The 57,671-nt window shown below is 41.2% G+C and carries 57 protein-coding genes; 27 read left to right on the top strand and 30 right to left on the bottom strand.

Going from position 1 to position 57,671, the window contains the following annotated elements; all coding sequences use genetic code 11:
• Positions 1 to 125: 125 nt before the first annotated feature.
• Positions 126 to 935 (top strand): SpoIID/LytB domain-containing protein, encoded by an 810-nt coding sequence (locus APA_RS22505; RefSeq protein WP_142655986.1) that lies wholly within the window; start codon positions 126 to 128, stop codon positions 933 to 935.
• A gap of 85 nt (positions 936 to 1,020) precedes the next feature.
• Positions 1,021 to 1,305, top strand: a complete 285-nt coding sequence (locus APA_RS22500; RefSeq protein WP_201324465.1) for a 4a-hydroxytetrahydrobiopterin dehydratase — start codon at positions 1,021 to 1,023, stop codon at positions 1,303 to 1,305.
• 110 nt (positions 1,306 to 1,415) lie between these two features.
• Here the strand turns inward: APA_RS22500 and galE are convergent, their stop codons facing one another.
• The 5 genes from galE to APA_RS22475 all read right to left on the bottom strand — a co-directional run bounded on the left by galE (position 1,416) and on the right by APA_RS22475 (position 5,464).
• Positions 1,416 to 2,405: a UDP-glucose 4-epimerase GalE gene (galE, locus tag APA_RS22495; RefSeq protein WP_201324464.1), complete on the bottom strand. Its 990-nt coding sequence runs from the start codon at positions 2,403 to 2,405 to the stop codon at positions 1,416 to 1,418.
• A 137-nt stretch (positions 2,406 to 2,542) separates the two neighbouring features.
• The gene (locus APA_RS22490; protein WP_201324463.1) at positions 2,543 to 2,833 is read right to left on the bottom strand and encodes a YlxR family protein; all 291 of its coding nucleotides are present in this window, start codon (positions 2,831 to 2,833) and stop codon (positions 2,543 to 2,545) included.
• 99 nt (positions 2,834 to 2,932) lie between these two features.
• Positions 2,933 to 4,174, bottom strand: coding sequence for a transcription termination factor NusA (gene nusA, locus APA_RS22485; protein WP_201324462.1), 1,242 nt, complete (start codon positions 4,172 to 4,174; stop codon positions 2,933 to 2,935).
• Positions 4,175 to 4,329: 155 nt separating this feature from the next.
• Entirely contained in the window at positions 4,330 to 4,791 is a 462-nt protein-coding gene (rimP, locus tag APA_RS22480; RefSeq protein WP_201324461.1) for a ribosome maturation factor RimP, read from the bottom strand.
• Between the two features lie 454 nt (positions 4,792 to 5,245).
• Entirely contained in the window at positions 5,246 to 5,464 is a 219-nt protein-coding gene (locus tag APA_RS22475; RefSeq protein WP_201324460.1) for a 4Fe-4S dicluster domain-containing protein, read from the bottom strand.
• Between the two features lie 312 nt (positions 5,465 to 5,776).
• On the opposite strand from APA_RS22475, the gene APA_RS22470 reads away from it, so the two are divergent.
• A complete protein-coding gene (locus tag APA_RS22470; protein ID WP_201324459.1) occupies positions 5,777 to 6,916 on the top strand; it encodes a glycosyltransferase family 4 protein in 1,140 nt (379 codons plus the stop codon).
• A 67-nt stretch (positions 6,917 to 6,983) separates the two neighbouring features.
• Here APA_RS22470 and APA_RS22465 read toward each other — a convergent pair whose 3' ends face one another.
• Complete coding sequence (locus APA_RS22465; protein ID WP_201324458.1) at positions 6,984 to 10,721, bottom strand: WD40 repeat domain-containing protein; 3,738 nt, start codon at positions 10,719 to 10,721, stop codon at positions 6,984 to 6,986.
• Between the two features lie 281 nt (positions 10,722 to 11,002).
• Between APA_RS22465 and APA_RS22460 the strand changes: the two genes are divergently transcribed.
• The 3 genes from APA_RS22460 to hepC all read left to right on the top strand — a co-directional run bounded on the left by APA_RS22460 (position 11,003) and on the right by hepC (position 16,256).
• Positions 11,003 to 12,103 carry a glycosyltransferase gene (locus APA_RS22460; RefSeq protein WP_201324457.1) on the top strand — a complete coding sequence of 367 codons (1,101 nt, stop codon included), beginning with the start codon at positions 11,003 to 11,005 and terminating at the stop codon, positions 12,101 to 12,103.
• Between the two features lie 51 nt (positions 12,104 to 12,154).
• Positions 12,155 to 14,347 (top strand): polysaccharide biosynthesis tyrosine autokinase, encoded by a 2,193-nt coding sequence (locus tag APA_RS22455; protein WP_201324456.1) that lies wholly within the window; start codon positions 12,155 to 12,157, stop codon positions 14,345 to 14,347.
• Positions 14,348 to 15,332: 985 nt separating this feature from the next.
• Entirely contained in the window at positions 15,333 to 16,256 is a 924-nt protein-coding gene (gene hepC / locus APA_RS22450) for a heterocyst development glycosyltransferase HepC (protein WP_201324455.1), read from the top strand.
• Positions 16,257 to 16,420: 164 nt separating this feature from the next.
• On the opposite strand, the gene APA_RS22445 is transcribed toward hepC, so the two are convergent.
• Entirely contained in the window at positions 16,421 to 16,711 is a 291-nt protein-coding gene (locus tag APA_RS22445; protein WP_201324454.1) for a ferredoxin, read from the bottom strand.
• A 155-nt stretch (positions 16,712 to 16,866) separates the two neighbouring features.
• Positions 16,867 to 17,319 carry a universal stress protein gene (locus tag APA_RS22440; RefSeq protein ID WP_201324453.1) on the bottom strand — a complete coding sequence of 151 codons (453 nt, stop codon included), beginning with the start codon at positions 17,317 to 17,319 and terminating at the stop codon, positions 16,867 to 16,869.
• 271 nt (positions 17,320 to 17,590) lie between these two features.
• On the opposite strand from APA_RS22440, the gene APA_RS22435 reads away from it, so the two are divergent.
• The 4 genes from APA_RS22435 to cruF all read left to right on the top strand — a co-directional run bounded on the left by APA_RS22435 (position 17,591) and on the right by cruF (position 20,765).
• Positions 17,591 to 18,598 carry a cysteine synthase A gene (locus APA_RS22435; protein WP_201324452.1) on the top strand — a complete coding sequence of 336 codons (1,008 nt, stop codon included), beginning with the start codon at positions 17,591 to 17,593 and terminating at the stop codon, positions 18,596 to 18,598.
• 4 nt (positions 18,599 to 18,602) lie between these two features.
• Entirely contained in the window at positions 18,603 to 19,013 is a 411-nt protein-coding gene (gene mutT, locus APA_RS22430; protein ID WP_201324451.1) for an 8-oxo-dGTP diphosphatase MutT, read from the top strand.
• An 84-nt stretch (positions 19,014 to 19,097) separates the two neighbouring features.
• A complete protein-coding gene (locus APA_RS22425; protein WP_201324450.1) occupies positions 19,098 to 19,610 on the top strand; it encodes a tetratricopeptide repeat protein in 513 nt (170 codons plus the stop codon).
• A 231-nt stretch (positions 19,611 to 19,841) separates the two neighbouring features.
• Positions 19,842 to 20,765 (top strand): gamma-carotene 1'-hydroxylase CruF, encoded by a 924-nt coding sequence (cruF, locus tag APA_RS22420; protein WP_201324449.1) that lies wholly within the window; start codon positions 19,842 to 19,844, stop codon positions 20,763 to 20,765.
• 47 nt (positions 20,766 to 20,812) lie between these two features.
• Here cruF and APA_RS22415 read toward each other — a convergent pair whose 3' ends face one another.
• Positions 20,813 to 21,505, bottom strand: a complete 693-nt coding sequence (locus APA_RS22415) for a PleD family two-component system response regulator (protein ID WP_201324448.1) — start codon at positions 21,503 to 21,505, stop codon at positions 20,813 to 20,815.
• Positions 21,506 to 21,839: 334 nt separating this feature from the next.
• On the opposite strand from APA_RS22415, the gene APA_RS22410 reads away from it, so the two are divergent.
• The 3 genes from APA_RS22410 to APA_RS22400 are packed head-to-tail and all read left to right on the top strand — an operon-like array spanning position 21,840 to position 23,113.
• Positions 21,840 to 22,064 carry a DNA-directed RNA polymerase subunit omega gene (locus APA_RS22410; protein ID WP_142655970.1) on the top strand — a complete coding sequence of 75 codons (225 nt, stop codon included), beginning with the start codon at positions 21,840 to 21,842 and terminating at the stop codon, positions 22,062 to 22,064.
• A 50-nt stretch (positions 22,065 to 22,114) separates the two neighbouring features.
• Positions 22,115 to 22,501 (top strand): DUF1818 family protein, encoded by a 387-nt coding sequence (locus APA_RS22405; protein ID WP_201324447.1) that lies wholly within the window; start codon positions 22,115 to 22,117, stop codon positions 22,499 to 22,501.
• A 24-nt stretch (positions 22,502 to 22,525) separates the two neighbouring features.
• Positions 22,526 to 23,113: a Uma2 family endonuclease gene (locus APA_RS22400; protein ID WP_201324446.1), complete on the top strand. Its 588-nt coding sequence runs from the start codon at positions 22,526 to 22,528 to the stop codon at positions 23,111 to 23,113.
• Between the two features lie 188 nt (positions 23,114 to 23,301).
• Here the strand turns inward: APA_RS22400 and APA_RS22395 are convergent, their stop codons facing one another.
• The 8 genes from APA_RS22395 to APA_RS22360 all read right to left on the bottom strand — a co-directional run bounded on the left by APA_RS22395 (position 23,302) and on the right by APA_RS22360 (position 30,257).
• The gene (locus tag APA_RS22395) at positions 23,302 to 23,784 is read right to left on the bottom strand and encodes a hypothetical protein (RefSeq protein WP_201324445.1); all 483 of its coding nucleotides are present in this window, start codon (positions 23,782 to 23,784) and stop codon (positions 23,302 to 23,304) included.
• Between the two features lie 40 nt (positions 23,785 to 23,824).
• Positions 23,825 to 24,133 carry a DUF1816 domain-containing protein gene (locus APA_RS22390; protein ID WP_201324444.1) on the bottom strand — a complete coding sequence of 103 codons (309 nt, stop codon included), beginning with the start codon at positions 24,131 to 24,133 and terminating at the stop codon, positions 23,825 to 23,827.
• 243 nt (positions 24,134 to 24,376) lie between these two features.
• Entirely contained in the window at positions 24,377 to 24,763 is a 387-nt protein-coding gene (locus APA_RS22385; RefSeq protein ID WP_201324443.1) for a response regulator, read from the bottom strand.
• Positions 24,764 to 24,928: 165 nt separating this feature from the next.
• Positions 24,929 to 25,303 (bottom strand): response regulator, encoded by a 375-nt coding sequence (locus tag APA_RS22380; protein WP_201324442.1) that lies wholly within the window; start codon positions 25,301 to 25,303, stop codon positions 24,929 to 24,931.
• Between the two features lie 99 nt (positions 25,304 to 25,402).
• Positions 25,403 to 27,571: an ATP-binding protein gene (locus APA_RS22375; RefSeq protein ID WP_201324441.1), complete on the bottom strand. Its 2,169-nt coding sequence runs from the start codon at positions 27,569 to 27,571 to the stop codon at positions 25,403 to 25,405.
• A gap of 212 nt (positions 27,572 to 27,783) precedes the next feature.
• The gene (locus APA_RS22370) at positions 27,784 to 29,355 is read right to left on the bottom strand and encodes a response regulator (protein ID WP_201324440.1); all 1,572 of its coding nucleotides are present in this window, start codon (positions 29,353 to 29,355) and stop codon (positions 27,784 to 27,786) included.
• Positions 29,356 to 29,391: 36 nt separating this feature from the next.
• Positions 29,392 to 29,970 (bottom strand): Uma2 family endonuclease, encoded by a 579-nt coding sequence (locus APA_RS22365; protein WP_201324439.1) that lies wholly within the window; start codon positions 29,968 to 29,970, stop codon positions 29,392 to 29,394.
• 80 nt (positions 29,971 to 30,050) lie between these two features.
• On the bottom strand, positions 30,051 to 30,257 hold the full coding sequence (locus tag APA_RS22360; protein WP_201324438.1) for a hypothetical protein: 207 nt from the start codon (positions 30,255 to 30,257) through the stop codon (positions 30,051 to 30,053).
• Between the two features lie 97 nt (positions 30,258 to 30,354).
• On the opposite strand from APA_RS22360, the gene leuS reads away from it, so the two are divergent.
• From leuS to APA_RS22335, 5 genes are all read left to right on the top strand, one after another.
• Positions 30,355 to 32,931, top strand: coding sequence for a leucine--tRNA ligase (leuS, locus tag APA_RS22355; protein WP_201324437.1), 2,577 nt, complete (start codon positions 30,355 to 30,357; stop codon positions 32,929 to 32,931).
• A gap of 120 nt (positions 32,932 to 33,051) precedes the next feature.
• On the top strand, positions 33,052 to 33,297 hold the full coding sequence (locus APA_RS22350) for a CopG family ribbon-helix-helix protein (RefSeq protein WP_236579980.1): 246 nt from the start codon (positions 33,052 to 33,054) through the stop codon (positions 33,295 to 33,297).
• On the top strand, positions 33,287 to 33,559 hold the full coding sequence (locus APA_RS22345; RefSeq protein ID WP_201324435.1) for a type II toxin-antitoxin system RelE/ParE family toxin: 273 nt from the start codon (positions 33,287 to 33,289) through the stop codon (positions 33,557 to 33,559). The genes APA_RS22350 and APA_RS22345 overlap by 11 nt, the downstream gene beginning before the upstream one ends.
• Positions 33,560 to 33,647: 88 nt before the next feature.
• Positions 33,648 to 35,138, top strand: coding sequence for an AAA family ATPase (locus APA_RS22340; RefSeq protein ID WP_201324434.1), 1,491 nt, complete (start codon positions 33,648 to 33,650; stop codon positions 35,136 to 35,138).
• Between the two features lie 2 nt (positions 35,139 to 35,140).
• The gene (locus tag APA_RS22335; protein WP_201324433.1) at positions 35,141 to 36,106 is read left to right on the top strand and encodes a hypothetical protein; all 966 of its coding nucleotides are present in this window, start codon (positions 35,141 to 35,143) and stop codon (positions 36,104 to 36,106) included.
• A 64-nt stretch (positions 36,107 to 36,170) separates the two neighbouring features.
• On the opposite strand, the gene APA_RS22330 is transcribed toward APA_RS22335, so the two are convergent.
• From APA_RS22330 to APA_RS22300, 7 genes are all read right to left on the bottom strand, one after another.
• Positions 36,171 to 36,680, bottom strand: coding sequence for a DUF1993 family protein (locus APA_RS22330; RefSeq protein ID WP_201324432.1), 510 nt, complete (start codon positions 36,678 to 36,680; stop codon positions 36,171 to 36,173).
• 141 nt (positions 36,681 to 36,821) lie between these two features.
• Positions 36,822 to 37,376, bottom strand: a complete 555-nt coding sequence (locus APA_RS22325) for a DUF3038 domain-containing protein (protein ID WP_201324431.1) — start codon at positions 37,374 to 37,376, stop codon at positions 36,822 to 36,824.
• Entirely contained in the window at positions 37,373 to 39,022 is a 1,650-nt protein-coding gene (locus APA_RS22320; protein WP_201324430.1) for an AAA family ATPase, read from the bottom strand. The genes APA_RS22325 and APA_RS22320 overlap by 4 nt, the downstream gene beginning before the upstream one ends.
• Before the next feature lie 67 nt (positions 39,023 to 39,089).
• Positions 39,090 to 39,833, bottom strand: coding sequence for a hypothetical protein (locus tag APA_RS22315; protein ID WP_201324429.1), 744 nt, complete (start codon positions 39,831 to 39,833; stop codon positions 39,090 to 39,092).
• Between the two features lie 149 nt (positions 39,834 to 39,982).
• Positions 39,983 to 41,644, bottom strand: a complete 1,662-nt coding sequence (locus tag APA_RS22310; protein ID WP_201324428.1) for an HD family phosphohydrolase — start codon at positions 41,642 to 41,644, stop codon at positions 39,983 to 39,985.
• 64 nt (positions 41,645 to 41,708) lie between these two features.
• Positions 41,709 to 42,503: a hypothetical protein gene (locus tag APA_RS22305; RefSeq protein ID WP_201324427.1), complete on the bottom strand. Its 795-nt coding sequence runs from the start codon at positions 42,501 to 42,503 to the stop codon at positions 41,709 to 41,711.
• A gap of 66 nt (positions 42,504 to 42,569) precedes the next feature.
• On the bottom strand, positions 42,570 to 43,217 hold the full coding sequence (locus tag APA_RS22300) for a hypothetical protein (protein ID WP_201324426.1): 648 nt from the start codon (positions 43,215 to 43,217) through the stop codon (positions 42,570 to 42,572).
• A 227-nt stretch (positions 43,218 to 43,444) separates the two neighbouring features.
• Here APA_RS22300 and ubiE point away from each other — a divergent pair, with 227 nt between their 5' ends.
• Positions 43,445 to 44,155 (top strand): bifunctional demethylmenaquinone methyltransferase/2-methoxy-6-polyprenyl-1,4-benzoquinol methylase UbiE, encoded by a 711-nt coding sequence (gene ubiE, locus APA_RS22295; RefSeq protein WP_201324425.1) that lies wholly within the window; start codon positions 43,445 to 43,447, stop codon positions 44,153 to 44,155.
• Between the two features lie 141 nt (positions 44,156 to 44,296).
• The gene (locus APA_RS22290; protein WP_201324424.1) at positions 44,297 to 44,470 is read left to right on the top strand and encodes a hypothetical protein; all 174 of its coding nucleotides are present in this window, start codon (positions 44,297 to 44,299) and stop codon (positions 44,468 to 44,470) included.
• A gap of 33 nt (positions 44,471 to 44,503) precedes the next feature.
• Here the strand turns inward: APA_RS22290 and nadA are convergent, their stop codons facing one another.
• Positions 44,504 to 45,487: a quinolinate synthase NadA gene (gene nadA / locus APA_RS22285; protein ID WP_201324423.1), complete on the bottom strand. Its 984-nt coding sequence runs from the start codon at positions 45,485 to 45,487 to the stop codon at positions 44,504 to 44,506.
• Positions 45,488 to 45,798: 311 nt separating this feature from the next.
• Here nadA and APA_RS22280 point away from each other — a divergent pair, with 311 nt between their 5' ends.
• Complete coding sequence (locus APA_RS22280) at positions 45,799 to 46,698, top strand: M48 family metallopeptidase (RefSeq protein ID WP_201324422.1); 900 nt, start codon at positions 45,799 to 45,801, stop codon at positions 46,696 to 46,698.
• 159 nt (positions 46,699 to 46,857) lie between these two features.
• Here the strand turns inward: APA_RS22280 and APA_RS22275 are convergent, their stop codons facing one another.
• The 4 genes from APA_RS22275 to APA_RS22260 all read right to left on the bottom strand — a co-directional run bounded on the left by APA_RS22275 (position 46,858) and on the right by APA_RS22260 (position 49,886).
• Positions 46,858 to 47,019: a hypothetical protein gene (locus APA_RS22275; RefSeq protein ID WP_201324421.1), complete on the bottom strand. Its 162-nt coding sequence runs from the start codon at positions 47,017 to 47,019 to the stop codon at positions 46,858 to 46,860.
• Entirely contained in the window at positions 47,016 to 47,270 is a 255-nt protein-coding gene (locus tag APA_RS22270) for a hypothetical protein (RefSeq protein WP_201324420.1), read from the bottom strand. Before APA_RS22270 ends, APA_RS22275 begins: the two co-directional genes overlap by 4 nt.
• 166 nt (positions 47,271 to 47,436) lie before the next feature.
• Entirely contained in the window at positions 47,437 to 49,551 is a 2,115-nt protein-coding gene (locus APA_RS22265) for a hypothetical protein (protein WP_201324419.1), read from the bottom strand.
• 92 nt (positions 49,552 to 49,643) lie between these two features.
• A complete protein-coding gene (locus APA_RS22260) occupies positions 49,644 to 49,886 on the bottom strand; it encodes a hypothetical protein (protein WP_201324418.1) in 243 nt (80 codons plus the stop codon).
• A gap of 214 nt (positions 49,887 to 50,100) precedes the next feature.
• Between APA_RS22260 and APA_RS22255 the strand changes: the two genes are divergently transcribed.
• The 4 genes from APA_RS22255 (at position 50,101) to APA_RS22240 (ending at position 54,544) form a co-directional block, all read left to right on the top strand.
• Complete coding sequence (locus tag APA_RS22255) at positions 50,101 to 50,520, top strand: XisH family protein (RefSeq protein WP_201324417.1); 420 nt, start codon at positions 50,101 to 50,103, stop codon at positions 50,518 to 50,520.
• Positions 50,505 to 50,843: a XisI protein gene (locus APA_RS22250; protein ID WP_201324416.1), complete on the top strand. Its 339-nt coding sequence runs from the start codon at positions 50,505 to 50,507 to the stop codon at positions 50,841 to 50,843. The genes APA_RS22255 and APA_RS22250 overlap by 16 nt, the downstream gene beginning before the upstream one ends.
• Positions 50,844 to 51,069: 226 nt before the next feature.
• Complete coding sequence (gene clpB, locus APA_RS22245; RefSeq protein ID WP_201324415.1) at positions 51,070 to 53,688, top strand: ATP-dependent chaperone ClpB; 2,619 nt, start codon at positions 51,070 to 51,072, stop codon at positions 53,686 to 53,688.
• A 184-nt stretch (positions 53,689 to 53,872) separates the two neighbouring features.
• Positions 53,873 to 54,544 carry a Uma2 family endonuclease gene (locus APA_RS22240; RefSeq protein ID WP_201324414.1) on the top strand — a complete coding sequence of 224 codons (672 nt, stop codon included), beginning with the start codon at positions 53,873 to 53,875 and terminating at the stop codon, positions 54,542 to 54,544.
• A gap of 47 nt (positions 54,545 to 54,591) precedes the next feature.
• Here the strand turns inward: APA_RS22240 and APA_RS22235 are convergent, their stop codons facing one another.
• A complete protein-coding gene (locus tag APA_RS22235; protein WP_236579982.1) occupies positions 54,592 to 55,686 on the bottom strand; it encodes a 3-deoxy-7-phosphoheptulonate synthase in 1,095 nt (364 codons plus the stop codon).
• Positions 55,687 to 55,895: 209 nt separating this feature from the next.
• On the opposite strand from APA_RS22235, the gene APA_RS22230 reads away from it, so the two are divergent.
• Both APA_RS22230 and APA_RS22225 read left to right on the top strand, forming a co-directional pair.
• On the top strand, positions 55,896 to 56,390 hold the full coding sequence (locus tag APA_RS22230) for a DUF1648 domain-containing protein (RefSeq protein ID WP_201324412.1): 495 nt from the start codon (positions 55,896 to 55,898) through the stop codon (positions 56,388 to 56,390).
• 130 nt (positions 56,391 to 56,520) lie between these two features.
• Positions 56,521 to 57,498, top strand: coding sequence for a M48 family metallopeptidase (locus APA_RS22225; protein WP_201324411.1), 978 nt, complete (start codon positions 56,521 to 56,523; stop codon positions 57,496 to 57,498).
• Positions 57,499 to 57,671 lie beyond the last annotated feature (173 nt).

Below are 57,671 nucleotides of genomic sequence, written 5' to 3'. Positions count from 1 at the left end.
ATAATGTTTATCAAAATTAGATTGTTTTGCTAAACTGTTTGGTTATCCGAGGTTAAACTAAAATGCCTCAAGTCGTACTCAAAATTAATTACATTCTTTGCTTACAGGTGTAAGTGACTAACTAAATGATGAAACACTTCTCCAAAGGGATGTACACGCTAATTTTGTCCTTGATGTTGGTAATTGTCGCGGGAGTATCTCAGGCTGCTGCTGCCAATTTATTGAGGGTTTTGGTTAGAGAGGAAAATGGCTCCAAAATGTCTGTAGCTGTGACCCAACCATCGACCCTGCAAGCATCAGGACAGTCAAGCCGCCGCCTCGATCCTGGTAAGTGGTATACATTGCCCCTTACTTCGGCATATCGGATTACCCCTAGCAATAATGGATTGGTGCAAGTCGGCAGCAATCTTTATCCAGGCGAGATCGAATTGCGTGCTTGGAATAACAAGGCGATCGCAGTTAATGTGTTGTCCCTTGAGGAATATCTTCGTAGCGTTGTGCCTAGCGAAATGCCGGCAAGTTGGCATATGGATGCATTAATGGCGCAAGCAGTGGCGGCTCGTAGCTATGCTGTCAATACCCAGCGTCAACGCAAATGGGGGGAAGCCCCATACGATTTAGTGAGCGATACTCGCGATCAAGTATATAAAGGCTTCTATCGCTTTGATCCACAAACTGGTCAGGCGATCGCCCTAATTCATAGTCGTAGCGATCAAGCTGTCGCCTCAACCGCAGGCTATATGCTCAGACCTGGTTTTAAGGGTTACTATCGCGCCCGTTTGCCCCGCAACTGGATTAGCTGGGGTGGCGGATATATGCCAGTCTCCGACGGACAACACCTCGATCAAGAAATGACTCAACAAATGGCTGAAAATGGCTGGAATTGGGTACAGATTTTATCTTGGTGGTATCGAGATCAACCGATCAAAAACTAAAAAAAGAGGCGACACATTGTGTCGCCTCTTTTTTTAGTTTTTGTGTGAATATAGGCTTAACTCTCTCTGTATTCATCCAAAAGTCATGGCTATTCAAAAATTATCTGAGGTCGAAATCTCATCTGCGATCGCACAGTTGGCAGGCTGGTCAGTTGTTGATCACAAGTTACAAAAAAACTTTAAGTTTCGTGATTTTGTTGAAGCCTTTGGCTTTATCAGCAAAGTCGCGATCGTTGCTGACAAGATGGGACATCATCCTGAACTTTTTAATGTCTATAACAAAGTCAAGATTGATCTCACCACCCATGATGCTGATGGTATCAGCGCTCTCGACTTTGAACTAGCTCAAAAAATTGACAAACTTCTATAGCTCTTTGCGCTCAAAAACAAACCAGAGTCGCTTTTTTAAAAGTGTTGCGAAGCGACACTTTTAAAAAAGCGCCATGCCTAAAAAAATTGGACGCAAAGCGTCCAATTTTTTTAGGCATGGCGCTTTTGATGCCATTGCCATGAGTGCTGCAAAATCAAATTTAAATCGGCGTATTTGGGTTGCCAATTCAAAATTGTCCTTGCTTTCTCGCTGCTGCCAACCAAAGCGGGGGGATCTCCTGCACGGCGATCGCCCATCACCACATTAATCGGCTTACCCGTAATTTGCTTTGCTGCATTAATTACCTCTTTGACCGAAAAGCCATTGCCATTACCAAGATTAAAAATTTCGCTCTTGTTGCCCTTGAGCAAATATTGCAAGCCCAGTACATGCGCTTCAGCTAAGTCAGTTACATGGATATAGTCACGGATGCAAGTCCCGTCTGCGGTTGGATAATCAGAGCCATAAACTGTAATCGCTTCGCGTATACCCAAAGCCGTTTGTAAAATTAGTGGAATCAGATGTGTCTCAGGATTGTGATCCTCTCCGATCGCCCCATCAGGATCGGCTCCTGCGGCGTTAAAATATCGAAAAATTACCGAATTCAGCCCATAGGCGACATCAAAATCCTGTAAAATTCGTTCGACCATCAGCTTGGTCGCCCCATAAGGATTAATCGGTGCTTGCGGATGATCTTCCGTAATGGGGATTTGCTGTGGTACGCCATAACTGGCACAGGTGGAAGAAAACACAAAGGTTTTAATATTCGCCGCAACCATCGCCTCCAACAACGACAAAGTTCCAACCACATTGTTGCGATAGTATTTGTCTGGCTGCGTCACCGACTCGCCGACATAAGCATAGGCGGCAAAATGCATCACAGCAGTAATTTGGCGATCGCTAAATAAGCGATCGAGCAAAGTGCGATCATTAGTGTCACCAATAATCAATTCTGCTCCTAGGGTTTCCGCAATATCTTGGTGACCATAGACGAGATTGTCTAAAATCACCACCTTATAACCAACCTGTTGCAGTACTTTGACTGCATGAGAACCGATATAGCCTGCGCCACCCGTGACCAGAATTGTTTGTTTACTCATAACTTTGCAGATTATTGCTAATTGAATTTGAGTTTATACCAATTGCCGAAAGTGTCGCCACACTTTCGGCAATTAAAAACTAAACCCAGTAAGGGTTTTAAAAGCTCAAAATGGCGTAGCCATTTTGAGCTTTGGCCTTAAAGACGTGATTTGAGAATGTCAAAAATTTCAGGTGGAATTTGGGTGCGGAGCGATCGCCCTAGGCGATTTTTCTTTTGAGCTAGTTGTAAACACTCCAACTTTTTACAGAGATAAGCTGATCGCCCCATGCCATGATCGAGTTGAATTTGATTTTGATCATGTTTGGCGTTAGCTTCGTTGGGGTTCTTATCTGTTGATGCGATCGGCACACGCACTACCCTCCAAAAAGTATCGCGGATGGAGATACATTGGCAACTAACACAACGACGGTGTAGCTTCAGAGCCAAGCTAATTTACTCCTAAGTACTTGTAATTACCCAAAGTTGTAAAGTTGCGCCCCGTAGGGGCACAACTTTACAACTTTGGGTTTTGTAATCTGTAGATTTTTAATCTTCATTGTTGTCATAATCATTTTCATCATCTAGATCAGATTGTTCAAGGATGGGCGCTGTCCTCGCAATACTTTCTTGAGCTTTGCGATCTTCATCTTCATAGTCGTACTTTGACAAATTTTTGATATCAATTTTCCAGCCAGTCAACCGTGCCGCCAAACGTACATTTTGCCCTTCCTTACCGATCGCAAGACTTAGCTGATCCTCAGGGACAATAACATGGGCAATTCTTTCATTGGCATTAATCAAGCGTACTTCATGAATTCGCGCAGGGCTTAATGAATTGGCAATATAAGTCGAAGGATCGGGTGACCATCTGATCACATCAATTTTTTCACCGCGTAGCTCAGCAACTACCGCTTGAATCCTTGCCCCTCGCGCTCCAATGCAAGCTCCCACAGGATCGACATCGCGCTCAAGTGTGTCTACAGCAATTTTAGTGCGTGGCCCAACAGCGGGCGATGGGGGATTAGCTTCTCTCGCCACTGCTACTATACGAACGATTTCCTCTTCAATTTCGGGTACTTCGTTAGCAAACAAATACACGACTAAACCTGCATCGGCACGTGAGACTAATAATTGAGGACCACGCCGTGAACCTTCAAAGACCTTTTTTAGATAAACCTTAAGGGTCATATTGGGGCGATAGGGTCTTTCGCCTGCAAGTTGTTCTCGTTTTGGTAGCTCTGCCTCAACTTCAGGTTGTCCAAATCCACTACTGACAGAGACAATTACGGAAGTAGTTTCAAAACGCAGTACTCGACCTTGTAAAACAGTTCCTTCAATGTCTTGAAACTCCTCTTGAATGATCTTGCGTTGTTGATCTCTCAGCTTTTGAGCTAATACTTGTTTAGTCTGGATTGCTGCCATGCGTCCAAAGTCACCTTGTTCTGGGGTCACATCGACAACTACAGTTCCTCCAGCTTGGGCTTCAGGAGCAACTTCACGAACTTCAAACAAACCAATTTCATGATCGGCATCACCAACTTCATCAACAATTGTCTTTGTCGCTAGAACCCGAAATCCTTCAGCTTCAAGATCTAGTTCTACATCAAAGTTATTAAAATGCTCTTCTTCAAAGTTAATTCCATCAGAGCGATAGGTTTTGCGGAAGCGCTCATATCCCTTGAGCAAAGCTTCACGTAAAGCGTTTTGGACGGCATGTTTGGGTAGATTCCGCTCTTTGCTAATCACCTCCACCATTTGTCCTAATCCAGGTAAATTCAATAATGACATAAGTATTTCTCGCTTCTATAAAAATCAATAACTGCAATGCTCTATAGCGGTTTCCATTTTGCCGTTGGTAAAATGGAAATTCCAAACCCTTACTGTGATTGCTTTTTGCTTTGTAAATGAGTGTGCCATCATTTGCAAAATGCTATAGGTTCTATTTATTCCATTTTGGTTAATTCAACACGCTCAACAAGTTCACGGGGAATATTGACAATCCGCCCTTTGATACTAATCGTCACATGCGTCTCGTTTCGTGACATGAGATGTCCGCTCCAACTTTGCTTGCCTTCATGGAGGACTGTTGTGCTAACGGTAACCATGAAACCTCGAAAAGCCACAAATTCGCGATCGCCCTGTAACTGACGTTCGGCTCCTGGGCTAGAAATTTCTAACACATAGGCATGGGGAATCAAATCGGCCGCATCAAGAGTTGGCTCTAGCGCCCGACTCATCCGTTCACAGTCCTCTAACCCCGTATTTTGATCAGGGTTGCGAATATCGACCCGCAATACCACAGGATTTTTATTGGTATGCAATACAACATCGACAACCTCTAACCCAAGGGGCGAGGCAACTTCTTCAGCAATTTGAAAAATTTGCGGAATTAGAGGATGACTCATAGAATTTAAGATTTGAGCTTGCAGTGTGAACGTTTATTTGTTTTTGACGTAAGAGTTTTGGAGCCAAGCTGTAAAAAGCTATTAAATAAAAAAAAGCTATAAAAAAACAAAAAAGTGGGACAATCGCCCACTCTTTGAGTGCTTTTATCTTTAAACCGATCACAGCAAAAAGCATCACAGTTGCGATCTTCTTGCTGCTGTAGATCTGGTGGCTACCTGCAAAATGTGCAACAAGTAGTACTCAGATACATTTCTTCGGAGCTTGTGTACTACAGGAAAAACATGGCTATCTTAGCCTGTTTACTCTTGGCTACTTACCTGTTGGTACTGAAGTTTATACTATCACGCTGACTACAGATCAAAAAGAAAAAAACATGAAAACCAGAAATTTTCATTTTGAAACGAATTTTAATGTTTGCAGCGCCGAAGGCGCTGCAAACATTAAAATTCGTTTTTATATTACTAACTCAGGACGCTCTTCTGGCAAAATAGCCCCGTGAACAGGGCATACCTGCAAGCAAACACCGCAGTCAATACAAATTGAGGCATCGATCTTAAACCAAATCGTCCCCTTAATGTTCGCGCCCTCACCCTGCTCGATACAGGCAACAGGACAAGCAGGTACGCAATCGGCTATGCCTTCACATATATTTGAGGCGATCGAATAAGACATATGCGGTGATATCCAACTTGGAGCAATGAATTCGGCTATTTGTATTATGAAACCAATTTAGGAACTTGTATTACTACAGGAGATGTAAATTACTAAATTGGCTGTAATAAAAGTATGTAGGCAGGAGCAATTAAATATAAGACCGCTATTTTTTATATTAAAGTCACTGAATGTACGACTTTTATAAAAAATATGGGTTATTTTTGTCACAAATTGTCATAAGTTTGTAGAAGATTACAGACGAAAGTTATGTTCTTATACAAACCATTTAGAATTGCTGTATGTAGAGATGTCAATAGTTAATAAATTTTTATGAAAACATTACAGCTAGGTACAAGCTGGTTTTTAGAAGAAGCAGGTGGATTAGCGCGTGTTTATTACGGTTGTGTAAACTATCTGCCCAAAGTTGGTGTTGAAGTTAATGGCTTAGTGGCTGGCTCCGATCGCATTTTCCAAAGTTCAGGTGGGAAAGTGCAGACATTTGCATCGACAAATAGCTCAACATGGCAACGATTGCTAGGTGCGAGAAGAGCTTTCAATCATGCGATCGCAAATTCTGAATTTGATTTGGTAGCATCACACTTTGCCTTGTATACTTTGCCTTTACTAGATCGCTTAGGTAAACTGCCTCTAGTGATGCATTTTCATGGACCTTGGGCATTGGAGAGTCAGGCCGAAGGAGCAGGGCGATTATCGACTTGGGGGAAATGGGCGGTCGAAAAGCTGGTTTATGGGAGGGTAAATGGATTTATTGTTTTGTCAGAATCATTTCGGCAGGTTTTACATAAAACCTATAATGTGCCATTAGAAAAGATTTTTATCGTCGGTGGCGGAATTGATACGGCGGAATTTAATCTGAATTTGACGATCTCTCAAGCGAGAGAAAAACTAGGCTGGCCGCAGGATCGAAGGATTATCCTCTGTGTGCGACGATTAGTTCAGCGTATGGGTTTGGAGAATTTGATTACAGCGATCGCCTTGGTGCGTAAGCAACATCCTGATGTATTACTACTAATTGCTGGCAAAGGGGCGATCTCCGAGGCTCTGCGATCGCAGATTCAAGAATTGCAATTAGAGGATCATGTGCAGTTATTGGGATTTGTGCCAGATCAAGACTTGGCGCTCTCCTATCGTGCTGCTGAGTTATCGATTGTGCCAACAGTATCACTGGAAGGATTTGGACTAATCGTAATTGAATCTTTAGCTGCGGGTACGCCTGTATTAGGGACACCGATAGGCGGTATTCCTGAAGTTTTACGGCCATTTTCTGCCGATCTAGTCTTAGAAGGTAGCACGACCAAGCAATTAGCTCAAGGGATAAGCGAAGCCTTATCTGGACAGCGAAAAATCCCAAGTGCTGAAGAATGCCAAACCTATGTTAAGCAAAATTATGATTGGCAAGTAATTGCGACGCAAATGAAATCTGTTTATGAACAAGTTATCAAATCATAGATACTCCTTGTCCACCGAAAGAATAGATGCTGTAAAAGTAAATAACCGCGCGAAGCGCGGCTATCTATTATTCTTCAATCGCACCGAGGGCAAGTAGCTTAGCTTTTTGAGCAGAGGTCAAACCTGTGGCTTCAGAAATATTTAGCCCTTCATAGGGACGTGGTTCACGATAGGTTTTGATACATTTACCTGTTTTAACATCCCAGAGTTTGACTGTTTCATCACGACTACTGCTAGCAATCAGATCGCCATTAGGAGAAAATGACACTGTATATATAGTGCCAATATGTCCAACTAAAGTGCCCATCACTTCGCCAGTTTGCCAATTCCAAATATTGATTTGGGCATCTTCGCCAGCACTTGCCAGCAACATTCCTTTGGGATCGGCGGCAAGTGTCAAAACATTGCCATCGTGACCTATAGGCTCAGAGATAAATTCACCACTTCTGATATTCCAGCGATAAATTAATTTGTCCCCACAGCCAAAAACCATGTGGGGTTGCATTGGCATAAATGTGACATTAGAAGCAAATGCGGTAAGTTGATCCAACGTTTGGACGCATTCTCCAGTTTTGGTATCCCAAATTTTTACTGTTTTATCGCGACTGCTGCTGATCAGATAACGATCATCGGCGCTAAAGGCGATCGCCAAGATTGCCGATGTATGTCCTTGGAGAATAAGTAAACATTCACCAGTGGCAATATCTCTGAGTTTAATTACTCGACTGGTTTCACCAGTCGCCAACAATTTCCCATCATGACTAAATACTAAAGTTCGGGCTAAATCAGGATGTTCGGTAATTGTGGTGAGGCAATTGCCACTGCTGACATCCCATAGTTTGATCGTGCAGTCTTCCGCACAACTTGCCAGCAATGTGCCAATAGGACTAAAGGCGACTTGCCAAACATGCCCTGCGTGCCCATGCAAAGCCCGAATGCATTGACCTGATTGGATATCCCAAAGACGAATAATCGAGTCGTCACCACCACTAGCTAACAGGCTTTGCTCTAAATTAAAGACAACGGAGCGCACAGCATTGGTATAACCTTGCAAAATCCGAAACTGCTTTCCTGATGTAACTTCCCAAAGATTAAGGAGATGCTCATTAGAGATATTGCTTGATGTATCGGTATCGCTCTGATTGCTACCTTTGACTGTCCATGATCGTCCTGTATGACCTTGAAAAGTCCGCATACAGAAACCTGTATCAATTTCCCAAAGTTTTACCATTTCATCGCCGCTACTGCTAGCTAGGACTAAGCGATCAGGATGAAAAGCAACTGAACGTACCCAATGGTTATGACCTGTTAAGGTTTTAAAGCATTGGGCTGTCTTCAGATTCCAAAGACGGATTGTGCGATCGCCGCTTCCCGTGGCAAGGGTTGAGCCATCATGGCTAAAACTCACAGCAAAAACAGTATGTGTATGCCCTGTCAAGGTCTTTATGCAATTACCAGTGTCCACATTCCATAGTCTTGTGGTTTTGTCTTCACTACCACTAGCTAATACATTGCCGTTGTGACTAAAGGCGATCGACCAGACAATATCTTCATGTCCTTCAAATATACGTAAACATTCACCAGTATCGATGTCCCATAGCCGCACCGTGCAATCATCGCTGCTACTTGCCAGCAAATTTCCTTTTGAGCTAAAAGCAACAGCTTCGACAATATCTTCATGACCATGCAAGATTTTAATAGCTTGTCCATCTCTCCATAGTCTTACCGTGCGATCGGCATGACCACTAGCCAAAGTTGTGCCATCAGGGCTGAAGGCAACTGACATAACTGCGCCGATATATCCTTGTAGAGTATTTAAGCAATCTCCCGTTGCGACATCCCATAACTTAATCGATTGATCAACACTACTACTAGCTAAAACCGTTCCTTCGGGATTGAAAGCTACGGAAACCACCCATCCTTTATGACCGCGATAAGTGAGTATTGGCTTGCCATCACTGACTTGCCAAAGATGAATATCGCCTTTAGTATCACCGATCGCTAATAATTTGCCATTAGTACTAAAAGCTACTGATAAGACTCCGCCAATTACCTCCGCAAACACAGATTTAATGACCGCAGTCTGAGCAAAGTTTACTCGATGTAATTTGACTTCAGACAAATAAGCTTGGCGAATAGCTAGATAGGAGAAGTCAGTCCCTGTTAAATCAATACCAAGATTGCATAACAAGTTAATAATATTGCCACCACCATAGCCGAAGGTTGATTTCATTTCTCCGTCGGGGCGTAGTTCTCGTCTTCGTAATTCTTCAAGAGTCTGAAATAGCTCTTTAGCAACCATTTGTTTACTACCCAAACGCCCTAAAAGTTTGGTGGTCAGAGGTTCTAAAATCAGGCGGGTTTGACTTTGGCGAATATAGTCCTTGGTGGTTGCTTTGATCAAGGCATAGTGGCGTAAATAGAAAAGTTGACGATTCAGCTTTAATTGGATACTTGGTAAAGCGCCGAGAGGATGCTCTTGAGTGATTTCTTGATAAATTTGCTCAATCAATAAGTTGGTGACAAACTCCATAACTACAGGCTGCTGAGTAAAACCTGCGGCTGTATGTTCGACTAACGATCGCCTTTTTAGCGATCGTAGCGACATCATGAGATGATTTTGCTCGATCTTTGGCACAATATCGGAGCGTAGTTCATTAGGCTGGACTGGCTCACGGTTAATTGCTAACCAAATCATGATTTGTTTCTCATGGGCAGTCAGTCTCTGATATTGCTGCTCGATCAGATTGCCGATACCACTAAAAATGATCGTTTTTTGTTCTAAAAATCGGTTAATACTACCTGAATAGAGATCTTTAATCGAAGTTGCGGCGATCTTCAGTGCTAAAGGATTACCACGATACCAATCTACTAAACGATGCAAATCATCGCTCATGGCTTTGATCCCCTTGGCTTCGAGGACGCGCTCGGCGGCAGGTTCATCTAACCCAGTTAGTTGCAAGGCACGCACAGGCAAGATGTCTCCCTCCAAGGTGGCGACTTCTTCTGGCATTTCACGGCTAGTAATCACTACACAACTACGATGGGAAACTTCACCAACCCTTCTTAACAGCGAGCCATAGCCTTCAAAATCCTTACGATACGCCCCCGCTTGAGCTTCATCTTTCAGAACTGATTCAAAATTGTCTAATACCAATAAACAGCGATAGCGCTGTAAATATTCCATTAATCTCGAAATTAAGGCATTGGTATCCGTGGTATCAGGAGTTTCTTTCTGTTGTGACAGGAAATGGATCACAGCAGTCAACATTTCACTTGGGGTTTTGGCATTATTTAGCGATCGCCACACCACAAAATCAAATTTACCTTGCAATTGCTGAGCTAATTTAACAGACAGGGCTGTTTTGCCCAATCCACCCATGCCTAAAAGTGCCACCAACCGACAGCGATCGGGATCTATCCATTTTTCTAGGATTTCTAACTCGGATTTACGACCATAAAAAAAAGTAACATCAACAACTTCGCCCCAGTCTTGATGGCTGCTTGCCGAAGACTGTAAATTGGGGACAGTCGTGGGAGAATCAGATTGATTCTTTTGTATTTGACGGCGAATTACATTTTGCACCGTACTTTTGGTTACTTTCTCGCCAAAAGTTTCCGTTAATAAATGCCAAAGCTTATGGCTGACTAGCTTTATGTAGCCAGCATCATAGCCAGTCTGCTTAGCAATCTCAGAATAAGACAAACATTGCCATACCCCAAGAAAGACAGACTGCTCAACTCGAGACAGACTGCGCTCTTTTAACGACAACTCTATAAATGTCACCGCCTCATCAGCCGTCATAGATGCGCCTTAAAGATATAAATATAACTTTTATATAACCTCACTATTGTCATTCTAAGACGTTTTATGCTTTGTTGGATTTTGTTATGAATATTGCTATCGACTCTAAATTATGAAACCAATTTTGGGATGTTCAGAGCATACTGCTCTGAACATCCCAAAATTGGTTTTGATGAAAGTCCGCACACGTGGACTTTCATCAAAACCAATTTTTTATAATGAGAATTGTGGGAATATTGCTTTTTGAAATTCGCAACCCTAGTCAGTCTAATTAAAATCAAATGAAAATTGCTTTAGTTCATGACTATCTTACGCAACGTGGTGGCGCTGAAAGGGTATTTGAACTTTTGTGCAAACATTTCCCAGATGCGGATCTGTATACTTCTGTTCATGATCGCCAAAATACCATTGACTTGGGAGATCGCCTAGTTCACACTACATTTTTACAAAAAATTCCTGCAACTCGTAAATACTTTCGTCTGTTTGCGCCATTTTATTACAGCGCATTTAATGCGCTTAACCTTCAGCAATATGATTTGATTCTTAGTAGTAGTGCCAGTTTTGCTAAAGGAGTCCAAAAACGTTCTGATGCGGTGCATATTTGCTTTTGCCACAACATTACCCGTTTCCTTTGGGACACTAACACTTACTTGAGAGAATATGGCGCATACAGCTTTTTAAAACCTCTAATTGAGATAGTATTTCAAAGAATGCGCCAACAAGACATCTTTTATGCGCAATCACCAGATTATTACATTGCTAATTCCACTACAGTTGCCAAACGGATTCAAGAAACCTATAAAAAAGATGCTGTAGTTGTAAATTATCCAATTGATGATTGTCGATTTTCTTTTTCAGATCAAAAAGATGATTACTGTCTGGTCTCCTCACGACATCTTAGTTACAAACGTCTTGATATAATTGTCGATGCATTTAATAGTCTAGATTTGCCTCTCCTTATCACAGGAGAAGGTCCTGAAACGAAACAATTGCAGGCAAGAGCACGTCCCAATATTCAGTTTCTTGGTCATGTTAGCGATCGCGATCGGTGCAAGCTCATGTCAAAGGCAAAATTTGTAATTGTTGCAGCTTTAGAAGATTATGGGCTTGTCCCCATTGAGGCTAATGCTAGCGGTACACCTGTAATTGCTTATGGTGCTGGTGGAGTCATGGACACACAAATATCAGAGTTAACGGGTATTTTGTTTGAACAACAAACTGCGGAATCATTAAAAAATGCAATAATCAAAGCACAAAAAGTAGATTGGGACTACGCCAAAATCCGAGAACATGCAATCTCTAACTTTTCCGAGTTAGTATTCTTCAGAAAGGTGGATCAGATCGTAGAGGAAATCTTTGCCAGCAGAGGAATCAAGAAATAACTTCATCAAACAGAAGGGTTTATATTACTGGAAATACAAGAAGTGAAATCTATGAATATCAATGCGGCTAACCAAACAGCCCCAGTTCTCGCTGAGCAAGATCCAGGTTATGGGAAAATTTTTGCAGTTCTTTCCCGTAGACGTTTTTGGCTTTTGGGTGGCTTAAGTGTAGGCTTGGTAATTGCTGTTTTAATCAATACTAGTTCTAAACCTAAATACACTAGTTCAATGCGCTTGCTAGTTGAATCAACTTACAAGAGTGGAGGAGCCTCATCCTTAAATCTTGACTCAAATGTCCAGATTGACTATGCAACACAACTACAGTTGCTGAAAAGTTCTGCATTATTTCAAAAAGCTGCTATTTTACTAAACGATAAATATCCTGGTATTACAGGGGCTGAACTTCAATCTTTAAAAATTGATATGCTGGGCGGGAAAGACTCTCCAAGCAAAATAGTTGAAGTCCAGTACACTGCCTTAGATCCTGTAAAAACGCGAGAAGTTTTACGAGCTTTTCAAAAAATATATACTGATTACAACCGAGAGCAGCAGCAAAATCGTTTACAGAAAGGTTTAGCAGGTATTGACGAGCAAGTTGATAATGTACGTCAAAGCATATCTGAAGTTTCTGAATCAATCGAAACATTTCGTCGCAGGAACAATCTGTTTGATGTGACGCAGCGCGTAACAGAAGTTACAACAGCCCTGAGTGGAATTGAGCAACAAAAACGCTCTGCCAAATTAGAATATGATCAAGCAGTCACTCGGCTAGAATCTCTACAACAAAAACTCAACCTATCTTCACAGGATGCAGTATTACTTACCCGTTTAAATCAGTCGCCACGCTATCAAGCACTCGTCCTAGAAATGCAAAGTATAGAAGTTGCTCTAAATCGAGAAAAAGCTAGATTTCAATCTGCTAGTCCTATTGTTGAAGCACTTGAGTTGCGTTTTAGTCAACAGCAGAATAGTCTCGAAGAAGAAAGAAGAAGTGTTTTAGGAGATGTCAATTTATCAAACTATTCTAAATGGAATGCTGATCAGCTAAGTAGTATTGATATAACTTTAGCGAATCAAATTGCGGAAACCCAAACTCAAATTACATTATCGCAATCCCGACTTGATTCTTTGGAATTTCAAGAACAAGATCTACAAGCTGAGATTAAGCGCTTACCTAAATTACTCGGTGAATATGAGACCTTAATTCCTAAATTGAAAGTTCAGCAAGACACATTGCAAACATTGCTCAAAAACCGTCAAGATTTAAGTCTAGAGATTTCTCGTGGTGGCTTTGATTGGCAGGTTGTTGAGGAAGCTAGTCTGGGTTCAACTGATGCCGCAGATTCACTCCGCCGAAACTTATTGCTTGGTGTGGTCGCAGGGTTATTTATTGGTGGTATGGCTGCTTTTGTTAGGGATATGCAAGACGATACGATGCATACTTATAATGATTTGGAGCAGCAAATTGCTTCTCTATCATTACTGGGTATGACTCCCCAATATTTGCAGGCTGAAGAATCAAGTTCTGGCTTTCTACCACAGTTTCTCAAAGGTCAATCTGTTTCACCACTTACTGTGGAGATTGTCCAATGGTTACCTTTTCGGGAGGGGTTAGATGTAATTTATAAGAATATTCAGCTCAATAGTTTTTCCCAAGAAATAAGTATCAGATCGCTAGTAATTACCTCAGCTCTTCCTGGTGAAGGTAAATCCACGATTGCTCTTGGGCTTGCCACTAGTGCAGCACGGTTACACAAACGAGTCCTGCTAATTGATGCAGACATGCGATCGCCATCTTTACATAAGAAACTTAATTTACCCAATGAAAGAGGTCTATCGACATTACTTTCTAGTAAAGGCACTGTGGATAGCCAAGATGTAATCCAATCATCTAACTCAGCTATTGATATTCTTACGGCTGGTCCAATTCCTAGCGATTCCGTCACTTTGCTTAGTTCCGAGTGGATGCAAAAGTTGATTTCCCAGTTTGAGCAGGATTATGACCTCGTAATTATTGACTCGCCTCCGATTCTTGGCACAGTTGATACAATTCAAATAGCTTCTTGCAGTGGTGGTGTGGTTTCAGTGGCTCGCATTGATTGTATTACTCGTGGTGAATTCTCTCAATCTATCTCTATTCTCCAAAAGCTGAATCTAATCGGAGTGATTGCTAATGCGGTTAAAGAGTTACCACATAGTTATAACCCAGTTGGTGTTGGTGATGAGGATCTTCTAAAAAGTTAAGGCTTAAAGCTCAAAAAAAACTAATCGAATCCTTACTCCCTTCCCAGTGAAGAATTAGTGGTGCGCAGCGAAGCCTCGCACCGCTAATTCTTCACTTTACAACGTCTATTCTTTCGGTGGGAAGGGAGTAGCTTTATATTTCAGGTTTGAGCGCAAATGGCTATATCGAACTCACGTTGGTAGTCCTAAAAAGGAAAGGATATCCAAAAGACTCTGCTAGCATGGAATTCATGGATTTACTATTGTATAAAAATATTTAAGATTCAGCACTATGTAGATGCTGCAAAGCTAATGAATTCGTCAAGGATTGGGTTATTCAGCCAGAATAATGCCTAAACAGCCTAGATACTTCGGGGCTTCAATTTTTCCTGTATTCGGTGAAACCTTTATCCTAAGAGCCTTACGCAGATCCTTTCCTTTTTAGGACTACCCTCACGTTACGTTAATACGACTATAAAAATAGCGTTGCCATTTTGAGAATATATAGCAACGCAAGAGATAGCTAGGACAAATCAAAACCCAAAAGATGAGTGGCGGCGCAAAGCACCGCCACTCATCTTTTGGGTTTTATGTCCTAAGCAAAACTTACATTGCTATAAAACTAAAAAAGGAGATTAGGTACAAAGATACCTAATCTCCTTTTTTAGTTTCTTATTTTAACTATATGTTTGAAGTTTTAGCAAAATACGGACAAAGAATATAACTTTTGTATAACTTTTAGTATGACCTTTTACTAACTTCTAGTAGTTGCTATGTACATGGAATTGATAGATAAGTATATATACGAAGAATCATAGTTACTAACATAAGGTCTGTTTATGCAACAAATATGTGATTACATTGCCAAATAGGATATCTAGTTCACTTTAATACATCTGATGATTTCCTAATTAATGAAACAGTTTTGATGTTTAGTTTTCTTAGTATTCCTGTCTTTGAATATGTTGATATTGTAGATACTTAGAGGCAATAAGAGAGGGAAGGAATGAGTAGTCTAATTGTAAGTCAAATGCAAGTAAATGAACTGGCTAATCACCCAAAAGAGATTTCTTATATATCTAATTCAATGCTCAACTTCAAGCAAATCAGAATCTCTATAGGTTCATTCTTTCCTACTCACTTGAGTCTGTTTAAATCTATTATGTTTAATGAAATCTCTGGTGAGTATAGGCAATCTACAGTTAAATTAATTAGAGTTGAGCCTAGAATCGGAGAAGCTAAACTTAAGAATTTAGCTGATGTATGCTGTAGATCTGAGAAAGCTGTATTTTTGAACTTGCCTCAGGCGAATGAACTACCGCAAAGGCATAAGCCGATCACTTGGATCGTAAAAAGGGCTTTGGATTGGTTAGCCGCTTTGTTAATCCTCTTAATTCTTAGTCCAGTTATGATTTCATTAGCTGTGATTATTGCTAGTAGCTCAAGTGGTTCAATATTTTTTCATCAATGGCGTATTGGTGAAAGTGGCAAATTATTTAGAATCATTAAATTTCGTACCATGATTACTGATGCTGACAAACTGCATCATCTGGTGATGTGTGGTCAAACTGGACTTCATAAGTGTGAAGACGATCCAAGGATTACTAATGTTGGTCGTTGGATGCGCAAGTATAGTCTTGATGAACTTCCTCAACTCTTTAATGTTTTGCGTGGTGAAATGAGTTTGGTTGGTCCACGTCCTTGGGCTTTGTATGATGCTTTGCGTATTAATGGCGATCGCAAAAGAAGACTGAATTCATTGCCAGGCGTAACAGGGGCTTGGCAAGTTAGCGCTCGTTCAACAATGCTTGATTTAGATGCAGTTACTGATTGCGACTTAGATTATCTTCGCAACTGGACTTTGTGGTCAGACTTGAAAATTTTGTTGATGACCGTTCCTAAGGTTTTATCTGGATTTGGAGCTTACTAAAGTTTTTGTGTTTTTTTAAGATTATTAATTAATCTATAGATATCAACTCCTTTTCAGAAATTTTGATTTCTGTCGCTAATGTTTTTAAGTTTGCCCATGTATTTATGTGGGCTTTTCTACCCTAAACAATAAGGGTTCGCCGCTTTGCGGCGAACCCTTATTGTTTAGTTAGGATGTAGCCGAGGATGCATCATTGAGGGGATCTCTACATTGCCGAGTAAATGCGTTTCAATAATTGCCAGAGCTTTTTTAGGTGTAACATGCCAATAATAGACATTATCTGGAAACACAACAACTATTGGCCCAGAGCCACATAGTCCGAGGCATCCACAAGCTTTTATACTTACATTTACAATTTTTTGCTGTTGTAATGTTGCCAAAACTTTAGCCGCACCATCTTTGGAACAGGTCAGATGCTGACAAACAAAAACTTGACGGATGGGAGAACTATTCAAGGTATCGATCGCAGTTTTTTGTATTCGGCTATGTACGGCAAATTGTAAACAAACAAACCAATAAATTTTTTGTACAAGCTACTTGAAGCGTTGCTTTTACAAAAAATATTGGTTGGGGTTTATAGTAACTTGCTATAAATATTACTTGTTAAATTTTAGCGCACGACTAAAACTGGTGAAGCACAATGGTGAACAACATAATCACTGACGCTACCCAGCATCAGCCGCTCGACTGAACCCAATCCTCGCGATCCCACTATTACTAAATCTGGGCTTTCCTCTTTTGCTACGTAGCAAATTACATCACGAGGTTGACCTGTTTCCAATCTGGTACGACCATCTATCTGTGCAGACTGACAAGTGTCTTGAGCTTTTTGTAGCAGAGTTTGACCTGCGCTCAAAATTTTGCGCTCTAGCTCTATGTCAGGAAGTCCGCGCCAGCCGACCCAATCACCAGTGGGCAGCATGACTTCAGGAATATAGCTACTGAGTGGTTCAACGACAGTCAGCAAGACAATTTCGGCTTTTAGAGGAGTAGCAAAGGTCAAGGCTTTCGCAAGAGCATTTTCGCTAGCCTGAGAGCCGTCAATAGCAACTAAGAATTTCATATTTTTACCGTAATATAGAACTTATATTTTCTGTAATGCATCTGTAATGCTTGGTAAGTAATGCATTCGTTGCACATATAGCGATCGCTAATTTAAATTTTCAAGATTTGGCTAATCTAGAGTGTTTATTTGCAATAAATGATGTGTAACTGCAATAAACCGAGAAAATTCAAATTTGCAAATATCTATATAACTAATTACAGACCCAAATATACTGAAGTTAATAAACAAGTTGTAAATCTTTGCTGTAGTTCATCTCTTGTAATATTCCATGACACGCGATATTCGTATTGGTTTTGCTAACTCTGTGGGTAATACCCCCCTAATTAAAATTGAGTCTCTTTCAGAAGCGACTGGCTGCACTATTTTAGGAAAAGCTGAATTTCTGAATCCAGGTGGTAGCGTTAAGGATCGGGCAGCTTTATTTATGGTGTTAGAGGCTGAAAAGGCGGGAACACTCAAAGCTGGTGGCACAATTGTGGAAGGTACGGCAGGTAATACTGGTATTGGACTCGCTCTTGTTGCTAATGCGCGTGGTTATCGCAGCGTGATTGTGATGCCGAGCAATCAATCGCAAGAAAAAATTGATTTGCTCAGGACTTTGGGCGCTGAGGTGGAACTAACTACACCTGCTCCTTTTTCTAGCGCTGACAATTACTATCACGTAGCTCGAAAACGTTCAGAAGAAATTGCCAATTCTTTTTGGGCAAATCAGTTTGAAAATTTGTCTAATTCTGACGCGCATTACCATACGACTGCCCCTGAAATTTGGAGTCAAACTGATGGCGATCTAGATGGGATCGTTATGTCCTCTGGGACTGGGGGCACGATCGGCGGTGTGACAGCTTATCTCAAAGAACAAAATTCGCAAATTGCTACCTATTTAATTGATCCGACTGGTTCAGGTTTGTATAGCTATATGACGACGGGTGAATTTAAGGCTGAGGGTAATTCAATTACAGAGGGCATTGGCATTAACCGAGCAACTGCAAATTTTAATCGCGCTAGATTAGATGGAGCTTTCCAAGGAACTGACCAGCAAGTAATTGAGATGTCACAATATTTGCTCAAGCATGATGGCTTGTTTATTGGCAGTTCGGCGGCGTTGAATGCAGTTGGTGCGGTCAAGTTGGCGCGTAAATTGGGTAAAGGTCACACGATCGCGACAATTCTCTGTGATGGTGGTGGTCGATATCAGAGCCGAATGTATAACCCAGAATGGTTAGCAGAAAAAGGTTTAACACCAGTGTCTAAAGGCTTGGACTTTATGGATGACTAATTTGATGACTGATTTAACAACTAAAAAGTATCGATGTATCGGTGTTGGTGTGGTCTGGGATCGCGATCGCCAACGTATTCTAATCGATCGCCGTTTACCTGAAGGTGAACTGGCGGGATATTGGGAGTTTCCTGGTGGCAAGCTTGAGGGACATGAAACTGCGGCGGAATGCATTAAGCGGGAGTTGCAAGAAGAACTGGCGATCGAAGTAGAAGTTGGCGATCATTTAATCACTGTCGATTTTGAATATGAAACATTGCGGGTCAGTCTGATTGTGCATCACTGTACTCATGTTTCGGGAGAACCACAGACGCTCGCCTGTTCAGAAATTTGCTGGGCTACGGTTGACGAATTAGATACCTATCAGTTACCAGCTGCAAATTATCAAATTGTCCAAGCTTTAAAAGAAAAATAAGTCATCCAATTTTTGTTAATGGTGGTGCTTTGAGGCACTATTAACAAAAATTGTTTTTTTACTAATGGAGATGAAAATTTACTGATGGAAGAAATCAGTGCTGAGCAACTAGCATCGCAACTATATCAAGAAGGGGTTAGTAACTTTGAGAGTGGCAACTATCAGCAGGCGATCGCACTGCTAGATCGGGCCCGCGCTTTAGCTGTTTTAGAAACTACTTTGGGCGGCGAAATTCTCATATGGCTGGCTAATGCCTACGATGCAGTTGGTAAGACGGAGGAGGCGATCTCCATATGTCGGGGTCTCAAAAAACACTCAGTTAATAGTGTGCGGAAATCAGCCCGCTATATGTTGGGAATTTTGACTGCGCCACAACTGAGCAAATTGGAGGGTGTTGTCTCTGAAGTGCCGATTTTACAGTCGCCTGATACTTATCAATCTAAACCAGTCGCTAGAACTAAAAGTTCAAGTGATGCAGAGAAAAAGCCATTTCGCGAGGTTTTCCTTGAGAAACCAAATACCAATAGCAATAATAATTTTTTATGGTTTGCGATCGCAATTTCTCTCTTGCTTTTAGCTATTTGGGTAGCAAAATAAAGCTAGAAAGTAGTGACGCTAAGCGCCATTACTTTCTAGCTTTAAGTGCTGTGAACATCAAACTCAAAAATGAATGGTATGCTAGCTTATACTTTTGTTAAGTTACTTAAAGCAAAATTAAAACTTACAGCGATTTGCGATCATAGAGAACCACAAAAATCTTGGTTCTGGTTTCAGCGCAAAGTGCTGTAAACAAATAAATTTCAACTATTTCTGGGAGTAAATGGCGTGATGAGGCGAGCGATCCCCGCACAATGGATTAATTTAGGAATGCACCTAGTTTCAATGGTGTTTGGTCTATTTGGCTTGATTTTTGTACTGCCAAATACCGAGTTTATTGAAAGCTTGTCCGAAACTGGTTTGCAGGTCTTTTCATGGGGAATGCAAAATGGCGGGGCATCCTACATGATTTTTGGCGCGATCGCCGCATTTCTTTACGGTAAGCAAACTATCGGGCTTAAGCGTACTCTTGCATTTTGCATTCCTGCGATCGGGTTGTCGGTAAGTAGCGAATTATTGGGAACTAGTACAGGGTTTCCTTTTGGTGCTTATGCCTATCTGAGCGGATTAGGTTACAAAATCGCTGACTTAGTTCCATTTACAATTCCCCTGTCATGGTTCTATATGGGGTTCTCTGCTTTTTTGGTATCTGCAACTTTGATGCGCTTCGGTACAGGTTGGGGCTATCGAATTGCCGCGATCGCCCTTGGAGCTTTGATGCTGACATCATGGGACTTTGTACTTGATCCTGCGATGAGTCAAACCCCATATCCTTTTTGGGAATGGCATCAAGCAGGAGAATTTTATGGAATGCCTTACCAAAACTTTTTTGGTTGGTTTGGAACTGGCTCATTATTTATGACAGTTGCCTCTCTAATTTGGGGTAAAGATAATCAACCAATCCTAAATCGTCAGCAAATTACTTTCCCTGCAATTATGTATGCTGGCAATTTCATGTTTGCATTGATCCTGAGTTTTAATGCAGGATTTTATGTTCCAGCTTTGCTAGGTATAGTTGTTGGCGCTTTGCCACTTGTTGTGCTTTATTTGACCACGCCTAATGGTGAAGATGACAATGCGATCGCTAACTCTGCCGCAAATATGCCAGTTGTAGCAGTAGATGCTTCTAAAGTTGAGACGATCGCAACTCGTTAAAATAATCGTCAAAACAAAAAATGGAGTCGCTTAGCGACTCCATTTTTTTATTTGCCTTGTAAGGATTTTAGCTCGCGCAGAATTACCATTAGACCTTTGTTTTGGTGGTCAATTTGTTCCGAAATTTTTTCCATGCGCTGAGTCAAAGAATTGATCGCATTGTCTTGATGATCAATTCGAGTATTTAACTCATTAAACCTCGCAACAACTTCTCGCTGAATCAAGTTCTCGATCCCCTGTACTAGCAAAGTCTCAGTCGCGGTCAGACGATTGATGATTGTTTGCAGCGTAGGCTCTTCAGTACGCGGCATCTGTCTAGCCGCAGCAGATGCAGCTGATCGAGCAGTTGCTGCCGAAATGGGTTGCGCAGGCTCAGGAGCCAAAAAGTTTTGAATGCGAGCAACTAATACATCCGCTTCAAATGGCTTTTCGAGGAAATCAAACTCAGTGAATGGTTCGGGTACATGCTCGGTGACCTGCTCTTTGAGTCCCGAAATCATGATTACAGGAACTTTTTGCAATCCTTCAACACGACGGATTGCCTGTAGGGTTTGATAGCCATTGTATTTGGGCATCACAAAATCGAGCAAAATTAGGTCAGGAAAGGCTCGGCGAGCAGCGTCTAAACCTGATTTGCCATCACTTGCTTCTAAGACATCATACTTGCCCGCCAAAATGCTTTTAACCATTTTGCGGATCATGATGCTGTCGTCAATTACCAGTACTTTCTTTGCAGTCATGGATTTGAAGAATCCGCCCCAAATAGCTATGCGAGACCATCATATTACATCACAAAACTTGATTGGTTGAAATATTTTCTGATCCACCAATTTTCACTGTAAGTCCCTGTGCATAATTAAAAAACCAGAGCCAAGAAACTGTACCGCCCGCGTAGCGGGCGGTACAGTTTCTTGGGTTTTATATCCTTAGCTACATAAAAACCAATTTTGGTGTTTTCAGCGCCGCAGGCGCTGAAAACACCAAAATTGGTTTCATACTTACGCCGAGTGAATAAATCAGTGCAAGATGAGCGCGATCGCGTTAGACTTAAAAGACTCATTTTCTTTCGGTTTTATGGCAAAACGATACACTATTGACTCATCACAAATTATTCGTCGTGTCGAAGAACTGATAAGCGCATCTTCTAACCGTTATCGCATTACCGTTCAAGTTGCGAACCGAGCCAAACTCAGACGCTATGAAGATGATGACTATGACGATCGCATGATGAAGCCGATTTTACGCGCCATTCTGGAAATGTCTGACGAAATTTCCCAGCCTGAAATTCTGAGCGACTGAAAGCCCTAGAATTTGGTGGCGCAAAGCGCCACCAAATTCTAATAATTAATATGCTAAATTTCGCATCTCAAGATACGTCTAAGCAGTTGTTAAGCGGTAAAGGTTGGCGGATTGGTCTGCGATCGGATGTAGATTTGTATAGGGGCTTGGTGGGGGCGGATAGTTGGGCGATCGAGCTAACTGAACGTGAGTTTAAAGATTTTTGTAAGCTAGCATCACAACTTGCTGAGACGATGCAGATTATGGCAGCCGAGCTATCGGACGGCGAGAAGATTTGTTGTACGTTGGAAACTGAAGATATCAGTCTTGAAGTTAATGGGTTTCCCCATGCTTTTACTTTGCATTTACAATTATTGACTGAGCGAAGTTTTGAAGGCTTTTGGGATGCGGCGGCTGTACCTTTTTTAATCGAAGCGATCGCAAATCTCGTTGGATAATCACCACAGCTAGGAGTTGAAGAAATGACCAGTGTCGTTATTGAAAAAACTACGCCTGAATCAGAAGTAAAGCAAAAACTGACATTAGAGCAATTTTTGCAATTGCCCGACCTTGATGGAAGTTATGAACTATTTGAAGGAGATTGCATAAAAAAAATGTCACCAAAGTTTTTTCATTCTTCTTTAACAACTGTGTTTTGGGTCGAGCTTTCGGCATGGTGTGATGGACGTGGGCGAGTGAGGGTCGAGTGGTCGGTAGTTCTCAAACGACGAGGACAAGATTGGGTTCCTGTACCTGACTTGCTGTATGTTTCTCACGATCGCCTTGCTGTAGATTGGCTTGAGGATTCCCCTTGTCCTGTATTGCCTGAGTTAGTGATTGAGATTGTATCGCCCGATCAGACTTTTAACCAGTTAGCACAAAAAGCGATGGACTATTTGAATGCAGGAGTTGATCGAGTGTGGGTAGTTTATCCACCAATGCGGAGTCTGACGGTGTTTTTTGTCGATCGTCCGCCTGAAACTTATCGCAGCGATCGGCTATTAACGGATGAGTTATTTCCTGATTTGGCAGTGACATCAGAGCAGTTTTTTGTGAAGGCAGGAATTTAGAACCAAGCCAATCAATAAAAAAAGATGTTGCAAAGCAACATCTTTTTTTATTGATTGTATAGCAATGCAAGAGATAGATAGGGCAAATCAAAACCCAAAAGATGAGTGGCGGTGCGAAGCACCGCCACTCATCTTTTGGGTTTTATGTCCTAAGCAAAACTTACATTGCTATAGTTTGGATAATCAATTTATGCTGAAGTTACAAAATAGTCTTTTATTTCTTGCAAATAAGGATCTTTTTGGAGTAGTCGCGAAGGGTTTGTGAATAAATGAATTTTGCTCCAAGAGTCGCTATAGTCGGTATCAGCGATTAGGCAGCCTAATAACTCATTGGAGATTGAATGCCACTGTGGATTAGTGGCGATGATCGCTTGTTTCCATTGAAATGTGACCTCGCTGTACTCTGTGCAAATTTGTCTGCTGACATAATTAGGGTCATGCTCAATCCAAGTTAGACGATTAGGATTAAGCTGAAAATCCTGAATAATCTGCGTGGCGAGTTTTTCAATCTGGGCGGGAATAAACCAACCAATTTCACAGTTTTGAGGTGAGACGATCACGATTTGCTGTCCAAACTGTTGATAGATAATGCGTAGATGACATTGCAGTTGCCAAATTGCCGAATCTTGACCAGTAACATGGCACTGATAAGAGATATTGATATTTTTCATGCTGAAATCCTTCTAAAGAACAAGAGTTAAAATGATTGACCTAAGCTGCAATATCAAACAACAGAGCTTGATTTAAATCGGAATGTGGCAATTTTTTCGATAAAAGAAAGTGCGATCGCAGCGCATCTCTTGTCAAAGTTATATGACTGGGTTGACAAAATCGAATATCAACCCAAAGGATTGTGGCGCTCTCTAAAAGAAGATCTTCGATGAATCCTGATTTTAATTGATTGACTTCTTGATGACTTGTAAATGCGCCAAAGTAATATAGGCACAGAGGCTGTGCGGTCAATATTTCAATCCACCAACCTAATTCATAGACTGAGCTACTCATTTGGGGTTGATCCATGATTTTGGTAATTTTTAATGGGGAAAATAGTCAGGTTAAGTTATCTCGAAATCGGCTTGCATATATCTCAAGACTATGATTGAAAAATGAGGAAATTCTGTGGTTAACAAAATATTTACTTAAAGTGATTTAAGCTGAAATAAAAATTAATATTTTCGCTAAAAACTAAAGCCCCAAAAGGTAAAGCGCCAGCGAAGCTGGCGCTTTACCTTTTGGGGCTTTAGTTTTTCTTTTGACTAGCCACTACCAGTCTAAAATCTTGGTGATTTGATCGACAAGCTTAGTCGGATGAAAAGGTTTGGCGATCGCACCTTTGACTCCTAGCTGAGCAATTTTTTGAGGTTCGGTCAGATCTACGCGAGAAGTCAATAACACCACAGGAATATTCGTCAGTTGGCGATCGGCTTGTAATTTTTTGAGGACGGTAAAGCCATCCATATTTGGCATGTGCATATCCAGCACAATCGCGTCAGGTTGGAGATTTGCAACTGTCGCTAATGCCTCCTCGCCCGATCTCGCGATCGCTGTTTGCCAGTCGCTAAAAATTTCTACGCAAGTCTGCACAATTTGACAAATATATTCTTCATCGTCTATCAATAAAATCGTTTTGCTACTAGATGTATTTGTCATTGTGGCTTTGAATCGGCGCAATTTATCTTCTGACTAAAGTTTATAGTGTAGAAAATAAAAATGAGGATAATCTGAGGATATATAGCTTTCGTCAAGTTTGTCAGGACATAAAAACCAAAAGAGAGTAGCAGTGCTTCGCACTGCTACTCTCTTTTGGAGCTGTATTTACCAGTTTAACATCTGAGCAATTTGATCGGAAATTTTGAGAGGCTCAAATGGCTTGGCGATTGTACCGACTACCCCTAGTTGAGCAAATTTTTCGCGATCGCTTGCCTGTACCTTCGCAGTTAAGAAGATGACGGGGATATTTTGAGTAGCTGGATTTTTTTGCAAGTTTTGATAGACAGTGATGCCATCCATTGTCGGCATCATCACATCAAGGAGAATTGCGTCGGGCTTGAGGGTTTCCACAATACTAAGTCCTGCTTTCCCAGAATTAGCGACTTGCACTTTCCATCCTTTAAAGCTTTCTAGACATACAGCAATGACTTCCGCAATATTTGGCTCGTCATCTATCAGTAAAATTGATTTGGCCGTCATAAATTTAGACTCTTCTCTTAGGATTGCAAATCAAATAACCTGCGCGATTTAGAACCCAATAATTGTAGAGTCGAGCGAAGCTCGACTCTACAATTATTCTTAGCTTATGCGATGGGGAATGGTAAACCAAAAGGTACTGCCTTCTGACAATACACTCTCTACCCAAATCTTGCCACCATGTTGTTGGACAATGCTGCGACAGATCGCTAGACCTAAACCTGTGCCTCCCATTTGGCGAGAATCGGAAGCATCAACTTGGTTGAAGCGCTCAAAAATACTTTCTAGATGATCGGCTGGAATACCACGACCACGATCGCGTACTCGAAAGACAATCTCATCGGCAATTTGTCCAGCTTCCAGATGCACTTGACTTTGAGGCGGCGAGAACTTAATCGCATTACTGAGCAAATTAACTAAGGTCTGGACAAGGCGATCGCAATCGCCAAAAATCTGCTGCGACGGGACATTGCATAATATTTCGATCTGGCTTTCGGCAGCGATCGCCTGCATAGTTTCGATCGCCTGTTGGCATAGCCCATGCACATCACACCAGCTGCGATCTAGGGTGACTTTGCTGGATTCTAAACGCTCTAAGTCGAGAATGTCATTGACTAGCCGCACCAACCTTTCTGTGTCTGAGGAGGCAATATTGAGCATGTTTTGGGCAGTTTCAGGTCGATTAGCTAATACGCCCGAAGATAGCAAGCCTAACGCCCCACGAATCGAAGTTAAAGGAGTCCTAAGTTCATGACTAACAATGGAAATAAATTCACTTTTGATGCGATCAACCTTTAATTTTTCAGTAATATCTTCACCAATGCTTAGTGTTCCAATAATTTCGTTTTCTTGATTGCGCAGGATGGTATTGTTCCAAGAGATCATTCTTTCTTCACCTGCTTTAGTGAAAATGGCATTTTGATAATATTTCGGAAAGTCATTAATCAGCAGGCTAGAAAAAATCTCTCTGATCTCCGATCGATCGATCTGGGGTATAAATTGAGAGAACCAGTCTTTGCCGATGACTTCATCTACTGCATAGCCTGTAATGTTTAGCAAAAATGGATTGATATATTCCACTTCTCCCGCACAGTTCAACCCAACCACGATTAAGCTCACATTATCTAGTAAATATCGCCAACGACGGTTTGATTCTTGGAGAGCTATTTCATTTAGTTTGTTTTGCGTAATGTCATAGAAGATCGATAGTATCGTGGCAATTTCGCCATTTGGAGCATGTTCAGGAATAATATGAGCGCGATAATATCCCATTCCCCGATCTTCTGGTAAGGGATATTCGACTTCATATCGCTGGTCTTCGCCAGTTTCGAGCAATCTTTGAGCAGCAGATTCGAGCATGGTTACATTCTTCTCAGGAAATTTCATCTCTCGAAGAGTTTTACCCAGAAAGGCTTTAACAGGAATACCTGTAGCTCTTTCTACAGCTAGATTAACGTAGAGGTGACGCAGTTGGAGATCGAGGCGCATAGTTGCATTAGGTGAATTCTCGGCAAGGGAGATAAATTCTTGTTGGCGTTGATATAGCTCGGCAGTGCGCTCGGCAACGCGAGCTTCTAAGTTTGCTTTAGCTAGCTTAAGTGCAAGTTCGGCTTTTTTACGTTCCTCAATTTCTTTCTCTAAAGAGAGATTTGCGATCTGAAGATTGCGATAGAGTTCAGCTTGTTGAATCGCGATCGCTAATTGTACTGATAATTGCTGAAGTAAGCGAATATCTGTCTCTTCCCAAACGCGCGGCTCAAAACATTGATAGGTACATAGCAAGCCCCACAGAGGATCGGTTTTGTTGTTGGGGCGGAGGATGGGTACGATCAAACTTGCCCTTGTGGGGAACTGTTCTAGCATTTGCAAATGACATTCACTGAGATTCGCCTTATACACATCAGGTGCGACAAAAACTCTTCCCTCTCGATACGCGCCGCCCATAGTCTCAGGAAAGTGTTCATCACTCAGTTGTCGATGGAGACAAGCTTCCCAAGGTGGCAAGATCGACTCAGCGACAACCCTCCCACTCATATCAGGATTGAACTGATAAACCACAGTGCGATCGGCTTTCAAAAAGAGTCGTACTTCTTGGACGATCGCATTCAGAATCTCATCTAAATCAAGATATTGCCGAATATGGAGCGCAATTTTGGCAATTAATACCTCTTGCTGCTGCGATCGCCTCATCTGACGAGTGAATTGAGAAATTGAGCTAGAAATTGAGCTAGAAATTGAGCTAGAAATAAGGTTGGAAGATGAATCTGGCATGAGTTTGGGCAATATTGAGAAAATACTTTTTTTGCATAACTTGAGACAGTAAGTAGCTTTAGCCTAACCTATAAAAATGAAGACAATCTGAAGTAATCAAGCCGATGTGGGGATATTTAACCATGACGGTAAGTAGATGTACATAATTAATTACAAACCAAACCCCTTAAAGTTGCGCCCCTGCGGGGCTCAACTTTAAGGGGTTTGAGTACTTATTTATATCTACGTGCCGACTGCCTCGATAGACGACTACGCTCTAAACGGCTGAGAATACGTGTATACAAATCTTCCTCCACAATTGGCTTGCTGAGATAATCATCAGCGCCAGCTACAAACAATTGACGAACTGTCTCGCGATCGCTATGGGCAGATAAAAACACAATCGGTAAATCTTGCCATAGCGAGGATGCTCGCATGGATTGACATAAATCAATACCGTTACAGGCTGGCATAATCAAATCTAAAATCAGTAGGTCGGGAGAAGTTGATTCCAAGATCTGCCAAAACTGCTGAGGATTTTGCAAAGCGATCACCTCAAGATCCCAACGTTCTAGTAAAACCCGCAAAATCTTCAAGATATGTGGATCGTCATCGACAATCATTACTTTGGAGCGATCGCCTTGCTGTTGTTGTGAGTTATGAGATTGAGGTTGAGATAGATTAATAGTAGGAGTTACAGGCTTAACTGAGTCACAAACACTTGCTTCTAAATCGGTAATCAATTGCCGCAACATCGGCGTATCAGTCTGTACTAAAGCAAAATCATTTTTTAGTATCTGCTCGATCTGAAATGCGATCGCCGATCCTTCTGGAAAACCTAATGAACCCATCGATCCAATGAGCCGATGTGCCTCCATATATCCTTCATAGCGCAAATCTGCGTCCAAGTTGCCCTGATCTAAAGCGATCTCTACTCGACGTAAAAGCGCGATCGATTCTGGCAAAATTGCGATTAATTTCTTAGTCATTATCGCAATTACCTCCAACACTCGCGTTTTGTCTATCTGCGGTAAGGTTTCCTCAGGTAAAGGATTTGTCACTACAGGCTGAACAGGCAGATCCGCAACTTCAACAGGCGCAGGTTTGAGGCGATATCCCAATCCATATAATGTCTCAATTGGGTCTATAGGTAGTCCCGCCACCTTCAGCTTTTGACGTAATCCCTTAATATGTGTAGTCACCGCCTCCTCACTGGGAAACTCTCCTGCCGACCACACCTGATCGATCAAAGCACTACGGCTAAATATTTGTTGAGGATGTCTGAGAAACAGTTCTAATAGCCGATATTCCTTTTGGGTTAAGCGTAAAGATTTCTGGTTATAACTAAATGTATTTGCTCTAATATCCAGATGAAGCCGCTCCCATGTTAACTCCTGAATGAGAGTATCGCGATCGCTATAGCGCCGTAACAGTGCCCGAATCCTTGCCACTAATTCCTGAAAGTTATAGGGCTTCACCACATAGTCATCCGCACCTGCCTCTAAACCCATCACGCGATCGTTGGTACTATCCTTTGCGGTTAGCAATAGCACGGGGGTATTGTAACCAGCGGCGCGAAGATTGGTACATAGCCCAATGCCATCGCTATCAGGCAACATAATATCGAGAATGATCAAATCGTAGGCATAGGTTTCGATGTATTGCCACGCAGTCTTAGCATTTAGAGCAGAATCAATTGTGTAATGCGACTCTGCTAGTAGCTGCAAAAGTATTTCCGCAGAATGAAGATCGTCTTCAACCAGTAAGATTTTCACGGGTTTCTCCTGTAAAACATGAATCTGCATGACTGGTCAGAGTGCTTTATTGCAAAGCAAAGCGTCTCAAAATATCTCTTCCCAGCTAAAAACTATGTCAGGTAGAGCCATCATTGCTAAAGTTTCATTTTGTTCATAGCGCTGCATCCGCTTATATCCTGATGCTGATGGTTGTGAATATCCTTCTACTACTTTTTTATTCACATCAAATAGCCACATTTCTGAAATCCCATTCGCAGCGTAAAGAGGGCTTTTGACATCACGATCATAGGCGATCGTGCTATCCGCAACCTCGATAATTAACAAAATATCATCAGGTGTGGGTAAAGCCTCTGCGTAAAAATCATCACGCCATTTGAGTATGGCAAGATCGGGCTGTGGCTGAAAATAATTACTGAGGAGAATTGGATTCTGTGTCCAGATAAAAGCCTGATTGCCTAACTTGATTTGAAAAGCTCTAGCTGTTTTCGCTACACAAACCGCATGTTTCCTGCCAATGGGGGACATTACTCTGATTTCTCCGTTAATTAGTTCAAGGCGATCGCTTTCAGCAAATACTCCCGCTTCGAGGATAAGCTCATATTGCTGCACTGTGAACTTATGAATGTTAAACGTAGAGCTTGGCGTAATTAATTGAGCTGTCATCATGTTTCACCTAAGATCATGGTGGATTTTTATTCGACGAAAGGTGCGCTTGGCGCACCCTTTTTGTGGTTGCATAAATTTTATTGCATAGATTTTCGAGCGAGACTGACTGCTTTGACAAAGCTATAGACACCTACAGGTAAGCTGATTAGCAAAATTGCCCAAGTAACTGCAAAGCCAAAATCTGGCGCACCGTATGACAATTCATAAATGCAGCCAACAAAGGCGATCGCCGCCACAATTGAAATAAGCAAAATTAGTTGAGCTTTTATATAATCGGGTGACATAAGTTAGATTAGGGCTTGATGTTTAGTATTATTAAGTATGAAGGTGAGCAGCGCATCGCGTTGCTCACCTTCATATTCGCATATAGACTGATACGTGATGGAAACCAGATATAACCCCCAGCAGATCGAACCCAAATGGCAGAAAGTTTGGGCGCAGATGCAACTTGACAAAGTAAACAATGACGCAGTTAGCGCGGCAAATAGCAGTCAAAAAAAGAAATTCTATGCGCTGTCAATGTTTCCCTATCCATCAGGGGATCTGCATATGGGGCATGTCCGTAACTACACGATCACCGATGTCATCGCCCGTTACAAAAGAATGCAAGGCTATCAAGTATTGCACCCGATGGGCTGGGATGCCTTCGGATTGCCTGCGGAAAATGCAGCGATCGATCGCAATACGCATCCCGCCAAATGGACTTACGCTAATATCGCCAATATGCGATCGCAGCTTCAGCAAGTGGGCTTGTCCTACGACTGGGATCGTGAATTAGCAACCTGTTCTCCCGACTATTACAAATGGACACAATGGATTTTTTTGCAATTTTTGGAAGCGGGTTTAGCTTATCAAAAAGAAGCAAAGGTTAACTGGGACCCCATTGATCAGACCGTAATTGCGAATGAGCAGGTTGATAATGAAGGTAGATCTTGGCGATCAGGTGCGATCGTTGAGAAGCGCAAATTGCGTCAATGGTTCTTCAAAATCACTGACTATGCCGAACAACTTTTGCAAGATTTGGACAAGCTCACCGACTGGCCATCCAATGTCAAGATCATGCAAGCCAACTGGATCGGCAAATCCACAGGCGCAGAGCTAAGTTTCCTGATTGTTGGCAGTGACGAAAAAATTACTGTATTCACCACACGCCCTGACACAGTTTACGGTGTGAGTTATGTCGTGCTTGCTCCAGAGCATCCTTTAGTCGAGACATTGACCAGCCCTGCTCAAAAAGAAGCCGTCAGCAAATTCATCGAAGAAGTCAAAAATCTCAGCGAAATTGATCGCACCTCAGATGATCGTCCCAAACGTGGTGTAGCGATCGGCGCAAGTGTAGTTAATCCATTTACTGGAAAAGAAGTCCCAATTTGGATTGCGGACTATGTTCTATTTGAATATGGAACAGGCGCAGTGATGGGAGTTCCCGCTCATGATGTCCGCGATTTTGCCTTTGCAAAACAATATAACCTTCCAATCCAAACAGTAATTAATGCGCCTAACGCCACTGGTGAAGAACTAAAGGCTGCCTATACTGAATCTGGAACTATGGTTAATTCAGGTGAATTTGACGGATTGGATTCCGTAACAGCGAAAACCAAAATCATCGAACTTGCGGAATCAAAGCAATGGGGAACTGCCAAAATTACCTATCGCTTGCGTGATTGGTTGATTTCCCGCCAAAGATATTGGGGCTGTCCAATTCCCGTCATCCATTGCCCTAGTTGTGGCATCGTTCCTGTTCCCCATGCTGACTTACCGATCGCCTTGCCCGAAGATGTCGAACTCACAGGTCGCGGCGCGTCACCCCTAGCCCAATTAGAATCTTGGGTAAATGTCCATTGTCCTAAATGCGGCACAGCCGCCAAGCGCGAAACCGACACGATGGATACCTTTATCGATTCCTCTTGGTACTTCTTGCGGTTTGCCGATGCTAAGAACGATCAAGAAATAGGCGATCGCAATGCCATCAATAACTGGATGTCTGTGGATCAATATGTTGGTGGCGTGGAACATGCGATTTTGCACTTGCTCTATTCGCGATTTATGACTAAAGTTTTACGCGATCGCGGCTTACTCGATTTTGATGAACCATTTACGAGATTGCTGACGCAGGGCATGGTACAGGGCTTGACTTACATGAACCCTAACAAAGGCGGCAAGGACAAATGGGTTCCCTCAGCTTTAGTCGATCCCAAAGATCCTAAAGATCCCAAAACTGGCGAACCTTTGCAAGCGCTCTATGCCACGATGTCCAAATCTAAGGGCAATGGTGTATCTCCTGAAGTGGCGATCGCGAAATATGGAGCCGACACTTTGCGGATGTTCACTCTCTTTAAAGCTCCTCCTGAAAAGGATTTGGAATGGGAAGATGCGGACGTAGAAGGGCAACAACGCTTCTTAAATCGAGTGTGGCGCTTAGTTACCAGCTTTGCAGAAACTAAACAGAATGGTATTTCTAAAAAAGTTGATAAGAATCTCCGCCGAGCCATTCACATCGCCATTAAGGAAGTCTCCGAAGATTTTGATGGTGGCTATCAACTGAATACCGCGATTTCGGAAATGATGAAGCTTAGTAATGCTTTGCAAGATGCTGAAGATAAGAGTTCTGCTACTTTCCTAGAAGGTGTCGAAACTCTCTTAACCTTGCTTGCTCCCTTTGCGCCACACATTGCTGAGGAACTTTGGTCAGCGATCGGTCACTCAGATTCAATCCATTTACAGCCTTGGCTCACCCACGATCCAGATGCGCTCACCGTTGATGAGATTACCCTCGTAATCCAAATCAATGGCAAAGTTCGCGGCAGCCTCCAAGTGCCATCTAGTGCCAGCAATGACAAGCAAGCCTTAGAGGAATATGCCCGTAGCTCGGAAGCTGCACAGAAGTATCTCGAAAGTAAGGAGATCAAGAAAGTAATTGCAGTTGTCGGAAAATTGGTGAATTTTGTAGTTGTCTAGACTTGCCCAATAATTGAATGGCGGCGCTTTGCGCCGCCATTCAATTATTGGGTTTTACATCTTAAAAACTTTGACGGTTGCTATAATATATTGTATTACAACGCATTATTTAATAATACGATGTCAGCAGCTAAGGAAACAATTACCTTTCGGCTCGATCGCACAAAGCGTGAAGCATTAGATGCGATCGCTAAGGAACTAGATCGCGATCGCTCTTACCTGTTGAATGAGGCGATCGAGAATTATATTGAGATTTATAGGTGGCAGATTGCGGAAATTAATTTAGCGATCGCTGAGGCAAATGCTGAAGATTTTGCCAGTGATGAAGAGGTAGACATGATGTTTGGGCGCTTTAATGAAAGTTAGGTTGTTACGCAAAGCCCTACATAATCTAGAAGTAATTCATGAATATATTGCTAGAGACAATCCAGAGGCGGCTTTAAAATTGGTAATCAAGATTCGCAGTGCTGTAAAGCAATTGGAAACTTTTCCAGAAATGGGACGTGTTGGGCGAGTCAAGGAGACAAGAGAAATTGTGGTCAATCCTTATTTCATCGTGTATCGGGTTAATGGAAGTTTTGTCGATATTTTGCGAATATTACATTCAGCGAGAAAGTTTCCAGATTAGATCGCGATGAGATTTTGGCAGATGCAGTAAAATTAATTGAGCAGGAATCGATTGATTAAGCGCTTACAAGAAAACAACAGGAGTTTATATGCATTTACAAAGAGTTCAAGTTCCTGATTTTCGGGTTCTAAAGGATGTAGATATCACTTTCGAGAAAGATTTTACTCCTAGAGTTTTCCCACTCGGCAGCCAAAATGGTGGCGGGAAAAGTACTCTATTGCAACTAGTTTTTGTATTGCTACATTGCTCAGGTAATTCTGATAGTTTTCTCGCCTTAAAAAATTTGCTTAATGGATTTGATTTACATAAAGGCGAGGATCAAAGAGTGTTAGCAATCATTAATATTTGGGAGGGTCAAAAAAACCTAGAACTAGAATTTTTTGTCTGTAAAGATTTTATCGTTGAGCAAGCATCAAATACTTCAAATAGCACGAGGAAAGAAAAGCGGATAAGCTTTTCTGTATTTGCAGGATTAAAGATTGCACAGAAAGAATCCACTGATTTATCCAATAAATTAAAGAGATTACAAGAGAGTATAAAAAAAATAGACTCTAAATATCCAGAACTATTAAGCCCAAATGCTGCATATGTCATAGATAATGATTCAGACGATTCATCTAAATTATTCTTTATCGAAACCCTAAGAACGCAGTTATTAGATTTAGATATTATTTTGGAAACAGAGGATACCGATAAGCTGTCTTTAGATTTACCCAAAAAACTTGAACAAGCTAAATCAAGCTTATTGGATAAGCAAAAGATTTCTAATTATAAAATAACTTCTCTAAATGCAGAAATTGAACTTTTAAAGTCTAAATTAAAGCTAGCTAAAACTAAATATATATCTACATACTCTGCTAAAGATGATGAATCTGATGATATAGCTTTACTTTGTAAAATAAAGAATTTAAAAACAGATTTGCTTCAGCAATTCCTCAGCCAACTATCAAGAAAGGTATTCTTAGCTGCTCCATCAACTCAAGTTTTTTTATTCCTATCTAAAAAATCCAGAAAATCTCTGTTTTCAGATAGAAATGATTATTATTCCTTTCTTACCAAATCTAATTCTAAATTGTCTGGACTTTTTACTTATGATTTTTTGGCAGTTGATTTACTTATTGAATATTTCAAAACTGCAAGAGATCGGGATTTTAGAGAAGCCCTAAAAACAGGTGAATATGGCAATAGCTATCAAAATTTGTTAAAAGATTTAGAGCTTTTACTTCAAGATAAAAAAGTTAATTTAAGATCAGACTTTTCAGGATTAACATTTACAAAAAAAATATCTGGTATAACAGTTGAACTAGAACCTGAAGATTTAAGTCATGGTGAACTAAAAAGGCTAAGTATTTATATTTGGTTGAAGCATAACAATATAGAAAATGCAATTGTATTAATGGATGAAGTTGATCTTGCATTACATCCAGATTGGCAGTATCAAATTGTTTCAGATTTAGTTGAATGGTCTCCTAGCAATCAATATATATTAGCGACTCATTCCTATGAATTATGTAATGCTCTAACACCTTCTCATGTCAAAGTATTAGAACCAAAACTCACAGAAAGACGTAGTGATTAGTTATGAGTTTTAGTGAGAAAGAATTAAAGCAGCATTGCGAAATAATTTTAAAGCAACGTAAAATTCGTAACAAGATTATTGTTTTATGCGAAGGAATTATTCCTAAAGAACAAGGTAGACCATCTCCACAATCCTATGGAAGAATGGATACATTGCCAGATTCAAATTTTTATAAAGCTTGTATTCCTAGTGATTGGAGGAATTCTCGACCAGAGTTTTTTAATTGTGGTGACTGTAACAATGTTGCAAATACATACTTCACCCTTCTAGAAATGCTTGAGGAGGATATAGATAATCAATATTTTCATCCTAAAAAAATATTTGCGATCGTAGATCTCGATATTCAAATAAGACCTATTTATAACTATCGATTCTCAAATACACAGGAAATCTTTTGCAGCCTTTATGACAAGATAAAAATTAATGAGGCTAATGCTGATAACGATCAAGAACCTCATGAAATATTAGTGACAGGATTGATTCATAAAGAAGCATACTTTTTAGTTCCAGCACTTCAATCAATATTTGATGGATATTCCATCCAGCCATTATACAAAGACAGCGAACTATTACTTGAAGATATTTATCTCGAAATGTCTCAAGATCTATGTTCAGACGCTGATTTAAAAACTAACTTTGCGATCGCATGTTCTCGTATTAATCACTGTGCTGGACTAGATTTTAGTGGAATAGATAAACTCAAAGATAGCTGGATAAATGAATTTCAAAATGCCATAGATGAGAATAGAAAACACGAACTAATTTTTAGTTTGCTAACTACCCGAAAAGCTAAAGAATATTGGCATCAAGTTCACCCAAGTGATGAATGGAGTAGAGATGTTTCTGTGTATAGAGATCAACTCTCACTAGAAATTGCCAGAGACTTCTATGCAAAACAAACCGACGATGAAGCGGCGGCGAAATATCATATTCCCTACTTTTTCAAAATGTTGCGTAAATTTGCTTGATGGGTAGGCGATCGCACTGACAAATACTTTTCGCCTCCATCTAGAGCTTTTGGTTTTAGGAATATTATTGAGGAGCGCCCAAGAAATCACGCTTGCCTAGCTCAACACCGCAATGTCGGAGAATGTCATAGGCAGTTGCCGCATGGAAATAGACATTTGGCAAAATGAAGAACAGCAAATAGGCTTGTCCCGCAAAAGTCATGGTCTCTTTACCCATAGGCAAAGTAATTACTTTCTCTTCAGAACCGTCAATCTGTTCAGGAGTGAAAGACTCGATGAATGTAAGTACATTCTTAAGCCGATCGCAAAGTTCCGCAAACGTGGTTTCCTTATCTTCTAATGCAGGTGCTTCTTCACCCGCCAACCTAGCAACACCACGTCTAGCAATATCCGAAGCAATTTGCACTTGACGGCTGAGCGGTAACATATCGGGATACAAACGACTCCCTATGAGAACCGAGGGATCGATTTTTTTTGCTTCAGCATGAGTCGCTCCCTTCTCTAGAATTGCGACTAGATTATTTAGCGATCGCACTAGGGAAGGAACTGCAACCTGATACATAGAAATGGACATTAATGCTTCTCCAGATTCTTGAAAAATTAATCTTTGTTGCTTGTCTATCACTATAACCGATCGCAACTTTTTGATACTTACCTTAAGTTTCTGCAACCTCAAATTTTTTGTAGCGCAGCTTCGCCGTGCCACAAAAAAATCTTAGTGCGATGATCGCTCAAATAACGCTACCCACAAGCGACGTGAGCCAATTTGGGAGCTGTAAAACAGTAAATCTATTAATAGTTTTAAGGCTAAGCGTTGGATCTCTTCAGGTTTAGCTTGCTCCTCCTCAGCCATCCGTTCTTGATACAGACTATTAAAGCGATCGAGATAATCACCCAAAATCGGTTCGCGGTGGGGCGTACGCTTTAGAGCCGTGCATTTCTCTAACTGAGCAACAGCATTGCGGATTGCAAATTGTTGCTGTGCTGCCAACGTACAACTAATTAAAGTCATAGCCCTTGCTTCATCAACATCTAGCTTTTTGCGCCCCTTGCCCTTGCGTAAAGGGCTAGCCTGCCGCAAGCGCCACAGTGTAATGCGATCGCTTAAAATCTCTTCAAATCCTAACTTTTCGGCAACCGCCAACATTTCATCGGAACCAAGTCCCGTCAATGATTCTAGGGCAAGCAGCACTAAATCCAAATGCGCCTTGATTGCCTGCAACTGAGGCAAATCTGGGTTTTCAAAGGATGGCACAGGATTGGAGGTCATGAGTCAGAACTGGATTTAATTTGAGGTAAAGGTGGTAAAGGTAAAGGACGATGTTTACTTCTTGACTTGTCGTTTATCACTTTAGTTGCATTGTCCATCAAAGTAATATCGCCTAATTTCGCGCTTAATTTATCACTTGGGATATCAATTACTTCACCCCGTGAAGCACTCCGCGCTCTTCCTTGAGTTGCCCATGCCTGCATGAAGCTAATCTGCTCCCTAGCTGTACTAGCTAAAGGATAGGTTTCTGCGATCGCACCTAAAATATCCTCGGTATTAACATCGCGCTGCTGATGGAAAGCACGGTACATGCCTTCCACGATCGCCTGTTCGATTTCTGCGCCACTAAACTCCTTTGAAATAGCTGACATTTGATCAATGTCGAAATTGCGTAATTCCATCGGGCGAAAACGTTTCAAATGGAGCAAGAATATTTCTTTGCGTTCTTCATAGGTAGGCAAATTGATAAAGAACAATTCATCGAATCGTCCTTTTCGCAATAGTTCGGGCGGCAAAGCATGGATATTATTTGCTGTAGCTACGACAAATACGGGACTAGATTTTTCCTGCATCCATGTTAGTAATGTCCCCAATACACGCTGACTCGTGCCCGAATCGCCCGTACTATTAGAGATACCCCCAAAAGCCTTATCGATTTCATCAATCCAGAGAATGCAAGGTGCAAGGGCTTCGGCTAGCTGAATCGTTTGGCGAGTGCGGCTTTCAGACTGTCCAACTAGACTGCCAAATAAGCGCCCCACATCCAATCGTAATAGTGGTAGCCGCCAAAGATTAGCGATCGCCTTCGCACAGAGGCTCTTACCTGTTCCTTGAATGCCAAGCAGCAGAACGCCTCGAGGATTTGGTAAGCCAAAGGCTCTCGCTTCGTCAGAAAAGGCTTGCTGACGCTGCATCAGCCACAGCTTGAAATTATCTAATCCCCCAATGCTATCTAGCGTTTCATTTGGTGTGAAAAATTCTAAAAACTCCGTTTGACGAATCCGTTTTTGCTTCTCAATTAAAACCCGATCAATATCTGATTCATTGAGAAAATGTTTCTGCACAATTGATTTAGAGAGCGTATGACAAATGCGATCGCGGGTCATACCCATACAAGCTTTAATCAGTTGTTCAAGGCTATTTCCTTCCATTCGCAACTGTTCAGGCGGAATCATCTGTTCGATGATATTCCGAATTTCTGTATTTTCAGGTAATGGGAAATAGAGCACGGCAACCTGTTCTTCGAGTTCCGATGGCATTTCTAATAAAGGACTCAACAAAATCAAAGTCTTTCGCGAATTGCGAAAACTTCGATAGAGATTGCGAAGTTGGCGGACTAAAATCTCATCGAGACGCTGTGAGGCTAAACGTCGATGCAAATCTCGAAATACATAAATAGTTGCTGTTTGCCGATCGCTATTCTCGACAATTTGCAAGGCTTGCAACAAATTATTTTTGCCTTCTTGATTATGCTCAAAACCACGCACGAGATCGTAATAGAGCATCTGACGTGGCGGGCCACATTCCTGCGCAACTTGGGCGATCGCCTTTTCGGCGCGTTCTTCTTCCCATGTCACGACATAAATGATCGGGCATTTAGCACGAATCAGCAGACTAAGTTCTTCTTTGAAATTGAGAGATTTCATGCACAGATGCCTTGGATTTATAAAAACTCGCTAGGCGAGTTTTTATAGCGGGTTTTAATAAATAATTTTAGAAGAAATCGTCGTTTGCTGACTGTCGATGTGGTGTTGGTAGCGATTTTAAATGACTGAGAAATTGTAACAGTTCGTCATTGGTTAATTGCTGACGGGACTTTTTATCAAAAGTTCTCACCAAATAATCGCGACCCTGTGTTTTAGTCCATCTTAGCCGCTCCATCTCCACATCGATCTTAGAAATTGCGTCTGATAGATCAACAGGCTCAGGCGAAATTTGGGGTGCTGAGGACTTGCTCGGTGCGGTTATTTCAGTCGGATGAGATAAAGAAGATAACTCTACCTCAGTTTCGGGTAGATGATCATTCCCTCCATATTCAATGGCATAGTCTATGGCTGATTCAGCTTGAATAGTCTGTGTCGTATGCGTCAAGGGTAGGGAATCGTTATGCTCAGTGAGTTGCCCAGATCCCACTGCTCCTAACGCATTAAAGTTAGCGGATGGGAGGGAGTTGATCGATGACTCCCGCGATACTTGCGTTAGCATTGGCGATCGCCCTCCATAATTGCCGTAGTTATGATCAAAACTATTGTCAAAGGCAAGCCCTGCGATCGCAAGTGCACGTTTTACTGCCCGATCTTCAGCTATTTCGAGATCGCTATCTACTGCCGTAGCTGTACCCATGATTGCATCTCCTTCAGAGACGATTGCCCTAAAAGCATGAAGCCCATCTATTTTAGGTAGCATCTCTGTCTGGATACGACCTTGAGGATATTGAGAGCGAAACTGGGCGAACATAAATAGGTACAAAATCAATTTTTTGAGGAAATAATCTGCAAAACAGAGAATATCTTATAGCAGTTTTCCAACTAGTATAGCTAGCAAACTTATTAGGACAAAAGCTAGTGGCAGCGCTTAGCGCCGCCGTTAGCTTTTGTCCTTTTTGTCTAGGTATCAAAAAAGTAAGCAAAAGGAGGCGTGTAACCTGGAATCTTATTTTCATCTACCTCATCGATCTGATCGGGATCAAGATATTCATTGGCATAGCGTAAATAAACTTTTTCGCTGACAAATAGATCAAATAGATCAGGATCGATATGGTTACCCTGCTTCATTTTACCGAGAATTTGCAGACATTCTGTCAAGGTTTTACCTTTTTTATAGGGGCGATCCTTAGCGCTAAGGGCTTCAAAAATATCGGCTATTCCCATCATTCGCGCAGGTAAAGACATTTGTTCGCGGGTCAGCCCTTTCGGATAGCCTTTACCATCCATACGTTCATGATGACCGCCAGCATATTCTGGTACACGACGGAGATTGCGTGGATAGGGCAATTTCTCAAGCATTTCAATTGTGACCACAATGTGATCGTTGATAGTTTTGCGCTCTTCAGCAGTAAGCGTTCCTCTGGAAATATTTAGGTTATATACTTCATCCTCAGTTAAGAAATTTACCTCAACACCTTTAGGATCGATCCAGCGATAGGAGGCGATTATTTGCAATCGCTCTTTATATTCATCGCTCATAAATTCTCCCCCAATATTACAAATGCGGAGAAAATCTTGATCGCTAGAATATTGGGCAAGTTTTTGCTGAAATGACTCTTCTAACTCAGGAATGACACTGAGGTTGCCAGACTCGATCGCTGCCATTTTTTGATTGAGAAAACTAATTTCGGCATCCCGTTTCAGTATTTCAAAGCGGGTATTGATTAAGTGAATGCGATCAAAAATTGTTTCTAGCTTCGTGGCTTTATCGATCACATGCACTGGAGTGGTGACCTTACCACAATCATGGAGCAGACCCGCAATTTTCAGTTCGTATCGTTCATCTTCATCTAATTCAAAATCTTTAAAAATTCCATAATCAGCTTCGCAAGCAGCGTCAGCGATCATCATCGTTAGGGTGGGGACACGCCTGCAGTGAGCACCGTTGTAGGGCGATTTTTTGTCGATCGCCTCTGACATGAGGTTAATAAATGACTCAAATAGTTCGCGGAATTGACCGATCAATTTGTTGTTAGTTAAGGCGATCGCGGCTTGCGATGCTAAAGACTCAGCAATACGCTGGGAAACCTTGGAAAATTCAATAATCTGATTGTTTTTAGACCCTTTGGCATTGATTAGTTGCAGCACCCCAATCAATTCATTCTCATGATTGAGCATGGGCAGAGTCAAAAATGACTTTGATCGATAGCCCATTTGGATGTCAAAAGCTCTAGTTCCCGCAAAGTCAAAGCCATCAGCAACATAGGCATCAGGGATATTAATCGTTTTTTTATACAAAGCAGCATGGGCTGCCACCATTGTATTGTTGGGATTGCCTGCCTCATCATAGAGCGGCAAAGCGGGAAAAGGGATTGGCTCTCCTAGCTTGGCTCCCATCATGATTCCCAGTGAGTCATTCATAATGATTTCAAACTGGAGATGCTTTTTGTCCTCAGTTGCAAGATATAGCGTCCCTCCATCGGCATTTAAGATGGTTTTTGCCCCTCTCAAAATCATCTCTAGCAATTTGGGCGTATTTTTTTCTGCCGAGAGCGCAATGCCGATCTCATTTAGTTTTTCGATTAGTTCAAAGGATTCTGTTTTAGTGTCGCCCATATCCATAGTTTGCATCCCTATTTGTCAACAGTGTCTTTAATTTTGAAAATGTCATAAGGGGATAGTTTTTTTAGTTTTTGTTGGGTTGATTGGGCTGAACCAGTATTTTAGGTAAAGGTGGCAAACCATTTTTTTCCCAGAACTGTTGAAATTTTTTGGGCTGAGCTAGCCGCCATCCAAATAATAAGATTGAAACTAAAAATGTTGTTGCCAACCCGAATTTCACAAGACTTATCCCAATTTGTCTATAATTCGGATTGATTTTTTGGTTATCTTTTATTTTTTGTTCAGCAGTAGCGCTTGAGCTAGAAGTGCTTAGATATATAGTATCGGTTTGACGTGGAAATTGATTATCTGGTTCAGATATTTGTTGTTGTAAATACTTGATTGACTGATGCACAATTGGTGGTGCTTGATCGGTTCTAGACCATTGTCGGGCAACTGCGGAGGGAATAGCACATAGGTTTTTGGAGTCTAGCTTGGCAATGCGATCGCGTAAAGATATTTCATCAGAGATTAAAACCACACATTGTTTTGGATGAGCATTCGCGACTCCAACTGCACTCTGTGCAACATTGATCATCAATCTTGTCTGACGACTGAGATTTTGGGTGGTTCTAATCACTAAGTCAGCGTGTTTGGCGGTTAAGGTTGTAATTTGCCAGTTGAATTCTAACGAATTTTGAAATTGTTTTGCCGTTGTCTCGTTACCTTCAGCTTTACCATTAGCTATATTTTTAATTTCGATCGCCACAACTTCTGGCAAAAGGCATTCTCCCAACTTTGCGATCGCATGCCAAGTATTTGGATCTGTAGAAATAATGGCGCTAGTTTCGACAAGTAACAAGTAAGGAGAATTAGACATAGCTAAAATATGCAGATTATGTGTTTGATGGTGCAAAGTTGCGCCATCAAACTGATCAAGAAAAGATTATTTTGTCAACCGAGAGCCTTGCCAGTTACCAAAATTGTTGGTGCTTTCCCCAGTCCCATAGCTTCCATAAAACTCTTTGCAGCCTTCACCAAAAACTAGAATCCCTTTCCCCTGTTGTTGCGGTAGCTGTTTGGGAGTTTCTTTCCAGTCAAAGATAATAACATTGTTGCTCAATTTACCTGTTAACTCACCCGCAATTTTGCCACGTTCAAAATTTGCATATTCGTATTTCCCTGAAACTAGATTTTCGCTCTGTTCTTGCAAAGTCACCTTGCCAAAGGGCGTTTGCCAATCTCCATTAATTTTTGATTTACAGGCAAGATTGCTATCGGTTGCTGCATCAGGTGCTGTGAGATACTGCAATCCAAATATTGCTGCAATGGTGACTCCGCCAACTCCCAAAGCAAAAAATAACCAAGATGCAGGAATTGGTGATTTAAAAGGTTTCTTTAGCAATTTTGAGAAATATTTCAAAACGCCATCCGAAGAAGTGGGGGCTTCATGATCCAATACCTCTGCTGCTGGTGAAGATTCATCTTCGCTTTCTGGTGGCAATGGCTGCGATCGCTTATTTTTACTAGACCAAAGTTTTTGCATAGTTAGGGCAAATATTTTACTGCCAATATCTAGTAAGTAGCTACTCAAAATTAAATACAAAACCCTAAGATCTGTCCCGCCCGCGTGGCGGGCGGGACAGATCTTAGATCTGTTTTTTTAACTTATTCTGAGTTACTTACTACTAGTATTACATTGTTGCATGATGATAAAACTCGTGCATATCAATCCGCTCAGCGATTATGCTTAGCAATGGTGGATGTGGAGGCGTTGCGCCAACATCTACCATTGTTAAGTTTTAGATTTTAGGTAACACCATGTCTCAACTTTCGGAAACTGATATTCAACAGATTTTCGATCGCATTGCTCCAGTTTATGATCGCTTCAATGATCTCCTGAGCTTAGGTCAGCATCGGATCTGGAAGAAAATGGCATTGGGTTGGTGTGAGCCACAGCAAGGGGAAAAATGGCTTGATCTTTGTTGTGGTTCGGGAGATATGACGGCTTTAGTCGCTCAAAAAGTTGCCCCCACTGGTCAAGTGATCGGCGTTGATTTCTCTAAAGAACTATTAGCGATCGCTGCCGATAAAGCCAAAAACTATTTGCCGAAAATCCAGAAATGTCTGACATGGCAAGAGGGAAATGTTTTGAGCCTAACTTTTGCGGACAATACTTTTGATGGCGCGACCTTAGCCTATGGTTTGCGAAATGTGGCAAATATTCCTCAATGCTTGTCCGAATTACATCGTGTCTTGAAAAATGGCGCAACTGCCGCGATTTTAGATTTTCATCGTCCTAGCGATCGCTTGATGCAAATTTTTCAGGATTTTTATTTAGATCGTGTGGTTGTGCCACTGGCTGATCGGTTTGCGATGACTGAGGAGTATGCCTATATTGCACCAAGTCTGGCAAGATTTCCGATTGGTGCAGAACAGGTAAAACTTGCCAGAGCTGCTGGATTTACTCAGGCAACTCACTATGCGATCGCTAACGGCATGATGGGAATATTAGTTTTGCAAAAAACCTAAAAAAGTCAGCGCAAAGCGCTGACTTTTTTAGGTTTTTTATCATGATTTCCGCACTTATCTTGTGTTTTGAGTTCTGCGATACCAAACCTTATCTATCAGTAGCTGTAAATTTGAACTTGCAGAGATAAAAAAGATGAGAATATGACACAAGTTAATCTTGAACGAATTAGAACTCTCCGCCAACAAATTATTGCTGAAACGAGCCATGGATTTGCTGACTGGAATTTAGTTCAGCAACTATTAGATGACTTAATGATCAATCATCAACAATATAAACAGTTTGCTATGAAAGAAAACATTGGGCTATATCAATAAGAACAGGAACGGCGCTTTGCGCCTCTCCTGTTCTTACGCCGACATTTCTAGCATCCGTTGCATTGGCTTCAGTGCTGCTTGACGAATTGACTCATCGAGAACTATTTCAGGAGAGCGGTTTTTCATGGCTAGATAGACCTTTTCTAGAGTATTCAGGCGCATATAGGGGCATTCATTACAGGCGCAATTGCTGTTGGGGGGAGCAGGGATGAATTTTTTAGATGGCGATGCCTTTTGCATCTGATGGATTACACCAGACTCGGTAACCACGATAAATTCTTGGCGATCACTTTTCTGGACATACTTTAGTAATCCCGTAGTCGAACCAATGAAATCAGCATGTCGTAATACATTCGCCTCACATTCAGGATGCGCGATGATATCTGCTTCGGGATGACTGAGTTTGAGTTGGATTAATTTGCGTTCAGAAAAGATTTCATGAACGATGCAGGCTCCATCCCATAGCAACATATCTCGTCCTGTTTGTTCAATTACATAGCGTCCAAGGTTGCGATCAGGTGCAAAGATTATCGGCTGATCTTTGGGGATTTGATTGACGATCGCTACAGCATTGGCACTGGTGCAAATAATATCGCTCAGGGCTTTGATGTCTGCGGAGCAATTTATGTAAGAAATCACCATATGATCTGGATGTTCAGCTTTAAACTTTGCAAAGCGAGCGGGCGGACAACTATCCGCTAGAGAGCAACCTGCATCCAGATCGGGTAGCAACACCAATCTGTTGGGGTTCAGGATTTTGGCAGTTTCAGCCATAAAATGTACGCCCAGAAAGACGATCACATCTGCTTGGCAATTGACGGCGGCTTGTGATAAACCGAGGGAGTCACCGATATAATCTGCGATATCTTGAAGATCAGGATCTTGGTAATAATGCGCCAAAATTACGGCATTTAGGTCTTTCTTAAGATCGGCGATCGCCTTGAATAGGTCTCTGGGAATGGAGTTTTGCGAAACTTGGCGGTCAAGCTGTTCAGTCTTGGGAGCGGTGAGAAACACGGTTTGCCTCACGGAAATAAAGATAGTGAGTAATAGTGAAAGTTATTCATTTATTATATTTAATTATAGTAGAAACTACCAAAAATATATCTGTCTAATGTAAGAGATCAAATTTTTGCAACTTTCCTAGCTAGGTTTGCGTCAAATAATATTCAATAGCATGATGACAATAAAAATTTGCATCGCAAATTTTTATTGTCATCACATGTTCTGACTTTGTGGTGGTGGCTCTAGTGGTGGGGATCTATCCAAAAAATATTGTCCAAAGCCGATAAACATAAGATTCAGTAAAGTTTGAGGTAATTGTAAATATGAAAATATCGATCGCTAAGCTATCAAATTCAATTAGTCAAAAATTTATCGCATCAACTAGCAGAAGACTTCAGCATTACTGGAAATTTGCGATCGCCTTACTGATGTCTTTATTGTTGGCTGTTTCGCTGAATCCTTTTGTAGCTAATGCGCTTGATCTATCTGATTTGTTTCGCATTCTGCCATCCGCAATCCAAATCATTCAGCTTTCTAGCATTGGCGACAATGAAGAAGTTTCACTAGGTCAACAGATTGATAGCCAAATTCAGCAAGAAGTCCGCATCAGTCGAGATCCTGCTGCTAATGCATTGGTTAGTCGCTTAGGACAAATTTTAGTTCCCACTAGCGATCGCCCAAATATTCCTTATACTTTCCGCGTAGTCGATGACACAAACCTCAATGCATTCGCGACTATGGGCGGGTTTGTCTACATTAATACTGGCACGATCGCTGCTGCCGACAATGTGGCCCAACTTGCCAGCGTAATCGGTCACGAAATGGGGCATATCACAGGTCGTCATTCATTAGAGCAAATGAAACAAATGGCGATCGCCCAAGGTATTGCCACAATTGTAGGTGTTGGTGATGATCGCTTAGTTGGCATTGGGGTTGACTTGGCATTGCGTTTACCAAATAGCCGTGAAGCCGAGTTTGATGCCGATCGTCGAGGCTTGCTAAATATTACTAAGTCGGGGTTTGCAGCTAGAGCGATGCCAGCTTTTATGCAAAAACTAACTAGCTCACGCGGTGGTGGTGCTCCAGCCTTTTTAAGTACTCATCCTGCGACGGAAGATCGCATTGCCGCACTCAATCAATCAATTCAAGCGAATAATTTGAATACTTCAGGTGGTTTGAATGATAGTGATTACCAAAGAATTTGGCGATCGCGCTTCCGTTAAATCATAATCAAAAACAAAAGAGACCGCACATTGTGCGGTCTCTTTTGTTTTTGAAATCATCCACCCAAAAGTACAACGCGATCGCCTATTCATCCCCATAGCCAGCGATCGCCTATCCAATCTCCATAAAGTGCGATCGCCTTTCAGAAAATCAATCAACTATGGACAACGCTTAGGCATTTGAGATAAAGACGAGATCGCTTCTAGCAATCCTGAATACCATTGACTTGCTTTGGTAGAAGAAGAGATTTGCGATAGCCGTAAAAATGCGCTATCTGCCTCAGCTTCAGCAATACTTGAGATTTCGATGCGGTAGTTCATGAATTGGCTGGCAGATTATACTTGTGGCGTTGTTCTTGAGCAAAATCTTGAAAAGATCGATATCGTCCTGCCTCAAAATCATCAAGTCCTGTTTGAATACCTTTGATAGCTTCTTCTGAATCTTTTTCTTCCCAATCTAAGATATTTGCTAATAATTCAGATGCGATAAAATTAACATCTTGACCTTGTTTGGCGGCTCTACTATGGAGCAGTGCTTCTAATTTGGGGTTAAGGGTAACAACTATTGACATAGAATACCTCTTCCATCGCAAAGTTTCTAAAGTAATTATAGCCTTAGAAAATTAATCTCTGCGATCGCCTCTCAAAAAACCAACCAAACAGAGATCGCCCCATCTTTCAAACCACCACAACCACACCGCCAATATTCCAAGCACAAAAATTTAAAAAGAACTAAGTTTATGGAGAAGTAGGAACTATATCTAAATCATTTGGTGGAACATAAGTCATACTAAACATTGCAATCTTTGGATCAGTATCATTAATAGTTGGAAGAGATATAGGAGCAAATTTTAAGTGTTTTCTTACATTTTTAACTTGAGGTGGATCTTCTAAGTATGTCAAAAATTCTGCTACTGTCGGTAATTCTTTCTCTCTGATTTTACCTATTGCCCCAATTCGCTCTTCTCCTAAATAGACTTCAACATTAGCCTCATCAAAAAAGCGTCTCAAGCAAAACTCATCTGTTACAATCACATCACGAGTTTTCCAGCCTGTAAATTCTAATACATTAGTAACAGCAATAAGAATTATTTTATCAGCAGATAAAGGTTTTACAGGTAATTCTAGTTTGGAAGCAGATTTTCTGAATACTTCCCAATTTTCTAAACAAGCATCCCTACGTATATTTAACTGATCAATTGCTTTATCTATACGCTTTCGCGCTCGAGAAACATCTGAAGGGCTAAAGATTGCTTTCGTACATTTTACTTCTATAAAAATTAGATACTCCTCCCACCTAGCAACAATATCGCATTCCAAATCATTGTTATATTTATTCTTAAACTTTAGGTTTCCATGCACATCAATTGTTGGAATTGAATTTAAGAACTGTATAATTTCATCTTCAAAAAGATAACCTTTTTTATCAACAATATGTTCATTCCATGTAGCACAAATATTTTCAGCAGCCCGATAAGGACTACCATTATTAATAATACTAGGTATAAATAATATCCTGTTATTACCAGCTTCAATTAGTGGAGTATCCCAGATTTCAAGATGAGGTAATTTTGAATCAAAAGTTAAAATTTCAATGCAAATTTCACTTTCTTTAAGGCTAATACCAATATTTGCAGATAGGAAACTACATAGCTTATTCTTATTAAGAAAAATTGCTTTTCTTAAAATATTATCACTTACTTCTTTATCTAATTGACACAAAAAAGCAACTTTAAAAATTTTTGACAATAATTTTAATGCTGATATTATTTTCCAATATATTTCCCATTTGATAACTTTAGGAGATTTTCCTAGAACAACATTATTTAGAATATTGTTGTAATGATATTCATCTAACAACCTTTTCTCCAAAATAGAATCCCAATTCTGATTTAAAGATTTTTGGAATAATTCTACATTAATTTTTCCATCCCATTCAGAATTAAATTGAGGAACATTTATAGATTTGGCTAGTTTTTTTATGATTTCTTTTTGTATTTTGATAGAGTTAAAACTATTAGATAGATTGGCAAAACAACCAATTTCCCAATCAATTTCTTGTTTTCTAATTCCAGCTACTTTAAAACGTATATAATCTTCTATATCTTGAGGTCTATAGATAAGAGTATTATCTTCCTTTGTTAATATATCGTATGTCCATCCCGAATATTTAATCTCTTCCCATAAAGATTTGTATATTCTCCAAACACCCGAAAGAACTAGTAAATCATTAAAATTAGTATTATTATAAGGTGAGATTAGTAACTCAATATTGCCATATAACTTGTTTTTGTATTTGTATGCACAATATGAAAGTACTAACTGAAAACTCTCACATATGTCTTCATAAATTGATAGTAGGTTTGTATTACTACCTCCCAACTTGTTCGGGAAATCATCACTTAATGTTACATTTAAAAGATTATATGTTTTTTCGTTAGTAGCGTTATCTGCCTCCATATAAATTAAATCTTCTTGATCTTGTATAAAAGCCCCAAATCTTTGAATAAGTGCAATTATTGGCTTTTCCCACACAGGAAGATTCTCAAGTTTATTCCTTATTGTTGAAAAAACAGTGTGAAATTGACTAAGTGGTAATAATTCTTTAATGAGATGAATGTTCGTAAAATCATCATCATGTTGTATATCTAGTAATGCCAAGACTAAAAGTCTGATAGTTTCGTCAAAAGCATTTATTTCCGTAGGATTAGGTATAACATCTGATATATGTAGTAACGCTATCCATCTTTCTGGTTCTTTTTTGATTAGTTTTTTAATTGATTGGCTAATTAAAGCTTTATCGCTTTTTTCAAGTGCTGTTTTTATTTCTTCGAGTAGTTTGTTTGTAGACATTAATAGTAATTACAACTTGATTTATATCTTAACTTAATAGCTCAATACAGTTAAAGATCTATTCTAATCTGGCTATACATTGCCAGATTTTATCAGGAATTGACATTTTGAGCAGCAAGCATGGCATTCATGTGTGTAAAAATTCGATCTAGCTCCCCAATGGTTTCTAACTCAGGAATTTCTTCAAGAGAAAGCGGCTCCACTTTTCTTTTCTCTAGAAGCAACTCCATCCGATCCTGTAGGCGATCGCTAAACTTAAACAGATTGAGATTGCCAAATTTCTCAACGCAAATCTCATGAATTAGTAATGACGGTTTGACAAGTGTTGCAGTCATAAATTTACTCTGATTGACTAAATTATTAATTCAAACGCGATGTTTTTATTATAGCTATTGATGAAGACGCGATCGCCATACTCATCAACCTGTCAGCAAGCAATTAAGAGGTTTTATCTATGAAATGAATAGGCGATCGCCATACTCATACACAAATCAGGAATCAATCAAGCGATCTCGTATACTGACACATACAACTTCACAGTTTTAACTTGTGCCAGCAAGAGACATTTATCACAATACTGTCAAAACAGCCTTAGAAAAAGATGGCTGGACAATTACCCACGATCCATTTCCACTGCAAATTGGGAAAAAGCGTTTATCTGCGGACTTAGGAGCAGAACGCCTGATCAGTGCTGAAAAAGGTATCCAAAAAATTGTTGTAGAAGTAAAAAGCTTTGTAGGTCAGTCTGATGTTAAGGATTTAGAACAAGCTTTGGGACAGTACATCTTATATCGCCAAATTCTCAACGAAACAAAAATTGAGCGCGATCTCTATCTTGCAGTCTCCCGCCTAACCTTCAACAGCATATTCACGATACAATTAGGGCAGATGCTACTTACAAATCAGATTATCAAGCTAATTGTTTTTGATGATGAAAGTGAGGTAATTGTCCAATGGATACCCAATTAAAATATCGTCAGATTATTCAACAAGTACTCCAAAATCACGCCGACTATCGCTCTACAATACCTGATGCTTATACATCTCAAGTATTATTTGATGATGAGCGCGGACAATATCTAGTTCTCGACATTGGCTGGAACGATGACCAATACCTTCACAGTACTCCTATTCATCTGAGTTTAGTCAATGACAAAATCTGGATTCAGTATGATGATACGGAAGAAGGTATAGTAACTGACTTGATAGATGCAGGTGTATCTAAGAATGATATTGTCCTTGGATTTCGTCACCCAAAAGTTCGTCAATATACAGGATTTGCCGTTGCATGATAAGCGTGGCGACAATGCGATCGCCATACTCATAAATCTATCAACATGCAAGCGATCGCAAATATGCCTAGAACAAAAGTCAGCTTAGCTGATGTACTGTAGCAGCCAAATGTAATCCCAATGTACGGCAACACGCACCCTTTAGCGACGTATAACCGATCCCGTTTAAAAGCCTTACGCCTTAAGATATTTATAGAGACTTTTAAACCACAGGAGGTAACTCGCGATGCAACCAACTAACAATCAATGTACCGAGAAAGCATGGGCAGCGATCGCAAGAACACCCGATGTGGTGAAAGCGTCTCAGCAACAGCAGATCGAGCCAGAGCATTTACTTAAAGCAATACTAGAAGAAGAAGGACTAGCAGCTAGCATCTTTAGTAAGGCGGGGATCAATATTCAAAAATTGCGCGATCGCACCGATGAGTTTATCAATCGTCAGCCAAAAGTATCGAGTTCCAATAGTTCTGTATACTTGGGCAAAAATTTAGAAGTATTATTTGATCGCGCCGAAAAGGAACGTAAAAGTTTTGGCGATGATTTTATCTCCATTGAGCATATCTTGCTCCCCTACTGCAAAGACGATCGCTTCGGGAAGACTCTCTATCAGGAAATGGGACTTGATGAAGCGAAGCTCCGTAATGTAATTCAGCAAGTCCGAGGCAAACAAAAAGTGTCCGATCAATCTCCTGAGAATAAATATGAAGCGTTGACTAAATATGGTCGCGATCTCACTGAATTAGCGCGTGAAGGCAAACTCGATCCTGTGATTGGTCGCGATGATGAAATCCGTCGCACGATCCAGATTTTGTCGCGCCGCACCAAAAATAATCCTGTATTAATCGGTGAACCAGGGGTAGGTAAAACTGCGATCGCGGAAGGTTTAGCGCAACGTATTCTCAGTGGTGATGTGCCTGAATCACTCCAAAATCGGAAGCTGATTGCTCTTGATATGGGAGCCTTGATTGCGGGGGCAAAATATCGTGGAGAATTTGAAGAAAGATTGAAAGCTGTTCTTAAGGAAGTTACGGAATCAAGCGGTCAATTTATTCTCTTTATCGATGAGATTCATACTGTAGTTGGCGCGGGTGCGACTCAAGGCTCGATGGATGCGAGTAATCTGCTCAAACCAATGTTAGCTCGGGGTGAGTTGCGTTGTATCGGTGCAACAACTCTAGATGAATATCGCAAATATATTGAAAAAGATGCTGCTCTCGAACGTCGTTTCCAACAGGTTTACATCGATCAACCTAATGTCGAAGATACGATCTCGATTTTGCGTGGGTTGCGCGATCGCTACGAGTTGCACCATGGCGTGAAAATTTCTGACACTGCTCTAGTAGCGGCGGCAACTCTTTCTAATCGCTACATCAGCGATCGTTTCTTGCCAGATAAAGCGATCGATCTCGTCGATGAAGCTGCTGCTAAGCTAAAAATGGAAATCACCTCTCAACCTGAAGCCCTTGATGAAATCAACCGTAAGGTGATTCAGCTAGAGATGGAATGCCTCTCCCTAAAAAAAGAAACAGATCGCGAATCTCTAGAACGTTTGGAGAAATTGCACAAAGAACTGGGCGACTTGAAGGAAGAACAAACCACGCTCAAAGCGCAATGGGAAGCTGAAAAAAGTGTCATCGATAACATTCGCAAGTTGAAGGAAAGTATTGAACATGTGAATGTAGAAGTTCAGCAAGCTGAGCGGGATTATGACCTAAACAAAGCTGCGGAACTCAAGTATGGCAAGCTGACAGACTTGCAACGCCAACTAGAAGTCGGTGAGGTCAATCTTAAAGAAGCGCAAACTTCAGGGCGATCGCTATTGCGTCAAGAGGTCACAGAAGAAGACATTGCGGAGATTATCTCGAAATGGTCGGGCATTCCGATCAGTAAGTTGGTGGAATCTGAAAAAGAGAAGCTCTTGCAATTGGAAGATGTGCTACACGATCGCGTAGTTGGTCAAGAAGAAGCTGTAACTGCGATCGCTGATGCCATTCAGCGCTCTAGAGCAGGACTCGCAGATCCTAATCGTCCAATTGCTAGCTTTATCTTTTTAGGCCCAACGGGTGTTGGTAAAACAGAACTAGCCAAAGCTCTCGCGGCCTATCTCTTCGATACCGAAGATTCGATGGTGCGAATTGACATGTCGGAATATATGGAGAAACATAGCGTTTCTCGTTTAGTGGGCGCACCTCCTGGATATGTTGGTTATGAAGAAGGCGGTCAACTGACGGAAGCAGTTCGTCGTCGTCCTTATGCGGTAATTCTCTTTGATGAGATTGAGAAAGCACATCCTGATGTGTTTAACATCATGCTGCAAATTCTCGATGATGGTCGTGTGACAGATTCTCAAGGTCGTACGGTTGACTTTAAGAATTCAATTATCATTATGACCAGTAACGTTGGTTCGCAGTTTATTCTCGATATTGCTGGTGATGATTCTAAATACGAAGAGATGCGCGATCGGGTTATGGAATCAATGCGATCGAGTTTCCGTCCAGAGTTCTTGAATCGTATTGATGAAATTGTGATCTTCCATGCTCTACGTCGTGATGAATTGCGCCGTATCGTTAAACTTCAAGTTCAACGTTTAGAGCAACGTTTAGGCGATCGCCGCATGACATTGAAAATTGCCGATGCGGCTCTAGATTTCATCGCCGAAGTTGGCTACGATCCTGTTTACGGAGCGCGTCCACTAAAGCGAATCATCCAGCGTCAACTGGAAACCCAAATCGCGAAGGGGATTTTGCGAGGCGATTATGCTGATGGCGACACCATCTTTGTCGATATCGAAAACGAGCGCCTCGCCTTCAAGCGACTTTCCTCTGATCTAATAACTGTTTCCTAAAAGAGAAGGGGCGCAATGCACCCCTTCTCTTTTAAGTACTTCGTCGTAATAAAATCCAAAAACGCAAAATACAAAATGCCCGCTCAGCGGGCATTTTGTATTTTGCGTTTTTGGGTTTTCAAAATGGCAACTCCATCTTGAAAATTGGTATTAGAATATTTTTAAGCAGAGTTATGGTTAACACATGGTTCTCACTGTTTCACATCCAGAAGCACAACCTCTAACTTCGGCAGTTACTGCAGTATCGAGACAAGGCGAAAATCGAGTTGCGCTAAGAGGAATTAGTTGGCTGTCGTATCAGCAAATTCTCAATGCTCTTCCTGACAGTCGCGCCGCACGGCTCACCTACGATCGCGGCATTCTTGAAATCACTATGCCTTTAGAAACTCACGAATACTCAAGTGAATTAATTGGTTTATTTATTCGCATTTTGGTCTTAGGTATGGGGCTGAAACTCAAATCAATGCGCTCAACGACGATCAATCGCCCCGATCTTGAACGAGGTGCTGAGCCAGACTGTGCATTTTATATTCAGAATCAACCGAAAGTTGCAGGAAAAACTGTTGATTTTAGTCAAGATCCACCTCCCGATCTAGTTGTTGAAGTGGACATTACTCACACCGATATTGATAAAAACAGGCTTTATGCCAGTATGGGAGTGCCTGAATTTTGGCGGTTTAATGGACAAGAATTAAAGATTTATACATTGCAAGAAGCACAATATGTAGAGTGCGATCGCAGTCCTACTTTCCCTTGGATGCAAAAAGAATATTTATATAACTTTCTAGAAGAAGCGCAACAGGACGAGATTGCTGCTGAAGTTAAGTTTCGCGCTTTTGTCAAAGAGAATCTTTAATAAAACCAAAAAATCGCCCGCGTAGCGGGCGATTTTTTTGGGTTTTATTAAAATCGTCCCGATCGCACTGCGTTAGCGAGATCTGTTAAAACATCAACAGTTGTCTCAAAGTTAATACAACCATCGGTAATACTCTTGCCATATTCCAGTTTTGCCAATTCTTTCAAAGGCTGCTTACCCCGATTGAGGTGACTTTCAAGCATAATACCGACAATATGCTCTGAGCCATTACGTACTTGCTCAGCGATATCTTGCAACACACTCGGCTGAAGATTGTAATCTTGTCCGCTATTGTCGTGACTGCAATCAACCATCATGTATGGCTGTAGCTTGCGATCGCTAAGACGATTGGCGATCGCATCTACATGGGTTTTGTCGTAATTTGGCCCCTGCTTTCCGCCACGTAAAACGATATGCCCATCAGGATTGCCTGTCGTGGTAACAATACTTGCTCGACCTTCATTATTAACCCCAAGAAAACGGTGGGGCTGGCGAGCTGACAGCAAGGCGTTAATCGCCACATCAATACTGCCATCTGTGCCATTTTTGAAACCTACAGGCATTGATAAGCCAGAGGACATTTCACGGTGAGTTTGACTCTCAGTAGTCCGCGCCCCGATCGCTGTCCATGAAATCAGATCCGCAAGGTACTGCGGCACAATAGGATCGAGCAGTTCGGTAGCACTGGGCAAGCCCAACTTTGCCACATCCAGCAATAATTCCCGAGCCATGCGGATACCGAAATTAATATCAAATGTACCGTTGAGATGCGGATCATTAATCAGCCCTTTCCAGCCAACAGTGGTGCGGGGCTTCTCGAAATAAACCCGCATCACGATTTCCAGCGCATCGCTTACCTCATCGCGGAATTTTGCAAGCTTCTCGGCATACTCACGCGCAGCTCTGACATCATGAATTGAGCAAGGCCCAACGACAACTAGTAAGCGGCGATCGCTACCATTCAAAATATTTCTGATTCTGGCTCTAGCACTTGCTACGACTTTGGCGATCGTTGTGGTAATCGGTAATTCTGCTTTTACCTCCACTGGTGCTAATAGCGGACAAGTTTCGACCACATGCAGATCACTAGTCTTGAGTTGATCTAAGGTTTCGTCTAATCCTGATATGTTTTGACCAGCCATGTTTGCGAGTTGAGTTGGTGACAAGCTATTTGACTCCATATAAATTGCTACTTATACTTTAGCCTTCTGATGAGTGTAACGTATCCTAACAGTAGACTTTTGTTACAAAACCCAGAAAGTAAAGGCGGCGCAAATCGTCGCCTTTACTTTCTGGGTTTTGTGTCTTGCGGTTGCTATAATTGCAAAATATTTTCGAGGAGCGTACAGCGATGAAATTACCGTTGTATATTGTTCTGTTCTTGTTTGGTTTAGCGATCGCTCAAACTATTTACTTCTATCCATTACTGCCAAATATCGTTGGTTCGCATTTTGATGTGACAGGCAAGGTCAATGGAAATTCCTCTAAGCTGACCTACTTTATTCTCTATTTTGTATCGTTAGCGATTACCAGTTCTTTTACGCTGGTTCTCCCTTTAATGCTTCGGCATTTGCCAACTTCCATGATTAATTTGCCCCATCGTGAATATTGGTTGTCAGGCGATCGCAAAGAAGAGACATTAAGTTTTTTTAATGTACATATGTCTTGGGTTGGAGTTGCCACCATGCTGTTATTGATCGCAATTTTTCATTTGACATTTCTGGCTAATCTTAGCCCGATCAAAGATCTTAATTTACCTCTACCTTGGGCTTTGTTTGGGGCATTTTTCATATTCATGATCTGGTGGGTGGTGGCGTTATTACGCCGTTTTCCAAAACCTTCCTAAAAAGAGAAATCGCCCGCGTAGCGGGCGATTTCTCTTTTTAGGTTTGTAAAACAAAATGTGGCGCTTAGCGCCACATTTTGTTTTTATAGATAAAATGGAGCAAAGCGCGAACAAATGAACGGACAAAACTATGCCACGTTATACAGGAATTTCTAGCGAAGCCTTTCGCCATCCCCTCGATCGCCAAGCTGAACAAGCCCTCCGCAGCGTCCCTGGGTTCGATCTTGTGGCGGGTAAATTTGTTGAGTTTATGTATGAGCGTCCGCAAACGATTTACCACATTGGTAATAGTATTCAGGTCAGCCATCGTCAATATGCAACCATTCATCGTATCTTTCGGGAATGTATTGCTGACCTTGATGTGCAGCCAGAACCAACGCTATTTGTCTCGCAAAATCCTGCAGCCAATAGCTACGCCCTTGGGAAAGATCATCCCTACATTGTGATTAATTCGGGATTGTTAGATCTGCTCACTGAAGAAGAAATTCGCGCTGTACTTGCCCATGAACTTGGTCATATTAAATGCGGTCACACCACATTAATCCAGATGGCAATGTGGGTAATGAGTGTTGTTTCAACTATAAGCGAAATGACGTTTGGCTTGGGTGGGATTGTTAGTAGTGGTTTGATTTATGCGTTTTTTGAATGGAGACGTAAGGCAGAATTATCAAGCGATCGCGCAGCTTTGTTAGTTACCGATGAGCTAGATACTGTTCTCTCTACAATGATGAAGTTGTCGGGTGGAAGTTCTGCCTTTGCCCATGAGTTGAGCTTGCCAGAGTTTATTCGTCAATCGGATGCCTATCAAGAACTCGACAAAGATAATCTCAATCAAATTTATAAATTTATGCTTTACAACGGTTTTGGGGCTGGCTCGATGCTTAGTCATCCATTCCCAGTTGAGCGAGTTCACTATATTCGTGAATGGGCAGATTCGGAAGAGTATCGCAATATTAAATCTGGCAATTATAAGCGTGGAGATACGACTGGCGCAGTTGATGTGTCTCAATCTCCCAAAGAAGATAAAAAGTCAGAGAGCGAAGCAGAACGTCTAAAACGTCAAATTGACGAATTGCAAGCCGAAATTAATCGTATTAAGCGTCAATAAATCTAAGAGATCCCCCTCAATCCCCCTTGTAAAGGGGGAAGAATCAAATTAAATTCTCCCCCCTTTCTCAACTACCGTGTACACACAAGTCTAGCTGTCTACGTTTCGATCTCTTTAAGCCCCCTAAATCCCCAATTCTGGGGGAACAAGAAAATAAAATTCTTTCAAAGTCC

This window comes from Pseudanabaena sp. lw0831 (assembly GCF_016584665.1).
Taxonomy (GTDB): Bacteria; Cyanobacteriota; Cyanobacteriia; order Pseudanabaenales; family Pseudanabaenaceae; genus Pseudanabaena.
The sequence above is the reverse complement of the archived record's forward strand: the minus strand, read 5'-3'. Positions and strand labels throughout refer to the sequence as shown.

Bases quoted from the DNA above. Each gene is read 5' to 3' on its own strand.
- APA_RS22465 (WP_201324458.1), bottom strand. From the start codon at position 10,721: ATGACGGCTGATGAGGCGGTGACATTTATAGAGTTGTCGTTAAAAGAG.
- APA_RS22325 (WP_201324431.1), bottom strand. From the start codon at position 37,376: ATGACCTCCAATCCTGTGCCATCCTTTGAAAACCCAGATTTGCCTCAG.
- APA_RS22395 (WP_201324445.1), bottom strand. From the start codon at position 23,784: ATGAAAAATATCAATATCTCTTATCAGTGCCATGTTACTGGTCAAGAT.
- APA_RS22335 (WP_201324433.1), top strand. From the start codon at position 35,141: ATGAGTTTTAGTGAGAAAGAATTAAAGCAGCATTGCGAAATAATTTTA.
- APA_RS22340 (WP_201324434.1), top strand. From the start codon at position 33,648: ATGCATTTACAAAGAGTTCAAGTTCCTGATTTTCGGGTTCTAAAGGAT.
- hepC (WP_201324455.1), top strand. From the start codon at position 15,333: ATGAGTAGTCTAATTGTAAGTCAAATGCAAGTAAATGAACTGGCTAAT.
- nusA (WP_201324462.1), bottom strand. From the start codon at position 4,174: ATGTCATTATTGAATTTACCTGGATTAGGACAAATGGTGGAGGTGATT.
- APA_RS22460 (WP_201324457.1), top strand. From the start codon at position 11,003: ATGAAAATTGCTTTAGTTCATGACTATCTTACGCAACGTGGTGGCGCT.
- APA_RS22330 (WP_201324432.1), bottom strand. From the start codon at position 36,680: ATGTCCATTTCTATGTATCAGGTTGCAGTTCCTTCCCTAGTGCGATCG.
- APA_RS22385 (WP_201324443.1), bottom strand. From the start codon at position 24,763: ATGACAAATACATCTAGTAGCAAAACGATTTTATTGATAGACGATGAA.
- APA_RS22390 (WP_201324444.1), bottom strand. From the start codon at position 24,133: ATGGATCAACCCCAAATGAGTAGCTCAGTCTATGAATTAGGTTGGTGG.
- rimP (WP_201324461.1), bottom strand. From the start codon at position 4,791: ATGAGTCATCCTCTAATTCCGCAAATTTTTCAAATTGCTGAAGAAGTT.
- APA_RS22415 (WP_201324448.1), bottom strand. From the start codon at position 21,505: ATGACTGCAAAGAAAGTACTGGTAATTGACGACAGCATCATGATCCGC.
- APA_RS22265 (WP_201324419.1), bottom strand. From the start codon at position 49,551: ATGTCTACAAACAAACTACTCGAAGAAATAAAAACAGCACTTGAAAAA.
- APA_RS22290 (WP_201324424.1), top strand. From the start codon at position 44,297: ATGACACAAGTTAATCTTGAACGAATTAGAACTCTCCGCCAACAAATT.
- galE (WP_201324464.1), bottom strand. From the start codon at position 2,405: ATGAGTAAACAAACAATTCTGGTCACGGGTGGCGCAGGCTATATCGGT.
- APA_RS22405 (WP_201324447.1), top strand. From the start codon at position 22,115: ATGCTAAATTTCGCATCTCAAGATACGTCTAAGCAGTTGTTAAGCGGT.
- APA_RS22380 (WP_201324442.1), bottom strand. From the start codon at position 25,303: ATGACGGCCAAATCAATTTTACTGATAGATGACGAGCCAAATATTGCG.
- APA_RS22360 (WP_201324438.1), bottom strand. From the start codon at position 30,257: ATGTCACCCGATTATATAAAAGCTCAACTAATTTTGCTTATTTCAATT.
- APA_RS22455 (WP_201324456.1), top strand. From the start codon at position 12,155: ATGAATATCAATGCGGCTAACCAAACAGCCCCAGTTCTCGCTGAGCAA.
- APA_RS22225 (WP_201324411.1), top strand. From the start codon at position 56,521: ATGCCACGTTATACAGGAATTTCTAGCGAAGCCTTTCGCCATCCCCTC.
- APA_RS22260 (WP_201324418.1), bottom strand. From the start codon at position 49,886: ATGACTGCAACACTTGTCAAACCGTCATTACTAATTCATGAGATTTGC.
- APA_RS22370 (WP_201324440.1), bottom strand. From the start codon at position 29,355: ATGCAGATTCATGTTTTACAGGAGAAACCCGTGAAAATCTTACTGGTT.
- ubiE (WP_201324425.1), top strand. From the start codon at position 43,445: ATGTCTCAACTTTCGGAAACTGATATTCAACAGATTTTCGATCGCATT.
- APA_RS22315 (WP_201324429.1), bottom strand. From the start codon at position 39,833: ATGTTCGCCCAGTTTCGCTCTCAATATCCTCAAGGTCGTATCCAGACA.
- cruF (WP_201324449.1), top strand. From the start codon at position 19,842: ATGAGGCGAGCGATCCCCGCACAATGGATTAATTTAGGAATGCACCTA.
- APA_RS22250 (WP_201324416.1), top strand. From the start codon at position 50,505: ATGGATACCCAATTAAAATATCGTCAGATTATTCAACAAGTACTCCAA.
- APA_RS22305 (WP_201324427.1), bottom strand. From the start codon at position 42,503: ATGTCTAATTCTCCTTACTTGTTACTTGTCGAAACTAGCGCCATTATT.
- APA_RS22440 (WP_201324453.1), bottom strand. From the start codon at position 17,319: ATGAAATTCTTAGTTGCTATTGACGGCTCTCAGGCTAGCGAAAATGCT.
- APA_RS22240 (WP_201324414.1), top strand. From the start codon at position 53,873: ATGGTTCTCACTGTTTCACATCCAGAAGCACAACCTCTAACTTCGGCA.
- APA_RS22270 (WP_201324420.1), bottom strand. From the start codon at position 47,270: ATGTCAATAGTTGTTACCCTTAACCCCAAATTAGAAGCACTGCTCCAT.
- APA_RS22280 (WP_201324422.1), top strand. From the start codon at position 45,799: ATGAAAATATCGATCGCTAAGCTATCAAATTCAATTAGTCAAAAATTT.
- APA_RS22320 (WP_201324430.1), bottom strand. From the start codon at position 39,022: ATGAAATCTCTCAATTTCAAAGAAGAACTTAGTCTGCTGATTCGTGCT.
- APA_RS22375 (WP_201324441.1), bottom strand. From the start codon at position 27,571: ATGCCAGATTCATCTTCCAACCTTATTTCTAGCTCAATTTCTAGCTCA.
- APA_RS22425 (WP_201324450.1), top strand. From the start codon at position 19,098: ATGGAAGAAATCAGTGCTGAGCAACTAGCATCGCAACTATATCAAGAA.
- APA_RS22470 (WP_201324459.1), top strand. From the start codon at position 5,777: ATGAAAACATTACAGCTAGGTACAAGCTGGTTTTTAGAAGAAGCAGGT.
- APA_RS22230 (WP_201324412.1), top strand. From the start codon at position 55,896: ATGAAATTACCGTTGTATATTGTTCTGTTCTTGTTTGGTTTAGCGATC.
- APA_RS22345 (WP_201324435.1), top strand. From the start codon at position 33,287: ATGAAAGTTAGGTTGTTACGCAAAGCCCTACATAATCTAGAAGTAATT.
- APA_RS22365 (WP_201324439.1), bottom strand. From the start codon at position 29,970: ATGACAGCTCAATTAATTACGCCAAGCTCTACGTTTAACATTCATAAG.
- APA_RS22500 (WP_201324465.1), top strand. From the start codon at position 1,021: ATGGCTATTCAAAAATTATCTGAGGTCGAAATCTCATCTGCGATCGCA.
- APA_RS22275 (WP_201324421.1), bottom strand. From the start codon at position 47,019: ATGAACTACCGCATCGAAATCTCAAGTATTGCTGAAGCTGAGGCAGAT.
- leuS (WP_201324437.1), top strand. From the start codon at position 30,355: ATGGAAACCAGATATAACCCCCAGCAGATCGAACCCAAATGGCAGAAA.
- APA_RS22350 (WP_236579980.1), top strand. From the start codon at position 33,052: ATGTCAGCAGCTAAGGAAACAATTACCTTTCGGCTCGATCGCACAAAG.
- APA_RS22435 (WP_201324452.1), top strand. From the start codon at position 17,591: ATGACACGCGATATTCGTATTGGTTTTGCTAACTCTGTGGGTAATACC.
- APA_RS22310 (WP_201324428.1), bottom strand. From the start codon at position 41,644: ATGGATATGGGCGACACTAAAACAGAATCCTTTGAACTAATCGAAAAA.
- mutT (WP_201324451.1), top strand. From the start codon at position 18,603: ATGACTGATTTAACAACTAAAAAGTATCGATGTATCGGTGTTGGTGTG.
- APA_RS22505 (WP_142655986.1), top strand. From the start codon at position 126: ATGATGAAACACTTCTCCAAAGGGATGTACACGCTAATTTTGTCCTTG.
- APA_RS22400 (WP_201324446.1), top strand. From the start codon at position 22,526: ATGACCAGTGTCGTTATTGAAAAAACTACGCCTGAATCAGAAGTAAAG.
- APA_RS22410 (WP_142655970.1), top strand. From the start codon at position 21,840: ATGGCAAAACGATACACTATTGACTCATCACAAATTATTCGTCGTGTC.
- clpB (WP_201324415.1), top strand. From the start codon at position 51,070: ATGCAACCAACTAACAATCAATGTACCGAGAAAGCATGGGCAGCGATC.
- APA_RS22475 (WP_201324460.1), bottom strand. From the start codon at position 5,464: ATGTCTTATTCGATCGCCTCAAATATATGTGAAGGCATAGCCGATTGC.
- APA_RS22235 (WP_236579982.1), bottom strand. From the start codon at position 55,686: ATGGCTGGTCAAAACATATCAGGATTAGACGAAACCTTAGATCAACTC.